Below are 57671 nucleotides of genomic sequence, written 5' to 3'. Positions count from 1 at the left end.
CACTGCGGGCGCACCATGGCCGCGTAGGTCAGCGCCTCCTGCAATGCCTCATCGAACTGGGCCTGCCGCGCCGGTACCGCCGCCAAGCCAGCGCCGCTGGCCATCAGATCGCCTGCGGGCAAATTGATCAGCACCAACGGCAAGCCGGCCCGTACCAGCAACTCCTGCAGGCGCAGTGCGGGCAATTCGTAGGGAAACTGGATTTCGACGCCATCGAACCCGGCCGCCCCGGCAGCCTGGACTCGATCCGCCAGCGGCAGCTCGGCGAAGAGCAACGACAGATTGGCGCAGATCTTCATTGCGACGCCTCGCGAAAGAGGCGAACCAGGGTGGCGGGATCCTGTTCTAGATGCCCCTGGCTACCATGCAGACGCATCAGCTGTGCCGCCAAGCCACTCATCGGCGTTGCCCCGCCCTGCTCACGAGCCAGCTTGACGGCGGTGTCCAGATCCTTGAGCAAGGTGCGCACATGCCACTTGATCGGCTCGAACTGGCTGTCGGCCATCTGCGGCGCCAGAATCTGCAGCGGCTTGGAGTCGGCAAAACCACCGGCCAAGGCCGGCGCCAGCAATGCGGCATCGACTCCCGCCCGTTCGGCCAACGCCACCACTTCGGCAATCACCAGGGCATTGCACGCCACCAGCATCTGGTTGCAGACCTTGGTGACCTGACCGGCGCCTACATCACCCATGCGGGTCAAGCGTTGGCCCAGGTGCGCCAATACCGGGCGGATACGCTCGATGTCTTCCTCGCGGCCACCGGCCATGATCGCCAGAGTTCCTGCCTCGGCGCCAGGAGTACCGCCGGAGACGGGTGCATCTACCCAGCGCATGCCGGCACGCGACTCCAACGCTGCGGCCATCTCACGAGTAGCGGCAGGCTCCAGGCTAGAAAAATCCACCAGCAACTGCCCAGGTTTGGCACGTTCAGCGATGCCATCGGCGTCGAACACGACCGAGCGTACGGCCGCCGTATCCGCCAGGCACAGCATGACCAGATCGACCTCCGCGCACAAAGCAGCAGGGCTTCGCTCGATGATCGCACCAAGCGCCTGCAGTTCAGAGCATTTGTCCGGCGAGCGATTCCACACATGCAATGGATAACCAGCAGCCAGTAGCCGACGGCACATGGGCAGCCCCATCAAGCCAATGCCGACGAAGCCGAGAGTAGGTAGGGAAGATGGCACGCGCGAACTCCTGCTCGAATCAGAGCCCGCATTGTAGCCCGCGCATAAAGCAAAAAAGCCGGTCGGTGACCGGCTTCTCCTGGCAGGGCTGCGTCAGTTGACGCTGAGACGCGCCCGATTCTTCTCCAGCGTCGCCGGGCCGATGCCTTTGACCTCCAGCAGCTCATCCACCGAAGCGAAAGGGCCATTGGTGTCTCGGTGATCGACTATCGCCTGCGCCTTGACCTGACCAATACCCACCAGCTCGGTCTGAAGCGTGGCGGCATCGGCAGTATTGAGGTTGATCAGGGAAGTGACTTGCCGAGCCTCGACAACCGGCTCTGGCTGAGTCTTTGACTCGACGGCTGCGGCATTGAAGGAGAAAGCAGTGAGGCAGGAGAACAGCAGTGCTGCAACATGCATCTTGGTCATGGTAAAGCTCCATTTCGTGAGTATGAGCGCGATTCCCATCACGCACGAACAAAGCTAGCCATCCGCCAATAGCTGTCAAACCGCCACTATCGATCTTTTGTGCGGTTCTGCACATGAATCCAGTCGACTATTTCACCTTCCGGCGCATAGCCATTTACTGTCTCGCGCAACAGTTGTCTGACCCTGTCGTAATCGTCCCGCTGCAAGGCCGCCAGCAGCTCATCCAGAACCGACTTCAGGGCCTCCCACGAGAGATGCTCTTCGCTGGCGCGCATGATCATCGGATGCTCGGTAGGGCTGACGTTGTCGCCAATCAGCAATTCCTCGTACAGCTTCTCTCCCGGCCGCAGGCCGGTAAACTCGATCTCGATATCGCCGTGTGGGTTACGTTCAGAGCGAATACTTAGGCCCGAGAGATGGATCATCTTCTCGGCGAGGTCGAGGATTTTGACCGGCTGCCCCATGTCCAGCACAAAAACATCACCACCCTGCCCCATGGCTCCCGCCTGAATCACCAACTGCGCGGCCTCGGAGATGGTCATGAAATAGCGGGTGATGGACGGGTGCGTGACAGTAACGGCCTGCCCTTTCTTGATCTGCTCGCGGAACAGCGGAATGACAGAGCCGGATGAACCCAGCACGTTGCCGAAACGCACCATGGTGAAACGGGTTTTATTGACCTGATGTAATTCGGAGGGATCGCCGAACAGCACCGGCGCGCTTTCTTTGCTCAACCCCTGCAGTACCAACTCTGCCAGGCGCTTGCTGCTGCCCATGATATTGGTTGGGCGAACGGCCTTGTCCGTAGAGATCAGCACAAAGTGCTCCACCCCCTCTTTGAGCGCTGCCTGCGCTGCTCCCAGGGTACCCAGCACATTGTTGCGTACGCCTTCGGCGATGTTGTGCTCGACCATGGGTACATGCTTATAGGCAGCCGCATGATAAACAGTGTTCACACCCCAGGCCCGCATCACATGCTGCATAAGCTGCTGGTTACGCACCGAAGCCAGTATCGGCACGAGCCGAATCGGCAGCGACTCCCTGCGAATCGAGGCTTCCAACTCGGCATGAATGCTGTACAGATTGAACTCGGCATGTTCAACCAAAACCAGCACCTTAGGCCGTGTGCCAATCACCTGACGAGCAATTTCGGAGCCGATGGACCCGCCAGCACCGGTCACCATGACCACCTTGCCCCGCACGCAACGCTCGAACAACTCAGGCTGCGGAGGTACGGGATCACGACCTAACAGATCAGCGATGTCAACTTCCTGGATATCGTCGACCCTGACCTTGCCGTTGGCCAGATCCATGATGCCGGGCACGGAACGAATATGCAGCGGAAAAGACTCCAGATACTGCAGTATTTCCTTGCGCCTGGAGCGACTCGCGGACGGCAAGGCCAAGAGAATCTCCTGGGCTCCAGTCTCATTGATCATCTGCGCAATATGCTTGGGCTTGTAGACCTTGAGCCCTGCGATAACCTGGGTGGCGATAGTTCCATCGTCATCGATAAAGGCAACAGGGCGCATCGAGCGCCCCATACGCAACGCAGCAACCAATTGGTTACCTGCCGTCCCGGCCCCATAAACGGCAACACGGGGCAAGCCATCTTCTCTGGAGCCGGCAAGGTTCATCGCGGTGAGCCCGTTGAACCAGTCCCCCAGAAAGTACTGCCGCATCAGCAGTCGCATGCCCCCGGCCAGGATCAAGCTCAGCCACCAGTAATTGAACACCAGGGAACGTGGAACCATGGCAGGCGCATCACGGTGCCAATACACCAGTAATGCCATCAATAGTGAAGAGACCGTGACGGCCTTGAAGATGCTCACCAGGGCATCATTGCCCATATAACGCAATACAGCCCTGTACATGCCGGAGCGGATGTAGACAGGAATAGCAATGGCCGGGGCTGCCAGAAATAACCAGTAGTGATCGCCGAAGGGATTGATCAGCTTATCGGAGCCCAGTCGAACCCAGAAAGCCAGCCAGAGTGCCAACCAAGAAACGAGGACATCGGCACTCACCTGAAGCAACCGCTTGTAGCGACGAGGCCAGCTCACTAGCCATGCGCGAAAACTCATAGGCTCCATGCCCCTGATCAAATACAATAATTACTCGCCAAGGCCTGCGCGATACTTAAAGGCAAGCCCGAGCAATGGCAGATATGCCAGTATCAGCAACAATACGGCATTTCCCCCCAGCGCGACCCATATGGCCAAAGGTAGTAGCCAACAAAGATTAATCAACGCCACTGCCAAGGTGACCGGCAAATGGCTACCAATTATGCGTGAAGCATGTTGGTAGGCATGGCTGCGATGCGCCTCATAAACCTTTTCACCGCGCAAAAAACGACGTAGCAGAGTGCAACTGGCATCTACCAGAAAAACGCCTAGCAGAATCAACCAAGAAAACAGCAACTCTGGGCGCTCCCAAGCCATCAAGAGGGAGAGAACTCCCAATATGAAACCTAGAAAGCCGCTACCGGCATCCCCCATGAAAATCTTCGCCGGAGGAAAGTTCCAATAGAGAAAGCCCGCTACCGCAGTCGCTAAAAGGGCGGGTAGCAAAGCCAGCTGCCAGCTACCTATCAGAGCCGCGATGGCCACAACGCTCAAACAGGTGGTGATGGCCTCGACAGCAGCAATCCCGTCTATGCCATCCATAAAGTTATAAAGGTTGAGCAGCCATACCAAATAAAGAATGCCAAGTGGTACACCCACCCAACCAAGGCTGAATACAGTATCGCCCAGCTGCAGGTCAGGTACCCCACCCAGCCAGTAGATCGCCCAAGCAGCAGATAAAACATGAGCCAGTAAGCGCCAGCGCGCAGGTATATGGCGATGATCATCGAGAAACCCGACCAAAGCTACAACACCGCCGCCCCCTAGCAGGGCTATTGCCTGTGCGGGCGTAAGCCAGTTGCCTAAGACCAATATGGGCAGAGTCAGCAGGAAACTCAGCACTATGGCCATTCCACCGCCTCGCGGGGTCGGCCTCGAATGAGAACTGCGCTGATTGGGAATATCCAAAATGCGGCGACGCAGAGCATAAGCACGTAGCAGCCAAGTACCCAGCCAAGAAGCCGAGCCGACAAAGAAGAACATAAGCAGCAGCGTCATATCTGTTCCCGCTGCCTCAAGAAATGCTCGGCGGTCTGAGTTAGGGCCTTGTACGTGTCTACTGGAGGATTCCAATCTAGCAGTGTTCGTGTCTTGCTGATGTCCACTTGCAGGGACCCAAATAGTCGCCGAACCAATGCGTCCTGATTCATGAGCAACAAACACGATTTGAGCATCGGCCCTGTCCAGCCCCAAAGCCGCGGTACCGCACCCAACGCAGCGCCCAACTGTTTGAGCAACTCTGTAGTCGAAAGATCCTTGCCGTCACTGACCAAAAACACCTGGCCTACAGCGGCCGGATGACCCAAGCAGCACACGAGCAGATCAACAAGATTATCCAAAGCCACCAAACTGCGGCGGTTCTCAATTCCCCCCAGAGGCAAAGGCACACCGAACCGCAGCCAGCGCATCATGCTCTGGAAGTTAGCCCGCACACCAGGCCCGTATACCAGCGGAGGACGCACAACGACGACCTCGAGCCCCGTGCGCTGCGCCAACTGAAATAGCCCCTGCTCCGCCTCCAGCTTGGAGATAGCATATGGATCCTGGGGAGCCGGTAGGTCGTCGGCACGAAATGGGGCGCCCATGCGCGTTGTTTCGCCATTGACCTTGATCGAACTGATAAAGATAAAGCGTCGAACACCCGCTTTCGCAGCCGCGTCGGCAAGTGCCAGGGTAGCTGCGGTATTTATCCGACGAAACTCGGCAAGCGGATCACTCGCCTGATCACGCATCACATGCACACGAGCAGCGGTATGTACTACCGAGGTGAAGCCCTTAAGCTGGTTCGTGGAAAATTGCGGCCTCTCCAAATCGCCCAGCTCTAAACAACTGTCATCATGCGCTTTGCGTAAAGCGGAAACGACATCAATACCAGGCTCTGTTTTTAACCTGGAAACCAAAGCACTTCCGACAAAACCGGAGGCTCCAGTTACAAGCACCCGATTCATGGCCATGTACTCGCTGAGCATTCTAAAAAAGGAATATAAAAAGCTGCACAGAAATAACACTTAACTCAGCGAAGATCTTACCCAGCTTTTAAGAGGATGAAGACTGAGAGCGCCGCCGCTTGAGTAGGCTATTGCGACCAAGCAAACTCAAGCTAAACAACAAAGTAGCCAGCGAACCAAGCCCAAAAGCCATGGCCAGAAAGATAGAAAATGGCAAGACAGGTGTTGTCCAGTAGAGAAAATTAAACTGAGCATGCTGCGGGTTTTGCAGGATTAGCAGCACTATAGCCGCTCCCAAAATCATCAGGACGACACCCAGCAAGACAAGTCTAATGCTGCTCAACATACGCAGATTCCTGCAAATCCAGGCCAAAAATCACTCATCATCATTGACCCTATCCCGTAGCTCCTTTCCCGGTTTGAAGTGCGGCACGAACTTGCCATCCAGGCGTACCGACTCGCCAGTTTTAGGATTACGACCAACACGTGGGGCGCGGTAGTGTAGGGAGAAGCTGCCAAAGCCGCGAATTTCGATGCGATCGCCTGTCGCCAGAGCCTGAGACATCTGCTCCAACATAGTCTTGATCGCCAGCTCCACGTCCTTGGATGACAGCAGCCCCTGGTGAGTGACAATGCGTTCGATCAACTCCGACTTGGTCATGGTTTTCCCTTCTTTTTCAAGCGGCTAGATCATCTAGTAGGGGTGTTTTTAGCACGCCTGCCGATGTTTGGGTAGCCTAAATGTCAAGAGGGAATCAGAGCGCGCGAATGAGAAAGACGGAAACGAAAAAGGGCGACTAAAGTCGCCCTTTTCAAAGACCAACCCGAACTTAGTTCTGGTTCATCTGAGCACGGATCAGATCACCGATGGTGGTCGGACCAGTGGTTTCGGCTTCCTGCTTGTTACGCAGCTCTTTCATCGCGTCCTTTTCGTCTTCGACGTCTTTGGACTTGATGGACAGGCTGATAACGCGGGACTTGCGGTCGATGCTGATGATCTTGGCTTCGACTTCGTCGCCTTCCTTCAGCACGTTGCGCGCATCTTCAACGCGGTCACGGCTGATTTCGGAAGCCTTCAGAACGCCTTCGATCTCGCCGCCCAGGCTGATAACAGCGCCCTTGGCGTCTACTTCCTTGACGGTACCGCGCACGATGGTGCCTTTCTCGTTCAGGGAGGCGTAGTTGGAGAACGGATCGTCTTCCATCTGCTTGATGCCCAGGGAGATGCGCTCGCGCTCCGGATCAACGGAGAGGATGACGGTTTCCAGCTCGTCGCCCTTCTTGAAGCGACGAACAGCTTCTTCGCCTACTTCGTTCCAGGAGATGTCGGACAGGTGAACCAGACCGTCGATGCCACCATCCAGACCAATGAAGATACCGAAATCGGTGATCGACTTGATGGTGCCGGAGATCTTGTCGCCCTTGTTGAACTGGCCAGAGAAGTCTTCCCATGGGTTGGACTTACACTGCTTGATACCCAGGGAGATACGACGACGCTCTTCGTCGATGTCCAGAACCTGAACTTCCACTTCGTCGCCGACGTTAACGACTTTGGACGGGTGGATGTTCTTGTTGGTCCAATCCATCTCGGACACGTGCACCAGGCCTTCCACGCCTTCTTCCAGCTCGGCGAAGCAGCCGTAGTCGGTCAGGTTGGTAACCTTGGCGGTGACACGGGTGCCTTCCGGGTAGCGAGCCTTGATGGCGACCCATGGATCTTCGCCCAGCTGCTTCAGACCCAGGGAGACGCGGTTGCGCTCGCGGTCGTACTTCAGAACCTTGACGTCGATCTCGTCGCCAACATTGACGATCTCGGACGGGTGCTTGATGCGCTTCCAGGCCATGTCGGTGATGTGCAGCAGACCATCGACGCCACCCAGGTCAACGAACGCACCGTAGTCGGTGAGGTTCTTGACGATACCCTTGACCTGCTGGCCTTCCTGCAGGGATTCCAGCAGAGCTTCGCGCTCGGCGCTGTTCTCGGCTTCCAGCACGCTGCGACGGGAAACGACAACGTTGTTGCGCTTCTGGTCCAGCTTGATGACCTTGAACTCCAGCTCTTTGCCTTCCAGGTGAGTGGTATCACGCACCGGACGAACGTCAACCAGGGAGCCCGGCAGGAACGCGCGGATGCCATTGACGTCAACAGTGAAGCCACCTTTGACTTTACCGTTGATAACGCCCTTGACCACTTCCTCAGCGTTGAACGCAGCTTCCAGAACCAGCCAGGACTCAGCGCGCTTGGCTTTTTCGCGGGACAGCTTGGTTTCACCGAAGCCATCTTCAACCGCGTCCAGAGCAACGTGGACTTCGTCACCGACCTTGATGGTCAGCTCGCCTTGTTCGTTAAAGAACTGGTCAAGCGGGATGACGCCCTCGGACTTCAGACCGGCATGTACGGTAACCCAGTCACCGTCGATGTCGACCACGATACCGGTGATGATGGCACCCGGTTGCATGTCGAGGGATTTCAGGCTTTCTTCAAATAGTTCTGCAAAGCTTTCGCTCATGTTGATTCCTGTCGATCAAGGGCAGGGAAACTGCCCAAACCACACTCCAGACAATGTGGGTTCGTTCATGTAAAAAGAGGCCTGCGGGACTATGACTGGTCTCCCGCCTGCCTCCTTGTCGGCCGCAACATTGCGGCCTGGCTTACCCGGCGAGATCGCGACTGGCGACCTCGCTGAGAATTCTTTCCAAGACTTGTTCGATGCTGAGCTCCGTGGAATCCAACTGAATGGCATCGGCCGCCGGCTTCAGCGGAGCCACTGAACGCTGCATATCACGCTCGTCTCGAGCGATAATCTCGTCTAGGAGACTCGGCAGGCTAACACCTTCCACCTTGCCTTTCAACTGCAGGTAGCGACGGCGGGCGCGCTCCTCTGCGCTAGCCGTCAGGTAAATCTTCAATGGCGCATCCGGAAACACCACGGTTCCCATGTCGCGACCATCCGCCACCAGACCGGGCAACTCCAGGAAAGCACGCTGGCGCTGCAGCAGCGCTTCACGCACCGCAGGAAGCGAGGCAACCATGGAAGCACCAGCACCTACCTGCTCGTTACGAATAGCATCGGTAACCTCTTCACCCTCAAGGATGATGCGCTTGTCGATAAACTGCACATCCAGATGCGCAGCCAAAGTCTTCAGCGCCTCCTCATTGGTCAGGTCGATACCGTGGTTGCCGGCAGCGAACGCCAACAGACGATAGAGCGCGCCGGAGTCGAGTAGATTCCAACCCAGCTTGCCGGCCAACAAACTAGCAATGGTGCCTTTGCCCGAACCGCTGGGGCCATCGATGGTGATCACCATGGCATTCATGAGTTGCCCTCTTCCGCTACGCGGATGCCGGTTTGAGCCGCCAAACCTAGAAAGTTGGGGAAAGAGGTGGCGACGTTGGCGCAGTCATGAATGCGAATCGGCGCTGTGGCACGCAACGAGGCGACGCTGAAAGACATGGCGATACGGTGATCGCCATGGCTCCACACCTCACCACCACCGATAGTGCCGCCTTCAATGATGATGCCATCCGGGGTTGGCTCAGCCTTAACCCCCAGGGCAATCAGGCCGTCAGCCATGACCTGAATACGGTCAGACTCCTTCACCCGCAGTTCTTCCGCACCGCGCAGCACCGTACGGCCCTCAGCACAGGCGGCCGCAACGAACAGCACCGGAAACTCGTCAATAGCCAGAGGCACCAGATCCTCGGGGATATCGATACCCTTGAGCTTGGCCGCCCGCACGCGAATGTCGGCAACCGGTTCACCGCCCACTTCGCGCTGATTCTCAAGAGAGATATCGGCCCCCATCAACTTGAGAATATCAATCACGCCAGTGCGGGTCGGGTTGATGCCAACATGCTCCAGCACCAGCTCGGAACCCTCGGCGATGCTGGCAGCCACCAGGAAGAATGCAGCGGAGGAAATATCCGCCGGCACTTCGATATGGGTGGCAATCAGCTTGTGGCCGGATGCAACCGTGGCGGCATTACCCTCGACCGCTACCGGATAACCGAAGCCCTGCAGCATGCGCTCGGTGTGATCGCGAGTCGGCGCCGGCTCGATCACAGTAGTGGAACCGGCGGCATAGAGACCTGCCAGCAATAGACAGGATTTCACCTGAGCACTGGCCATCGGCATCTCGTAGGTCATGCCACCCAGGCGGCGACCACCACGAATGGTCAGCGGTGGACGGCCTTCCGGCGCGGTCTCGATCAGCGCGCCCATCTCGCGCAGAGGCTTGGCCACGCGATTCATCGGCCGCTTGGACAGCGAGGCGTCGCCAGTCAGCACGGTATCGAACGGCTGCGCCGCCAGCAGACCGGAGAGCAGACGCATGGAGGTGCCGGAATTGCCCAGGTAAAGCGGGCCAGGAGGCGGTTTGAGGCCATTGAGGCCGACGCCATGAATGGTCACCTTACCGTGATGCGGGCCCTCGATGACCACCCCCATATCACGGAAAGCCTGCAGAGTAGCCAACGCATCCTCGCCCTCGAGGAAGCCCTCCACCTCGGTGGTGCCTTCGGCCAGCGAGCCGAGCATGATCGAGCGGTGCGAAATGGACTTGTCGCCCGGAACACGGATACGGCCGGAAAGAGAGCCACCGGGATTGGCGAGGTAGATCAGGTCGTTCGAATGCATAGCGTCCACATAGGCCCTGCGGGCCAGAATTTTGCTGAAATGCTCGCGGGCATGCCGAGCGCGGGTAAACACGCCCAGCAACTGATGCCCGTCCCCTGCGTCAACCGCGCCGCGCAGGGCGTCGAGGTCATCACGAAATGCGTCGAGGGTACGCAGCACGGCCTCGCGATTAGCGAGGAAGATGTCGTGCCACATTACCGGATCGCTACCGGCGATCCGCGTGAAATCGCGGAAGCCACCGGCGGCATAACGGAAGATTTCCAGGTTCTCGCTGCGCTTGGCCAGCGAGTCGACCAGGGTGAAGGCCAGCAGGTGCGGCAGGTGACTGGTAGCCGCCAGCACCTGATCGTGGTGCTCCACCTCCATATGCTCCACGTCGGCACCCAGCGCTCGCCACAGGCCATCGACCAATGCCAGCGCCTCGGTATCAGTGGACTCCTGCGGTGTCAGGATCACCTTGTGCCGGCGAAACAACTCGGCATTGGCCGCCTCCACCCCACTCTGCTCGGAGCCAGCGATCGGATGGCCCGGGACAAAACGCGCTACCTTGCCATCGAAGGCCAGACGCGCCGCACGCAACACATTGCCCTTGGCGCTGCCGACATCGGTGAGTACCGCATCACCCAGATCGCACTGCGCCAGCTGGCCCAGCAGCTTTTCCATGGCCAGGATAGGCACCGCCAGCTGGATCACCGCAGCGCCCTGACAGGCGGCCGCCAGCTCGGTTTCGCAGCGATCAACCACACCCAGCTCGACGGCCAGGCGCCGCGATTCCGCGTCCAGATCGACACCCACGACCTCACTGAACAGCCCCTTCTCGCGCATGCCTTTGGCGAAAGAGCCACCAATCAGGCCGAGCCCCACTACCACCAGGCGACCGAGCCTGCCAGGCGACTGTTGCAACGGCATTGCATCAGCCACGGACAATCTGCTCCAGCGCCTCGAGGAAGCGAGCGTTCTCGCCCTCGGTACCGATGGACACACGCAGGAAGGTCGGCATGCCATAGCCGGCCACCGGCCGCACGATGACGCCCGCCTTGAGCAACGCCTGATTGATCGGCGCAGCATCGCGACCGAAGTCGACGGCGATGAAGTTGCCCTTGCTGGGAATCCACTGCAGACCCAGCTTGCGGAAACCATCCTCCAGCTGGGCCATACCGGCGTCGTTAGTGCGGCGACTAGCCGCCAGGTAGTCGGCATCGTCCAGCGCCGCGCAGGCGGCAGCCAGGGCCAGGCTGTTAACGTTGAACGGCGCACGCACACGGTTGAGCACGTCGGCCACCTGCGGCGAGCTCAGTGCATAACCGACACGCAGCGAAGCCAGGCCATAGGCTTTGGAAAAGGTGCGCGAGACCAGCAGATTCGGGTAACGCGCCAGGTAGTCGAGGCCATCCGGCAGTTCGCCGCCTTCGGCGTACTCGATATAAGCCTCGTCCAGCACCACCAGTACGTTCTCCGGCACACGAGCGAGGAAGCGCTCCAGCACGTCCGGACCGAACCAGGTACCGGTCGGATTGTTCGGGTTGGCGACGAAGACCACGCGGGTATTGGCATCGATGGCCGCCAGCATGGCCTCCAGATCGTGACCGTAACCCTTGGCCGGCACCACCTTGCCCTGAGCACCGACCGCCTGGGTGGCGATGGGATAGACGGCGAAGGCGTACTGACTGAATACGGCGTTGAGGCCCGGCGCCAGCCAGGCGCGGGCGACCAAATCGAGGATGTCGTTGGAGCCGTTGCCCAGGGTCACCTGGGCCGGCGTCACACCACAACGCGCCGCCAGCCTGGACTTCAGCTCGAAGCCGTTACCGTCGGGGTAGCGGGTCAACTCGGCCAACTCGGTACGTATGGCTTCCAGCGCCTTGGGCGACGGCCCCAGCGGATTCTCGTTGCTGGCCAGCTTGACGATGCCGGCCGGGTCGAGATCCAGCTCGCGAGCCAGCTCATCGACCGGCTTGCCCGGCACGTAGGGCGAAAGTTTCTGCACGCCCGGCACAGCCTGGGCGAGAAAATCGCAGCTCATGAATAGACCTCAAAAGCATTAACTACTGAACAGTCAGGCATCGATAAAACCAGCGGCTGCCAGGTATCTACAAATACACTCAACACCCTCGTCTACCGAAAGAGATGAGGTATCGACACTCACTTCAGCGGCCAGGGGCACCTCGAAAGGTGAGTCGATACCGGTGAAATTTCTGAGTTGCCCAGTACGCGCCTTGAGGTAAAGGCCTTTCGGGTCGCGACCTTCGCACACACTCAATGGCGTAGAAACGTGAACCTCGATGAAACGGCCAGGCACCAGCGCCCGCACAAGGTCGCGATCAGCCCTGAAAGGCGAAATAAAAGCCGCGATGACAATCAAGCCGGCATCGAGCATTAATGCCCCGACTTCCCCAACACGCCGGATATTCTCGCGCCTATCTTCGGGGCCAAAGCCGAGATCGCGATTCAATCCATGGCGAAGATTGTCCCCATCGAGCAGATAGGTATGCCGACCGGCAGCGAACAATCGGCGCTCAAGCGCATCGGCAAGCGTTGACTTCCCTGCCCCACTCAAGCCGGTGAGCCAGATCAGACAGGGACGCTGGCCTTTGATAAGCGCACGCGCATTCACGTCGACCGCATGAGACTGCCAACGAATGTTTGGATCCATTCAGAGCACCGCCTTCGGATAAGACCCCAGCACTTTCAGCGCCACGGCCTCACCATTGATCTTTTCCAGCACATCCTTGATCAGCGGATCGCGGTGATGGCCGACAAAGTCGATGAAGAACACGTAGGTCCACTTGCCGCTGCGCGACGGGCGGGTCTCGATGCGGGTCAGGTCGATGCCGTTGGTGTGGAACGGCACCAGCAGTTCATGCAGGGCGCCCGGCTTGTTGCGCATGGAGACGATGACCGAGGTCTTGTCGTCGCCGGTCGGCGGCACTTCCTGGCTGCCGATGATAAGGAAGCGCGTGGAATTGTCCGGGCGATCCTCGATCTTCTCCTGGAGCTTGGTCAGGCCGTAGAGATTGGCCGCCATATCGCCGGCGATCGCCGCCGAATTCCACTCACTCTTCACCCGCTTGGCCGCATCCGCGTTGCTCGACACCGCTACGCGCTCGACGTTCGGGTAGTGCGCATCCAGCCACTTGCGGCACTGGGCCAGGGACTGGGCGTGAGAGTAGATGCGGGTGATCTTGTCAGGCTTGGTGGTATCACCGACCAACAGGTGGTGGTGGATGCGCAACTCCACCTCGCCGCAGATCACCATGTCGTGTTCGAGGAAGCTGTCCAGGGTGTGATTGATCGCACCCTCAGTGGAGTTCTCCACCGGCACCACACCGAAGTTGACCGCACCGGCGGCCACTTCGCGAAACACCTCGTCAATGGCGGCCATCGGCACGCTGATCACCGAGTGGCCGAAATGCTTCATCGCCGCGGCCTGACTGAAGGTGCCTTCCGGGCCGAGATAGGCGACCTTGAGCGGCTGCTCCAAGGCCAGGCAGGAGGACATGATTTCGCGGAACAGCCGCGCCATCTCCTCGTTGTCCAGCGGCCCCTTGTTCAGCTCCATGATGTGCTTGAGCACCCAGGCTTCACGCTCGGGGCGGTAGAACACCGGCTTCTCGCCTTCCGGCAGAGACGCCATCTTCACCCGCGCCACGTCCTGGGCACAGCGCGCGCGCTCGCTGATCAGCTCGAGGATTCTCTCGTCGAGGCTGTCGATGCGAACCCGCAGCGCCTTCAGCTGATCGGCGTCGCTCATCAGCCGTGCTCCTTCTCGAACTCGTCCATGTAGGCCACCAGGGCCTCCACCGCGTCCAGGCCAGTAGCGTTGTAGATGGAGGCACGCATGCCTCCCACCGAACGGTGGCCCTTGAGGTTGAGCAGGCCGCGCGCTTCAGCGCCAGCCAGGAAAGCCTTGTCCAGCTTCTCGTCGACCAGGCGGAACGGCACGTTCATCCAGGAGCGGGCGCTCGGCTGGATCGGGTTGCTGTAGAAGTCGCTGGCATCGATGGCCTTGTACAACAGGTCCTTCTTGGCCTTGTTGCGCTGCTCCATCGCGGCGACGCCGCCCTGCTCCTTCAGCCACTCGAAGACCAGGCCGGAGAGGTACCAGGAATAGGTCGCCGGGGTGTTGTACATGGAGCCGTTGTCAGCGGCGACCTTGTAGTTGAGCATGGTCGGGCAGACACTGCGGGCGCGACCCAGCAGGTCGTCGCGGATAATGGCGACGACCAGGCCGCTGGGGCCGATGTTCTTCTGCGCGCCGGCGTAGATCAGACCAAACCTGGAGACGTCGATCTCACGGGAGAGGATATCCGAAGACATATCCACCACCAGCGGGGTATCGCCCACCTCGGGGATCCAGTCGAACTGCAGGCCACCGATGGTCTCGTTGCTGGCGTAGTGCACGTAGGCAGCGTCTTTCGACAGCTGCCACTCGTTCTGCCCGGGAATGGCGAAGTAGTCGTAGCCCTTGGCACTGGCGGCGACATTGATATTGCCGTAGCGCTGCGCCTCCTCAATGGCCTTCTTCGACCAGATGCCGGTCTCGATATAGTCGGCCACGCCGTCTTCCGGCAGCAGGTTGAGCGGAATTTCAGCGAACTGCTGGCTGGCACCGCCCTGCAGGAACAGCACCTTGTAATCGCTAGGAATGCTCAGCAGGTCGCGCAGATCCTGTTCGGCCTTCTCGGCGATGGCCACGTACTCGTCACTGCGATGACTCATTTCCATCACGGACAGGCCCCTGCCCTGCCAGTCGAGCATCTCCGCCTGGGCACGCTCCAGCACGGCGGTGGGAAGCGCGGCCGGGCCGGCGCAGAAGTTATGGGCGCGTTTGCTCACTTCGACTCTCTCACTCTTCGCTGTTACCGGTTTGCGCACTCTCATCGGCGCTGGCTACCGTTTCTTCGTTCAGCTCACTGACTTCGCCTTCCAGCGCCTCCAGCTCGTCTTCATCGACGCCGGACGGCTCTTGTACGCGCTCCAGACCAACCAGGGTTTCGTCGTCGGCCAGCTTGATCAAGATGACCCCCTGAGTGTTACGACCGGCCCCGCGAACTTCATCGACGCGTGTACGCACCAGGGTGCCCTGATCGGAAATCAACATGATTTCCTCACCGTCCAGCACCTGCACAGCCCCGACCAGCTTGCCGTTACGCTCGTTGATGACCATGGCGATCACGCCCTGACCACCACGACCACGACGCGGGTAATCGGCCAGCGGGGTGCGCTTGCCATAGCCGCGTGCGGAGGCGGTAAGAATCTGCGCACCTGCTTCCGGAATCAGCATAGAAATGATGCGTTGCTCGCCAGCCAGGCGCATGCCACGCACACCGCGGGCGATACGGCTCATGGTGCGCACCTTGCTTTCCTTGAAGCGGATCACCTTGCCGGCGTCGGAGAACATCATGACGTCCTTGGAGCCATCGGTGATGGCGGCGGCGATCAGCGAGTCACCCTCTTCCAGCTTCAGAGCGATCAGACCATTGGAGCGTGGCTTGGTGAACTGGATCAGCGGGGTCTTCTTTACCGTACCGTAAGCGGTCGCCATAAAGATGTAGGCACCGGTCGGCTCATCCTGACTGAAGTCGGCGTCATCACCCTCTTCGGCATCCTCCACCTCGACCACGTCGGCAACCTGCTCGGCAACCACGTCATCGTCATCGCTCTCTTCGTCAGCGAAGCGGGCACGCACGGCCTCCAGGTCGATCTGCAGCATGGCGGTGATGCGCTCACCCTCATCCAGCGGTAGCAGGTTGACCAGCGGACGCCCCCGCGCGGTACGCGAGGCTTCCGGAATTTCGAAAGTGCGCAGCCAGTAGACCTTGCCCTTGCTGGAGAACAGCAGCAGGGTAGCGTGGCTGTTGGCGACCAGCAGGTGCTCGATGTAATCCTCGTCCTTCACCCCCGTAGCGGACTTGCCCTTGCCGCCACGACGCTGCGCCTGGTAGGCATGCAGAGGCTGGGACTTGGCATAGCCACCATGGGAGATGGTGACGACGCGCTCTTCCTCGGTAATCAGGTCGGCGATGGTCAGGTCCATCTGCGAAGCCATGATCTCGGTGCGGCGGGCGTCACCGAACTCGGCCTTGACCTTCTCCAGCTCCTCGCGGATGACTTCCATCAGACGCTCAGGACTGGTCAGGATGCGGATCAGCTCGCCGATCTGGGTCAGGATTTCCTGGTACTCGGCCAGCAGCTTCTCATGCTCCAGGCCGGTCAGGCGGTGCAGGCGCAGCTCGAGGATGGCCTGGGCCTGCTCGGGCGACAGGTAGTACTTGCCCTCGCGCAGGCCGTATTGCGGGTCGAGATCCTCCGGACGGCAGGAGTCGGCGCCAGCGCGCTCGACCATGGCCTCCACGGCACTGGACTCCCAGGCAGTGGCAATCAGGCGCTCCTTGGCCTCGGCCGGGGTCGGCGAAGCCTTGATCAGCTCGATCACCGGGTCGATGTTGGACAGGGCAACCGCCTGGCCTTCAAGAATGTGCCCGCGTTCGCGCGCCTTGCGCAGCTCGTAGACGGTACGCCGGGTCACCACCTCACGGCGGTGACGGACGAACACTTCGAGCATGTCCTTGAGATTCATGGTACGCGGCTGGCCGTCGACCAGGGCCACCACGTTGATGCCGAACACGCTCTGCATCTGGGTCTGGGCGTAGAGGTTGTTTAGCACTACCTCGCCGACTTCGCCGCGGCGCAGCTCGATGACCACGCGCATACCGTCCTTGTCGGACTCGTCGCGCAGTTCAGTGATGCCTTCGATCTTCTTCTCTTTGACCAGCTCGGCGATCTTCTCGATCAGGCGCGCCTTGTTCAGCTGGTACGGCAGCTCGGTAACGATGATCTGCTGGCGATTGCCGCCCTTCTCCATATCCTCGATCGTCGCACGAGCACGCATGTAGATGCGCCCACGACCGGTACGGTAGGCCTCGATGATGCCGGCGCGGCCGTTGATGATGCCTGCGGTCGGAAAGTCCGGACCGGGGATGTACTGCATCAGCTCGTCGACGGTCAGTTCGGGATTGTCGATCAGCGCCAGGCAGCCGTCGATCACCTCGGTGAGGTTATGTGGCGGAATGTTGGTCGCCATACCCACGGCAATACCGGACGAGCCGTTGACCAGCAGATTGGGGATCTTGGTCGGCATGACCGCCGGAATCTGTTCGGTGCCATCGTAGTTGGGCACCCAGTCGACGGTTTCCTTGTCCAGATCGGCCAGCAGCTCATGAGCCAGCTTGGCCATGCGCACTTCGGTGTAACGCATGGCCGCAGCGTTGTCGCCGTCCACCGAACCGAAGTTACCCTGACCGTCAACCAGCATGTAGCGCAGAGAGAAGGGCTGGGCCATACGCACGATGGTGTCGTACACCGCGATGTCGCCGTGCGGGTGGTACTTACCGATCACGTCACCGACCACACGGGCGGACTTCTTGTACGGCTTGTTCCAGTCGTTGCCCAGCTCGCTCATGGCGTAGAGCACACGGCGGTGCACCGGCTTCAAGCCATCACGCGCATCCGGCAGCGCGCGCCCGACGATCACGCTCATCGCATAGTCGAGGTAGGACTGTTTCAGCTCGTCTTCGATATTGACCGGGAGGATTTCTTTGGCCAGTTCGCCCATGAGAAGCCTGGTTCCTTATTCTGGTGAAACCCCGTCACACCCTTCCTAGGTGAGGCCGGAGTCCGCCGCGACCGCTGCCTATTCAGCAGCGATCCACAGCAAATCAACGAGTTAAGCCAACAATTCGCGCTAGTGGGACGACCCGCACGGGGCCGTCGGAAAACTGCCGGAGCTTACCACAGCACACGCCCCGCACCTACCCCGCCCAGCCGGCTCAGTGCAACCGCTTACGGCACATGAGCTTCGCCATTTTCGCCGCATCCGGCCGCTCGACCACGCCTTTTTCGGTGACGATCGCGTCGATCAGGTCGGCGGGCGTCACATCGAATACCGGATTGAGCGCATCCACATCAGCAGCAACGCGCCGACCGGCCACGTCCAGCAGCTCATGACTATCGCGCTCTTCGATGGGAATGTCCTCCCCCTCCTCCAGACTCATGTCGATGGTCGAACTGGGCGCTACTACCATGAAGCGCACGCCATGGTGCATGGCGTTGACCGCCAACTGGTAGGTACCGATCTTGTTAGCCACATCGCCATTGGCGGTGATGCGATCCGCCCCAACGATGACCCAGGTAATATCGCCAGCCTTCATCAGATGAGCGGCGGCGGAATCGACATTCAGGCTGACCGGCACACCGTCGCCTGCCAGTTCCCAGGCAGTCAGGCGCGACCCCTGCAACCAGGGGCGCGTCTCGTTGGCATAGACCCGCTCGACCAACCCTGCCGCATGGGCCGCACGAATCACCCCCAGTGCCGTACCGAAACCTCCGGTCGCCAGCGCACCGGCATTGCAATGCGTCATCAACCGCTGGGGAGCAGCCTGATGCTTGCGAATCAGCTCCATGCCAAGCTGCGCCATGGTCAGATTGGCCTCGCGATCACTTTCCAGAATACCGAGCGCCTCAGCCTCCAGCGCAGCCAGCGCGCCCTCGTTCGACTTCAGACGCTGCACCCGCTCACGCATGCGCCCCAACGCCCAAAACAGATTGACCGCCGTAGGCCGCGAATCCGCCAAGACCTTGAAATCCTCCTCGAGCGCCGCCTGCCAGGCGCCCCCTTGTGACAGACGTGCTCGCGCAGCCAGCACCACGCCGAAAGCTGCAGCGATGCCAATAGCCGGCGCGCCGCGCACCACCATGCTGCGAATGGCCTCAGCTACACCTGCCGCCGAGTCATAGTTCAGCCAGGTTTCCTCATGCGGTAACGCGCGCTGATCCAACAAGCGCAACGTGCCGCCGCACCATTCGATGGCCTTTACCTTCTCCGCCGCCAGCAGTTCGTCGCGCATCACATCCCCAACAAGCTGAAACAAAAAGTCGCGGAGTATAACGACCCAGAGCCAGCACCGCGCTGCCATGATCAGCATTGGGCGGCGACAGCGACAAATCCGCACAAGCAGCGCGCTGGGCGGATCACCGATAGGTTCTCAGTTATACTGCCGCCACTTTTTATTTGCCCGGATAAATGCCATGCCCGAACCCCGCCAGCCGTTCGACTTGCTGCTCCTGCCCAGCTGGCTGGTGCCGGTCGAGCCTGCCGGCGTGGTGCTGCGTGATCACGGCCTGGGCATTCGCGACGGCCGCATTGCCTTGATCGCTCCGCGCGCCGAGGCACTGCGCCATCCGGCCACGCAAGTGCGAGAGCTGCCGAACTGCGTGCTCACCCCCGGCCTGGTCAACGCCCACGGCCACGCCGCCATGACCCTGTTCCGCGGCCTGGCCGACGATCTGCCGCTGATGAACTGGCTGCAGGACCACATCTGGCCCGCCGAGGCCAAGTGGGTAGACGAGGAGTTCGTCCGCGACGGTACCGAATTGGCCATTGCCGAGCAGCTTAAGAGCGGCGTCAGCTGCTTCTCCGACATGTACTTCTTTCCAGAAGTGGCCAGCGAGCTGGTGCACAAGAGCGGCATGCGCGCCCAGCTGACCATTCCCGTGCTGGACTTCCCCACCCCCGGCGCGCGCGACGCCGAAGAAGCCCTGCGCAAGGGCCTGCGCCTGTTCGACGACCTCAAGCAGCACCCGCGCATCAAAGTCGCCTTCGGCCCACACGCGCCCTACTCGGTCAGTGACGACAAACTGCAACAGGTGCTGATGCTGGCCGAAGAGCTGGACGCCGGCATTCACATGCACGTTCACGAGACCGCCTTCGAGGTACAGCAGAGCCTGGAGCTGCACGGCATGCGCCCACTGCAGCGGCTGGCCAACCTTGGCCTGCTCGGGCCGCGTTTCCAGGCCGTGCACATGACCCAGATCGACCAGGCGGATATCGAGCTGCTGGTGGAGAGCAACAGCAGCGTGATCCACTGCCCGGAATCCAACCTCAAGCTGGCCAGCGGCTTCTGCCCGGTGGAGAAGCTCTGGCAGGCCGGCGTCAACATCGCCATCGGCACCGACGGCGCCGCCAGCAACAACGACCTGGACCTGCTCGGTGAAACCCGCACCGCCGCCCTGCTGGCCAAGGCCGTGGCCGGCAGCGCGACAGCCCTCAACGCCCATGCGGCATTGCGCATGGTCACCCTGAATGGCGCCCGAGCCCTGGGCCTGGATGCCGAGATCGGCTCGCTGGAAGCCGGCAAGCTGGCCGACCTGGCCGCTTTCGACCTGTCCGGCCTGGCTCAGCAGCCGATCTACGACCCGGTATCACAACTGATCTATGCCGGCGGACGCAGCTGCGTGAAGCATCTGTGGGTCGGCGGCAAGCAGCTGCTCGACGACGGCCACCTGACGCGCCTGGACGAGCAGCGCATCATCGCCAACGCACGCACCTGGGGCGAGCGCATCGCCGCCAAACACTGAATTCGCCTTCAAGACTTTTTAAGAGCACGCCATGAGCAACGTCGACCACGCCGAAATCGCCAAATTCGAGGCCCTCGCCCACCGCTGGTGGGATCGCGAGAGTGAATTCAAGCCGCTGCATGACATCAACCCGCTGCGGGTCAACTGGATCGACGAGCGCGTCGGTCTGGCCGGCAAGAAGGTGCTGGACGTCGGCTGCGGCGGCGGCATCCTCAGCGAGTCCATGGCCCAGCGCGGCGCCACCGTCACCGGGATCGACATGGGCGAAGCGCCACTGGCCGTGGCCCAGCTGCACCAGCTGGAATCCGGCGTGGCGGTGGAATACCGACAAATCACCGCCGAAGCCCTGGCCGAGGAGATGCCCGGTCAGTTCGACGTGGTCACCTGCCTGGAAATGCTCGAACACGTGCCGGACCCGTCCTCGGTAATCCGCGCCTGCTACAAGATGGTCAAACCCGGCGGCCAAGTGTTCTTCTCCACCATCAACCGCAACCCCAAGGCCTATCTGTTTGCCATCGTCGGCGCCGAATACATCATGCGCCTGCTGCCTCGCGGCACCCATGATTTCAGGAAGTTCATCCGCCCCTCGGAACTGGGCGCCTGGAGCCGCGCTGCCGGCCTGCAGGTCAAGGACATCATCGGCCTGACCTACAACCCGCTGACCAAACGCTACAAGCTGGCGGCGGACGTGGACGTCAACTACATGATCCAGACCCTGCGCGAGGAGTAAGGCGAATGGCCCTGCAAGCCGTGCTTTTCGACATGGACGGCACCCTGCTGGACACCGCACCAGACTTTGTCGCGGTGTGCCAGGCCATGCGCACCGCCCGTGACCTGCCTCCCGTCGACGAGCAACGTATCCGCGACGTAGTTTCCGGCGGGGCTCGTGCCATGGTGTGTGCAACTTTCGATATCGAGATCGGTACAGCGGGTTTCGAAGCGCTGCGCCTGGAGTTCCTCGAGCGCTATCGTGAACACTGCGCCGTACTGAGCAAGCCATTCGACGGCATGCCAGAACTACTTGCCGAGATCGAGGCATCGCGCCTGATCTGGGGCGTGGCCACCAATAAACCGGTGATCTTCGCCGAGCCGATCATGCAGCAACTGGCTCTGGCCGAGCGCTCCGCTGTCCTGGTCTGCCCGGACCATGTGCCACGCAGCAAGCCGGCGCCGGACATGCTGCTGCTGGCCTGCGAGAAAATCGGTGTCGCACCGCAGGACACCTTGTTTGTCGGTGACGACGCCCGTGATATCGAAGCCGGGCGCGCCGCCGGCTGCAAGACCGCCGCCGTCACCTATGGCTATATCCATCCCGAGGACAATCCGCGTCACTGGGGCGCCGATGTCGTGGTGGATCATCCCCTTGAGCTGCGCGCCCTGCTGGATCGCGCACTCTGCAGTTGCTGACTCATTGGGCTGCGCTGCGCTGAACCTGCGCGGCTCAACCCAACCTACGCATAACGAGATATCAAGCATGTTCGACTACCAAGCCCGCCCCGACCTGCTCAAAGACCGCGTGATCTTGGTCACCGGCGCCGGCCGCGGCATCGGTGCCGCAGCCGCCAAGACCTTCGCCGCCCATGGCGCCACCGTACTGCTGCTGGGCAAGACCGAGGAAAACCTCAATCAGGTCTACGACGAGATCGATGCCGCAGGCCATCCGCAGCCCGTGGTGATCCCGTTCAACCTGGAGACCGCCCTGCCCCACCAATACGACGAACTGGCTGCCACCGTCGAAGCCGAGTTCGGCCGCCTCGACGGCCTGTTGCACAACGCAGCCATCGTCGGGCCGCGCACGCCGCTGGAACAGCTGTCCGGCGACAATTTCATGCGCGTCATGCAGATCAACGTCAATGCCATGTTCATGCTCACCAGCACCCTGCTGCCGCTGCTCAAGCTGTCCGAGGACGCCTCGGTGGTGTTCACCTCCAGCAGCGTCGGCCGCAAGGGCCGCGCCTATTGGGGCGCCTATGGCGTATCCAAGTTCGCCACCGAGGGCTTGATGCAGACCCTGGCCGACGAAGTCGACGGCATCGCCAAGGTGCGCGCCAACAGCATCAACCCCGGTGCTACCCGCACCGGCATGCGCGCCCAGGCCTACCCGGGAGAGAACCCCGCGAACAACCCGCTGCCGGAGGAGATCATGCCGGTCTACCTCTACCTGATGGGACCGGACAGCCATGGGGTTAATGGCCAGGCCTTCAACGCTCAGTGATGACGCAGGGGTGCCGGTTTTCCGGCATCCCTGACGCGGCGGCATTGTTTTGCCAGCATACCCGCCAAACAACCGGCAATACGCTGCCTCTCAAACTCTAAAAATATCTCTAAGCCAATGTTTTAATTAGTATTTTTTACGTTGGCACAAAAATAGCTTTACCCCTGGTGTCAACGCGCTTTGCGCCAGAGGTTCAGCTCCATGGTCCAGCACACCCAGTCCAACACCATCGATTTCGATGCCGCCAAGCTGCAGCGCCTGGGCTATGCCCGCCGCACCCAGCCTGCCGCCAAGCCTGTGAGCCTGGCCCAGCTGCGCCAGCAGCTTGGCCTGCAGCTACAGACTTCGCTGGAGGCGGATCGCATCCTGGCCCTGTTTTTTCAGGAAGTGCAGCGCCTGGTGCCCCTGGATGCCCTGAGCTACCAGCAACCCGCCACCGACATGCGTCTGGAGCTGGGTGAGCGCGCCAGTCACTCGGCCGGCTATCGCCTGACCCATGAAGGCGAATACCTCGGCGAGCTGATCTTCCGCCGCAACCTGCGCTTCAGCGAAGAAGAACTGGGCCAGCTGGAGTCCTTGCTGGCCAGCCTGCTGTTCCCCCTGCGCAACGCCCTGCTCTACCGCTCGGCGCTGCAGAGCGCACTGCGCGACCCGCTGACCGAAACCGGTAACCGCATTGCCATGAGCCAGGCCCTGCAGCGCGAGATCGACCTCGCGAGCCGCAGCCTGCAACCGCTGTCGGTGCTGATGCTGGATATCGATCACTTCAAGTCGATCAACGATCGTTTTGGCCACGGCACCGGGGATCAGGTACTCAAGGCAGTCGCAGCTTCACTGAAAGACAGCCTGCGCAATGTCGACATGGTGTTCCGCTATGGCGGCGAGGAGTTTCTGGTGCTGCTGTCCAACACCGGACGCGAAGCGGCCCAGATGGTCGGCGAGCGCCTGCGCCTGGCCATCCTGGGCCTGCAGTACCTGGTCGAAGGGCGCACTCTGGAGCTGTCCATCAGCCTCGGCTGCGCCACGCTGCTGCCGGGTGAATCGGCAGACAGCCTGCAACACCGAGCCGACAGCGCGCTGTATGTCTCCAAACGCGAAGGCCGCAACCGCCTGTCCATGGCAGGCTGAGGCGGACCTCAGACCTGTAGCAGGCGATCGCGCAGTTTCTGGATCTCGTCCCGCAGCTGCGCCGCAGCCTCGAACTCAAGGTCGCGGGCCAACTGGTACATCTTCTCTTCCAACTGACGGATACGCTTGCTGATCTCGCTCGGCGAGCGCAGTTCCGCCTCGTAGCGCGCGCTCTCTTCGGCCGCCTTGGCCGCCGCCCTGCGCTTGTTGCTGCGTGCGCCAGGCACCACGGCGCCCTCGAGAATGTCCTTGATGTCCTTGACCACGCCCTTCGGCACGATGCCGTTAGCCTCGTTGAAGGCGATCTGCTTGTTGCGTCGGCGCTCGGTCTCGTCAATCGCGCGCTGCATCGAGCCGGTCATGTTGTCGGCGTAGAGAATCGCCTTGCCGTGCAGGTTGCGCGCGGCACGGCCGATGGTCTGGATCAGCGAACGCTCGCTACGCAGGAAGCCCTCCTTGTCCGCATCGAGGATCGCCACCAGCGAGACTTCCGGCATGTCCAGGCCCTCGCGCAGCAGGTTGATGCCCACCAGCACGTCGAAGGCGCCGGTACGCAAATCGCGAATGATCTCCACCCGCTCCACCGTGTCGATGTCCGAGTGCAGGTAGCGCACCTTGACGTCATGGTCGGCCAGGTAGTCGGTCAGATCCTCGGCCATGCGTTTGGTCAGGGTGGTGACCAGCACGCGCTGCTCGACCGCTACACGTTTGCGGATCTCGGAGAGCAGATCGTCGACCTGAGTACGTGCTGGCCGCACCTCAACCTCGGGGTCGACCAGCCCCGTAGGCCGTACCACCTGCTCGATCACCCGCCCGGCATGTTCAGCCTCATAGGGGCCGGGCGTCGCCGAGACGAAGATGGTCTGCGGACTGGCCGCTTCCCACTCCTCGAAACGCATCGGCCGGTTGTCCAGCGCCGACGGCAGGCGGAAGCCGTACTCCACCAGGGTTTCCTTGCGCGAACGGTCGCCCTTGTACATGGCGCCGACCTGCGGCACCGAGACGTGGGACTCGTCGATCACCAGCAAGGCCTTGTCCGGCAGGTAGTCATAAAGAGTGGGCGGCGGCTCGCCCGGGCCACGCCCGGACAGGTAGCGTGAGTAGTTCTCGATGCCGTTGCAGTAGCCCAATTCGAGGATCATCTCCAGGTCGAAGCGGGTGCGCTGCTCCAGACGCTGCGCCTCCACCAGCTTGTTGGCCCCGCGCAGGTAGTCCAGACGCTCCTTGAGCTCGACCTTGATCTTCTCCACCGCCTCCAGCAGCGTCTCGCGCGGCGTGACGTAGTGGCTTTTGGGGTAGAAGGTGAAGCGCGGCAGTTTCTGGATCACCTCACCGGTCAACGGATCGAAGGCCGAGATGCTTTCCACTTCGTCGTCAAACAACTCGACGCGAATGGCCTCCAGCTCCGATTCCGCCGGGAAGATGTCGATCACATCGCCACGCACGCGGAAGGTGGCGCGAGCGAAGTCCATATCATTGCGGGTGTACTGCAACTCGGCCAGGCGGCGCAGCAGGTCGCGCTGATCCATCTTGTCGCCGCGGTCGAGGTGCAGCACCATTTTCAGGTACTCCTCGGGGCTGCCCAGGCCGTAGATGCACGATACGGTGGTGACCACGATGGCGTCCGGTCGCTCGATCAGCGCCTTGGTCGCCGACAGGCGCATCTGCTCGATATGGTCGTTGATCGAGGCATCCTTCTCGATGAAGGTGTCTGAGGAGGGCACATAGGCTTCCGGTTGGTAGTAGTCGTAGTAGGAGACGAAATACTCCACTGCGTTGTTCGGGAAGAAGCTCTTGAACTCACCGTACAGTTGGGCAGCCAGGGTCTTGTTAGGCGCCAGCACCAGGGTCGGGCGCTGAACCTGGGCGATCACGTTGGCGATGCTGAAGGTCTTGCCCGAGCCGGTCACGCCCAGCAGGGTCTGATGCGACAGACCGGCCTCCAGGCCCTCGACCATCTGACGGATAGCCTCCGGCTGATCGCCGGCAGGCTTGAAGCGGGTGACGAGCTGAAATTCCGACATAAACGGCCCCTCTGTGACGCACCGCCGCGGCCGGCGTCAAAGCATTGAATTGCGTCCCCATGCTGTCGCGGCGCGCAAACTAGGCCGCTATAATACCGGCCCGATTATGCAACCCCCTAGTTCTGCTTTTGACTGGGTGTTGCCGGTTCCCACCTCCCTCTCCGAGCTCTCGCAAAAAATGAGTCTGTTCTCTGCCGTCGAAATGGCACCGCGCGACCCCATCCTGGGCCTGAACGAAGCTTTCAACGCCGATACCCGCAGCACCAAGGTCAACCTGGGTGTAGGCGTGTATTTCACCGAAGAAGGTCGAATTCCCCTGCTACGGGCAGTCGCCGAAGCCGAGCGCGCACGCATCGAGGCTCACGCCCCGCGCGGTTACCTGCCGATCGAAGGCATTGCCGCCTACGACAGCGCAGTACAGAAACTGCTACTTGGCGAAGGCTCGCCACTGCTCGCCGAAGGCCGCGTGGTTACCACCCAGGCCGTGGGCGGCACCGGCGCCCTGAAGACCGGCGCCGACTTCCTCAAGCGCCTGCTGCCCGACGCCGTGGTCGCCATCAGCGACCCGAGCTGGGAAAACCATCGCGCGCTGTTCGAGTCCGCCGGTTTCCCGGTGCAGAACTACCGCTACTACGATGCCGCCAGCAACGGCGTGAACCGCAACGGCATGCTGGAAGACCTCAAGGCCCTGCCGGCTCGCTCCATCGTCGTCCTGCACGCCTGCTGCCACAACCCGACCGGCGTCGACCTGACTCTGGACGACTGGAAGGCCGTGCTGGAAGTGCTGCGCGAGCGCGAGCACGTTCCCTTCCTCGACATCGCCTACCAGGGCTTCGGTGAAGGCATCGAGCAGGACGCCTTCGCCGTGCGCCTGTTCGCCGAATCCGGCCTGCAGTTCCTGGTGTCCAGTTCCTTCTCCAAATCCTTCTCGCTCTATGGCGAGCGCGTCGGTGCCCTGTCCATCGTCACCAGCAGCAAGGAAGAAGCCGGCCGCGTGCTGTCCCAGGTCAAGCGCGTGATCCGTACCAACTACTCCAACCCACCGACCCATGGCGCCACCGTGGTCGCCAGCGTGCTGGGCAGCAGCGAACTGCGCGCCATGTGGGAAGAAGAACTGGGCGAAATGCGTCAGCGCATCCACAGCATGCGCCTGGCCATGGTCGAGCAGCTCGCCGCGCTCGGCGCCAAACGCGACTTCAGCTTCGTCGCCCGTCAGCGTGGCATGTTCTCCTACTCCGGCCTGACTGCCGAGCAAGTGGAGCGCCTGAAAAACGAGTTCGGCATCTATGCCGTCAGCACCGGCCGTATCTGCGTGGCTGCCCTGAACCAGAGCAACCTGTCTGCGGTGACTCAGGGCATCGCTCAGGTGCTCTGAACGAGATCGAGAAGTCAGCATCCAAAGTGTTGACTTCTCTTTTTTAATCAGTAGGATACGCACCGCAGTTCCGCGATAGCTCAGTCGGTAGAGCAAATGACTGTTAATCATTGGGTCCCTGGTTCGAGTCCAGGTCGCGGAGCCAAATTCGAAAGCCCCAGGTGAAAACCCGGGGCTTTTTTGTTGCCTGCCGGACTCTCACCAGGGACTGCGTCCCCCGGTTATTCGGCCCAAGGGCCTCACCCCTTCGGGGCCGCGCTGAAGCGCGTTCGGCTAGCGCCGTCGAGTCCAGGTCGCGGAGCCAGATTCGAGCCTGAGCAGCGAAACCCAATCAAAAAGCCCCAGGTGAACACCTGGGGCTTATGTGTAACGACTGCGCTAAAGCTGCGGATGAAGGTAGCGCTCAGGGTCTGGCATTGAGTTGTTGCTGCAGGTTTTGCATCTGCGCCGTCAGGGTATTGATGTTGCGTGTTACCTGGGCGCGGAAGGCATCGAATTCGGCTGTGTTGTTGCTCGGCTGCGGACGGTTGTCGAACTCGCTACGCAGCACCAGCAGATCCTGCTCCAGGCGCGCAATTGCCGAACTGGGATCGCCCTGCTTCTTCAGTGCCGCGACCTCTCCATCGAGCCCCTTGAGCTGCTCCTGTAGTTTGCCCACGCCAGCCAGGCCGCTCTTCTGCTCGCCAGCCAGCGCGTCCAGGCGTTTAGCAAACTCGTTACTGGCACTCTGCTGCCCCTTCAACTGGGTAGCGAATTGATCGAGGCGCTTGCCCTGCTCGCCTTGCTGCCCGGCGACGCCCTGTTGTTGCTTACTCAGTTCGGCCAGTTTGGTTTCCAATTGCTTGACCCGCAGCTTCAGGGCTTCGCTGTCGCTGGTCACGTTGGACTCAGTGGCCACCACCTTGCCGGAAATATCCTGAATGCGCCCCGCCGCTTCCTCACTGATGCGGGCAAAGCTTTCTTGGGTGGCAACCAGTTGCGCCTCCATCAGCGACACCTGCTGGTAGCTCCACCAACTGAGCCCACCCAAGGCAATCATCAGGGCGCCGACCAGCGCCCACAGCGGCCCGGTGCCGAAACCACGACGGCGCTCCACCTGCGGATAGCTGCGCGCAGAGTTCTGCGGGGCCTGTGGAGCAGGCTGATCAAACTGGAATTCGTCGCGATCACGCGGGCCCGTGGTCAGACTAGGTACATGATCCAACTCATCGTGAGCGTCATTACGCATAAGAACCTTCAGTAACAGCTGTAAGAGAAATCGAGGCCGGCAGTATAACCGTTCCCCCCCACGCTTAAGAGCCACCGGGCATCAGCAGCACGGCTGGACACCACGTGATCCGACCTGCTAAATAGCCGCGCCCTACAACAAAAACAACACAGGGAAATACCTCATGCGCAAGCTGATCATGCTGTGCCTGCTATTGCTTTCGTCCACCGCATACGCCGCCACCGGCGTATTCCCCACCTCCACTTTCAACAACCTCGACTACGGCCTGTACTGGTTCGGCTATGGCGATACCTGGCAGAAAGCCGTTCCCGGGCATAGCAATGCCTATTACAGCGCCAGCAAACCCACGGTCATCTATATCCACGGCTGGCAGAATGGCGCCACCGCTCGGCAAGACCGCGAAACCTTCAATCGCAGTAGCGCTGGCGGCCCCAACCTCGACCTGGCCGCGGTCTGGCTAAACGCGGGGTACAACGTCGGCGTGCTGTACTGGAACCAGTTTGCCGACGAAGGTGAAGTCACCGACGCCGAAGCCAAGATCTGGAGCGCCAGCGGACCACGCGCGATGCGCTGGCGCAATGCCAGTGGCGCCTACAGCAGCGGCCCGAGCCAGTCGGTCGGCGATCTGCTGTTCCAGAGTTACAAGGACAACATGGCCGGCTACAGCGGCAACAATATCCGTATCCTTGGACACTCCCTGGGTAACCAGGTTGCCATCGTACTGACCAAGAAGATCAGCGACGCGGTAACCGCCGGCAGCGTCAATGCCAAATTGCTACCGAAACGGGTCGCGCTGCTCGACCCCTTCTACTCAAACAATGCCAAGAGCTGGCTGAACAACCAGTGGACCGGCGCCGTATCGCGCAGCTACGTCAGCACCCTGAAAGGCAAGGGTGTCATTTTCGAGGCCTACCGAAGCTCATCGGTTACCAGCACGGTGTTTGTCGGGGATGCCAATAGCGGGCTGATGAACATGACTGCCTTCACCGAGCTCAAACCCTGGTACTTCAGCGCGACCCAGCAGACCCAGAAACACAACGCAGCGGTGTGGCACTACCTATGGTCCTTCAGTTTCAGCGCCCCGCTGATCACCGGCACCAGTAATCAGGCCGCCTCCGCCAAAACATCAGACAGCCGCATCACAACCTTGATGAACGGCAGCAAGAAGCTGGTCCATGATCAGGGCGCGTACACCAAGGAGCCATCGGACGACAACTTCAAGGAACAGAACCGCTAAACGAGCCTGGGAGTCCGAACAGGACAACGGACTCCCACGCCTTAACCAGGTGCAGATCGCACCAAGCCCGCGCACGCTTGCCCCCGCCCCTGGTGAGAAACCGCACATCAGGCTTATCACAGCCTGGCACGCGGCTTGCTCGGATCTGCCTAGGCATCGCTCGGCACACTCGCCGGGTATTGATTGACTGGGGAGCACCGATGGAACTGAACAAAGCCGTTCTGGACTGCATGCAAGCACTGCGTCGTCGCCTGCGTGAGGAGCTGAATCAAGACATCCGCCTGAGCCAACCGGATGCGGTGGAAGCCATGTTACTGGCCTGCCTGCGCTCCAATGAGCAGGCGACCCGTGAACTGGGCATCCGACTTGCCGAACTCAGCGATTTTCACGGCGCCAGCAAGCCCCAGCCGCGCGATACCTTCCACAGAGCCTCGCCAGAGACACCCCCGACGATCGCTCAGTCTCAGCAAAGTGGTTCCGTGCGCATGTACCACGGCCAACGCGTATACGCCTGAGCACAACAGCCTGGCGGACTGGACGAGTCGCCACTGAGGGTCAATAGTCAGCCCATCGAGTCTCGTCAGGAAGCATCGCATGGCCACTCGTCCCGCCTGGTTGACCTGCCTGGAAAGCAACCCACCGGCTTTGCTGGAAGCGGCCTTATGGATAGCCGCCGAACATCACCCGCAGCTGCAACCGGCCGAGGTGCTTCGCGAGTTCGCCAACCTGCGCCAGCAGGTATCCGCCGGCCTGCCCAACCTGTCCGCACCAGACCTGGCTCAACCACTGCTGCGGCGCCTGGGCGAACTGGAGTTTCATGAGGACGATGACCTGCCATTGCGCCCGCAGGCAGCATTGCTCAACCTGGTGCTGCAGCGCCGACGTGGTCAGCCACTGTCACTGGCGCTGATTGCCCTGGAGCTGGCCCAGCGCCTGGATATTCCGTTGCAGGCCGTAAACTTCCCCGGCCACCTGCTGCTGCGTGTGCCCGGAGCCGACCACCTGCTCGATCCCTGCAATGGCCGCCGCTTGTACACGCGAGACTGCCGCGAGCTGTTGCAGCGCATCGCCGGCCCCTCGGCAGAACTCCAGGCCCGACACTTTTCGATCTGCGACGCCCCCGGCCTGTTACTGCGCTTGTCGCGCAACCTGTGCAACCTGCACAGCGTCGCCGGCGACCACATGGCAGCCCTGAAGGATGCCGAGCGCATCCTCCTGCTCGCACCTCCCAACAGCGCCGATCATCTGCTGCGTGCAGCGATCTACCACGAACTGGACTGCCCGCAAGCCGAGCGCTTCGACCTGGAGCGCGCTCTGTTGCTGTGCGAAGACGAAAACGAGCGGGTCCGGCTGATCCAGCGTCTCGACCTGGCGGGCCGCGTCAAACACAGCACCGCGCTGCATTGATCCGCAGCCTTGAATCTCAACCATGCAAAAGGCCGGCATCACTGCCGGCCTTTTGCTGGAAACGATCAGCCGCTTGGCTGACTGCACCGCATCAGTGAAGCATCAGCCTGCATGCTTTTGCAGGTTGGCCATCATCTCGCGCAGGGCAGTGACGTTGTCATCCGGGTGCACAGCACCCTCGAAGTCGCCAATCTGCTTCCAGCTGGCCGCCACGTCTTCCGGGCTGAAGCCCACGCGCGGATCGAAGCCGGCGCCCAGGCTACGCTCCCAACGCACCTTGCCGACCCAGCCGCCACCCACTTCGTAGAGGCCGCCGGTGTCCTTGCACTGCTCGCTGCCCAGGTACACCACCAGCGGGCTGACCAGCTCCGGCTTGAGCTGCTCGAATACCTGCGGCGGGATCAAGCCCTCGGTCATGCGGGTACCGCCGGTGGGAGCGATGGCGTTGACCAGCACATTGTTCTTGCGACCTTCGATGGCCAGGGTACGGGTCAGACCATACAGGCCGAGCTTGGCCATACCGTAGTTGGACTGGCCGAAGTTGCCGTAGATGCCGGAGGTGGATGCGGTGAAAATCACCCGCCCGAAGCCCTGCTCACGCAGGTGCGGCCAGGCCGCGTGAGTGACCTTGTAGGCACCCTCGACATGGACCTTGTAGACCAGATCCCAGTCGGCATCCTCCATCTTGATAAAAGACTTGTCGCGCAGGATGCCGGCATTGTTCACCACCACGTCGACGCGCCCGAAACTGTCCAGGGCGCACTGCACGATCTTGCCACCCTCGGTGACCGAATCATGGTTGGCCACGGCCTCGCCGCCGGCAGCACGAATCTCGGCCACCACCTTGTCGGCAGCGGAAGCATTGGCGCCTTCGCCGTGGGTGCTACCGCCCAGGTCGTTGACCACCACCTTGGCGCCATGTTTGGCGAACAGCAGTGCGTGAGCACGGCCAAGACCACCACCCGCGCCGGTGACAATCACTACCTGGTTTTCAAAACGGATGGCGTCGCTCATGAACGGGCTCCTTGGCATGTCGGAAAAAGCCAAGTCTCCCGCAGCTCCGCATTAACGACAATCAAACGCGGCGACACTGAATATCGGGCAATAAGGTGACGGGATGGTCACCTGAGCTATCACGCCAGACGCAGCAAGCTCAGGTGGTTGTAGAGGTGCATCACGTGTGCCTGGGCATATGCCTCATGATCGAGAGCGCCATAGGCAAAGTGAGGCTGCAGCTCGCCAGTGTGCGCGGCGAAGCGCTCGAAAGCGGCCTGCAGGCGCTGCAAGGCGGCCTCCTGGCTGGCCGGCTCGGCGAGCGCTGCGGCACCAGGAATGGCCTCGGTCAGCGGGTGACGCATGGCGCCGCGGGCGCTGAATACTACGAAAGCTGCCGGGCCGACACTGTGGCGGAACCAGGCCGGCTTCAGCTCGGGATAGCCATCGAGCGAATACTCGATACTCTGCGCACAGTGGTTGAACACCTCACTCGGGCTCCAACCCTTGAGACTGACCAGAGCCTTGTTCTGGAACGACGCCAGCACCTGGCGAGCCCCGTCCAGGCTCAGCGCTGCCGGGGACACCCCGGCAGGCAAAGCCCAGAAACCCGCGCCCAGAACCGCTACACCGCCCACTGCGGCACCTTTCAACAGAGTACGTCGCTGCACGTCTTGGCCTCCAGCCGATCACGGAACTGCAGATAATGATCAAGCACCTCTGCGGGTGCCTCGGTCTGCGGATAGTGGCCGATGGCCGGCAGCAAAACCGTGTCGGGGCTCTCGATCAGCTCACGGTAGCGCTCGACCATGTGCGCGCCCGAGATGGGATCCAGCGCACCGTCGATGACCCGCAGCGGTACGTCGGTAGCCTGCATGGCCGCCACCCAGCGCTCACGATTGGCACGCCGGTCGAGGATGTAGCGGATCAGCAGATGCATCACCTTCGGCCCGTCGTTGTGCGCGATCAGTGCCCAGAAGGCATCCAGCTCGACCTCGCTGGGGGGAGTCTTGGGGCCGAACACCGCACGGAAGTTCTTCGCCAGGGTGCGCCGCGAAAACAGCCGGCCGAGCAGCGGCCCCAAGGGGCCGAGCAGCAGCTTCTGAGTCAGCACAGGATAGTGGGTCTCGGGAAACAGGCCGCCGTTGAGGAACACGCAGCTGGCCAGGCGCAGGCGCCCTTCCTGGTGCCGGGCGATCAGCTCCTGGGCCACGCTGTCGCCGTAGTCGTGGGCCAGCACATGCACCGGCCCGCCGATCCCCAGATGCACCAGCAGCGCCTGCTGCAAATCAGCCTGCTCCAGCAGGTTGTAGGCATGGCCACGCGGCTTGGCCGAGTAGCCGAAGCCGAGCATGTCGCAGGCAATCACCTGATAACGCTGCGCCAACGGCTGCCACAGGTAGTGCCAATCCCAGCTGGCGGTGGGGAAACCGTGGATCAGCAGCAGCGGTTCGCCCTCGCCCGCCGTCCAGTAGCGGATGGCCTGGCCGTTGAAGCTGAAGCCGCGTCCCTGCGCCCGCCACTCGGCCAGCGCGATGCCCGGCAGCGCACTCACTGGTCGTAGCCCGGCATCTGCTGATCGAGCTTACGCAGCAGCGCCGGCCAGGCCAGCGAACCGCCCATGCCCTGACTGGTCTTCATCACCCCGGCGATCATCGCCGCGGAACCGTCGAGGATCTGTTGCGGGATATGGATCAGTTCGGCGCCGCCACTCTGCGCCATGACCTGCGCCTCGCAGGCGCGCTGCAGGGTGAACATGCCGAGGAAGGCATCGGCGATGCTACCGAAGGCGGTCAGCAGGCCGTGGTTGGGCAGGATGAAGAAGTGCTTGTCGCCCAGGTCAGCCTGCAGGCGCACCTTCTCCTCGTGATTGATCGCCACGCCTTCGTAGTCGTGGTAAGCCAGGCTGGAGAGCACGAACAGCGACTGCTGGGAGATCGGCAGCAGGCCCTGCTTCTGCGCCGATACGGCGATGCCGGCGGCAGTGTGGGTGTGCAACACGCAACCGACGTCGTGACGGACTTCGTGGATGGCGCTGTGGATGGTGTAGCCGGCCGGATTGATCTCGTAGGGACTGTCCATCAGCTTCTTGCCGGAGAGGTCGAGCTTCACCAGGCTGGAGGCGGTGATCTCATGGAACATCAGGCCGAAGGGGTTGATCAGGAAGTCTTCGGTGCCCGGCACCTTGGCCGAGATGTGAGTAAAGATCAGGTCGTCCCAGCCATGCATGGCGATCAGCCGGTAGCAGGCGGCGAGATCGACGCGAGCCTGCCACTCGGCAGCGGAAACCTGATCTTTGACATTCGGGAGATTGAGTGGAGCGTTCACGGTGGATACCTCGGCACTTGTTGTTGTGCCAAGGAGTCTAGCGCCCACCTTTGCCCGCTCCAGTCGCCTTGCAGGCCAGCGCATTGGCCTTGCGGGTCATAACAGCTCGGGGTAATTGCCGGCCAAAAGCGGCCAGCTGGCCTGAACCCGAGGCTCGTCAGACAGCAGGGAAAAGCGCTCGAAAAGAAACTCCGGCGCCACCGTGCAACCGACCAGGGTGAAGTCCCCCAGGCTGCGCGCCGCTTGCCAGGCATTGGCCGGCACCACGCGCTGCGGCAGCTGGCCTGCTGCCACCGCCCCCAGTACTTCGCGGCGCACGGTATCAGGCGTCTGTGCGATCAGAAGCTCCAATGGCGCGCCTTCATGAAAATGCCAGAGCTCATCGCTATCGATGCGGTGCCAGCGGCTGACCGCACCCGCCGGTAGCAGGAAGAGAATGGCACTGGAGGCGGCGCGGCCGCTGGCATCACATTGCGACGAAGTGAACAGGCGCCGGTAGAAGCCGCCTTCCGGATGAGCGGTCAGCTGCAGCTCATGAACCAACTGGGCAGCGCGCGGATGCATCAGGCTTTGAGTAGCTTGATCAGCTCAGCCAGCCAGGGCTGGGCATCTTCGTCCGGGGTGACCGTTTCACTGGCATCCAGGCGCAGCATCGGCACGACCTCACGCACGCCCAGCTCAAGCAGCAGTTCGCGCATCTGCTCGCCGCCGCCACAGAACACGTCGTAGCTGGAATCGCCCAGGGCGATCACCGCGCCGGGCATGCCAGTCCAGGCCGGAAAACGGTCACGCAGCGCGTAATAGAGATTCTGGATATTGCCCGGCAGCTCACCCATACCTGTAGTCGAGGTCACCACCAGCACCGCCTCCGGCGCAAAAGCGAGCAGCTCGTCGAGAGCCACACCCGGCTTGTGCCAGGCCTCGAAACCGGACTGCTCGAACACTTCGGCGGCGCGGCGAGCAACGTCCTCGGCAGCGCCGTAGACCGAACCGGAGAGGATGGCAATCTTCATGAATCACTCCGCAACATGCTGAAATTGCCGGGCATTATGCCGCAAGTGAGTATCTAGCCGGGATGCCCTAGAATCTTGCCATTAGCGACGGAGAACCGCAGATGATCAACGCCAAGCTCCTGCAACTGGTGGTCAACGCCTCAAACGATGGCATCGTAGTGGCCGAACAGGAGGGTGAGGACAACATTCTGATCTACGCCAACCCCGCCTTCGAGCGCCTGACCGGCTATGTCGGCGACGACATTCTCTATCAGGACTGCCGCTTCCTGCAGGGTGATGAGCGCGATCAGGCCGGCATTGTCGCCATCCGCCGGGCAATCCGAGAGGGCAAACCCTGCCGTCAGATCATCCGCAATTACCGCAAGGATGGCTCACCGTTCTGGAACGAACTGTCGATCACGCCAGTGTTCAACGAAGGTGACCAGCTCACCTACTACATCGGCATACAGAAGGATGTCAGTGTCGAGGTCGAGGCCAAACAGCGCGTCAGGGAACTCGAAGCCGAAGTAGCACGTCTGAAGGCTGAGATCGCCACGCTTGAAGCAGCCCGTTAATAGCGCCAGACACGAATTCGGCTCAGAAATTGCTTGCGATCATGCATACCCGCGGAGGGGCCCATGTCCGAGCATCCCACCCTGTCCGGCGAAGAGCTGGACTACATTCGCCAGCTGTTCAGCAGCCAACTGATTGGTAATCCCCTGCCGATTCCGGCATTCAAGGTCGATGGCGGGCCACTGGCCAATGCCCTGCTCAGCCGTCTGGGCGTTCATGCTGAGCTCAGCCTGCAGGCGCAACTGGAGCACTGCCGTATCAGTTTCCCACTGATGCTGGTGGAGGACGAACTGCATGGCTTGCAATTGGAGATGGGTGCCCCAAGTATCTATGAAGAAGGTGAAGTACTGCGGCCCTGGCGCCTGACGCTGAGAAAGCCACTGGCACTGCGCCAAGCCAACGGTAAATCCAGCCACATGCGGGTACTGGAACTGGCTCCTGGCAGCCTGCTGCTACAAGCCGACAACGGTCATCCGCTTCCTGAGCAGTTCGACCTCTGGCTGGCACTGCCTGGGGCCGAGAGCATGCCGATACAGGGTCAGCTGATTCGCCGTACCGACGGCAACCGGGCTGCCTACTTCCTGCAATTGCAGCATCGCGAACATGGCGAGCGGATTCGCCAGTTTCTCTTCGAACAATATCGCGAGCGGCACCCGCAACTGCAGGCAACCGGCTGAGTGTCATAGATAACTGCCAATCTCAGAGTGAAGACGAATAGGCCAAACCAATCGTGGTTATGTCTTCATTCAATTTAGCGATTAAGACCGATGCGGCTAGAATGCGCGGCATCAAGTTTCCAAACCCCAACAGGAGTTCTCTCATGTCCCTGATCAACACCCAGGTTCAACCCTTCAGCGCCAACGCTTTCCACAATGGCGAGTTCATCCAGGTCACCGAGGAAAGCCTGAAAGGCAAGTGGTCCGTGCTGATCTTCATGCCGGCTGCCTTCACCTTCAACTGCCCGACCGAAATCGAAGACGCTGCCAACAATTACGCCGAGTTCCAGAAGGCCGGTGCCGAGGTCTACATCGTGACCACCGACACCCACTTCTCCCACAAGGTATGGCACGAAACTTCCCCGGCCGTTGGCAAGGCTCAGTTCCCGCTGATCGGTGATCCGACTCACCAGCTGACCAACGCTTTCGGCGTGCACATCGCTGAAGAAGGTCTGGCTCTGCGTGGCACCTTCGTGATCAACCCGGAAGGCGTGATCAAGACCCTGGAAATCCACTCCAACGAAATCGCCCGTGACGTATCGGAAACCCTGCGCAAGCTGAAAGCTGCTCAGTACACCGCTGCCAACCCGGGTCAGGTTTGCCCGGCCAAGTGGAAAGAAGGCGAGAAGACCCTGGCTCCGTCCCTGGACCTGGTCGGCAAGATCTAAGATCTGCCTAGGGGCCACAGAGCCCCACCCCGCCTTGCGCTTCGTCGGCTGACATCCAGCCGCAAGTGCCCGAACGCCCGGGCGCGATCCGCCCGGGCGTTTGTTTGTCCGAAATTCGCTATTCGCCAGAGGAATCCCGTCATGTTGGACGCCAATCTGAAAGCCCAGTTGAAGACCTACCTCGAGAAGGTCACCCAGCCGTTCGAGATCGTCGCCAGCCTCGATGACGGCGATAAATCGCAAGAGCTGCTCGGACTGCTCAACGATATCGTCGGCCTGACCGACAAGATCACCCTGAAGACCGACGGCAGCGATGCCCGCCGTCCGTCGTTCGCCCTTAACCGTCCGGGCGAAGATACCGGCGTGACCTTCGCCGGTATCCCCATGGGCCACGAGTTCACCTCGCTGGTGCTGGCCCTGCTGCAAGTCGGTGGTCACCCGTCCAAGCTGGACGCCGAGACCATCGCCCAGATCAAGAGCATCGAAGGCACCTTCGAGTTCGAAACCTACTTCTCGCTCAGCTGCCAGAACTGCCCGGACGTGGTCCAGGCGCTGAACCTGATGGCCGTGCTCAACCCCAACATCCGCAACGTCTCGATCGACGGCGCGCTGTTCCAGGAAGAAGTCGAGCGCCGCCAGATCATGGCTGTGCCGAGCATCTACCTGAACGGCGAAGTGTTCGGCGCCGGGCGCATGGAAGTGAAAGAAATCCTCGCCAAGATCGACACCAATGCCGGCAGTCGTGACGCCGAGAAGATGAACGCCAAGGACGCCTTCGACGTGCTGGTGGTCGGTGGCGGCCCGGCCGGTGCCGCAGCGGCGATCTACGCCGCGCGTAAAGGCATCCGTACCGGCGTTGCCGCCGAGCGTTTCGGCGGCCAGGTGCTGGACACCATGGCCATCGAAAACTTCATCTCGGTACAGGAAACCGAAGGCCCGAAACTGGCCCGCGCCCTGGAAGAGCACGTGCGCCAGTACGACGTCGACATCATGAATCTGCAACGCGCCTCCGCCCTGGTTCCGGCCAGCAGCGAAGGTGGCCTGCACGAAGTGAAGTTCGACAACGGCGCTTCGCTCAAAGCCAAGACCGTGATCCTTTCCACCGGCGCCCGCTGGCGTGAAATGGGCGTACCTGGCGAGCAGGAGTACAAGGCCAAGGGTGTGTGCTTCTGCCCGCACTGCGACGGCCCGCTGTTCAAGGGCAAGCGCGTGGCGGTGATCGGCGGCGGTAACTCCGGCGTCGAGGCAGCGATCGATCTCGCCGGCATCGTCGCCCATGTCACCCTGCTGGAGTTCGCTGACACCCTGCGTGCCGACGCCGTGCTGCAGAACAAGCTGAACAGCCTGCCGAACGTCACCGTGATCAAGAGCGCGCAGACCACCGAAGTGGTGGGCGATGGCCAGAAGGTCACCGGCCTGATCTACAAGGATCGCACCACGGAAGAACTGCACACCGTCGAGCTCGAAGGCATCTTCGTGCAGATCGGCCTGCTGCCGAACAGCGACTGGCTGAAAGGCACCGTGGAACTCAACCGCTTCGGCGAGATCATCGTCGACGCCAAGGGGGCCACCAACATCCCCGGCGTGTTCGCCGCCGGCGACGTGACCACCGTGCCATACAAGCAGATCGTCATCGCCGTGGGCGAAGGCTCGAAGGCCTCGCTGAGCGCCTTCGATCATCTGATCCGCCAGAGCTGATCGTTCCAATCAGCTGTAGCGCGGTTAGAACCACCAAAAAAAACGGGAGCCCAATGGGCTCCCGTACTCGATCAGTAGAGTAAAACCACGGCGGCAACACCGGCCGTGGCTACAACCTCACCAGCGCTCCCATGGAACGCTTGTACCCAGTCTGGCAAAAAACGAGCGCTTGCTTTGTAGGTGCTTGGTTAACGCCGTGTAAAGAAATGCAAACGGTTGGCTGCCTCGCCCTGGCCACGGCAGAATGCCGGCCATGCATATGCCCCCTTTCTGCCAACTGCACAACGACCTGCCCGCCCTGCTGCCCGGCACCTGCCTGGTGCAGGCTCGTTTCGACCCGGCACAACTGCAGGCCGAGGACTTCGGTCGCTGTAACGTCCCCCCGGTTCGTGGCGTGGCCAAGCGCCAGGCCGAGCACCTGGCCGGGCGCCTGTGCGCGCGCAGCGCGCTGCACGGCCTCTGCGGTCAGGCACTGATTCCCGGCCGCGATGCCGATGGCGTGCCGATCTGGCCAGCGGGCATCAGCGGCTCCATCAGCCATGGCCATGGCCAGGCCGCCGCCCTGGTGGCGCTGAGCCGCGACTGGCGCAGCCTGGGCATCGACCTGGAACAGCAACTGCCACCCGAGCGTGCCACCCGCCTGGCCGCGGAAATCCTCACAACGAATGAACTGCAACGTAGCGGCGGCCTGTCTCCGGCCGAGTTCGCCCAGCGTGTGACCCTGACCTTCTCGCTCAAGGAGAGCCTGTTCAAGGCCCTCTTTCCGCTGGTGCGCCGGCGCTTCTACTTCCATGATGCCGAATTGCTGGAGGTCGACGGCGAGCAGGCACGCCTGCGCCTGCTGCTCGACCTGCATCACGAATGGCCGAGCGGTAGCGAGCTGGATGGCCACTACCGCAGCCAGGCCGACTCCCTGCTCAGCCTGGTCGCCATCTAACCCCTCGCTCAGGCCAGCTCGGCGCGCAGCTGTTTGGCCGCGGCCACCATGTTCACCAGCGCCGCTTCGGTTTCCGGCCAGGCGCGGGTCTTCAGGCCGCAGTCCGGGTTGACCCACAGGCGCTCGGCCGGCACCCACTGCGCGGCCTTGCGCAGCAGCTGGGCCATTTCGCGGCTGTCCGGCACGCGCGGCGAGTGGATGTCGTACACGCCTGGGCCGATCTCGTTGGGGTAGTCGAAGGCCTCGAAGGCGCGCAGCAGCTCCATGTCCGAACGCGAGGTCTCGATGGTGATCACGTCGGCGTCCATGGCGGCGATGGACTCGATCACGTCGTTGAACTCGCTGTAGCACATGTGGGTGTGGATCTGTGTCTCGTCGCGTACACCGCTGGCAGTCAGCCGGAAGGCCTCGGTGGCCCAGTCCAGGTAGTGCTGCCAACCGGCCTTGCGCAGCGGCAGGCCTTCGCGGAAGGCCGCCTCGTCGATCTGGATGACCTTGATCCCGGCCGCTTCCAGGTCGACCACCTCGTCGCGAATGGCCAGCGCCAGCTGGCGCGCCTGCTGCTCGCGCGGAATGTCGTCACGCGGGAAGGACCACATCAGCATGGTCACCGGGCCGGTCAACATGCCCTTCATGACCTTGTCGGTGCAGCGCTGGGCGTAGGCGATCCACTCCACCGTCATCGGCTTGGGCCGCGACAGGTCACCATAGATCACCGCCGGTTTGACACAGCGCGAGCCGTAGCTCTGCACCCAGCCGAAGCGGGTGAAGGCGTAGCCGTCGAGCTGCTCGGCGAAGTACTCGACCATGTCGTTGCGCTCGGCCTCGCCATGCACCAGCACGTCCAGGCCCAGCTGCTCCTGAATCTGCACCGCATGGCGGATTTCCGCGTGCATGGCCTCGGTGTATTCGGCGGCGGACAGCTTGCCGGCCTTGTACGACTGGCGCGCCAGGCGGATCGCCGAGGTCTGCGGGAAGGAGCCGATGGTGGTAGTGGGGAACGGCGGCAGGTCGAGCAACTCACGCTGCCTGGCGATGCGTTCGGCGAAGGGCGACTGGCGCTGGCTATCGGCCGCACGGATGGCAGCCAGGCGCGCCTGTACCTCGGGCTTGTGGATGCGCGGCGAAGCGGCGCGGCTGACCTGCACTTCGTTGCTTTCGGCCAGCGCGGCCTGCACCTCGGCGGCCTGCGGCTCGCGTAAAGCCCTGGCCAGCACGGCGACCTCCTGGCACTTCTGCACGGCGAAGGCGAGCCAGCTCTTCAGCTCGGCATCCAGCTGGTCTTCCCGATTCAGATCAACCGGGCTGTGCAGCAACGAGCAACTCGGCGCCACCCACAGCCGACTGCCCAGACGCTCATGGGCCTGCTGCAGGATATCCAGGGCTTTTTCCAGGTCGGCGCGCCAGACATTGCGGCCGTTGACCACACCGAGCGACAGCACCTTGTAGGCCGGCAGGCGGTCGAGGATGGCCGGGAACTGCTCCGGCGCACGCACCAGGTCGATGTGCAGGCCATCCACCGGCAGGCCAGCGGCCAGGCCGAGATTGTCTTCCAGGCCGGCGAAGTAGGTAGCGATCAGCTTCCTGCCTGGCTCCTTCTGTAGCAGGTTGTAGGCGCGCTCAAAGGCATTCTTCCAGGCCTGCGGCAGGTCGAGGGCGAGGATAGGTTCGTCGATCTGCACCCAGTCGATGCCCTGGCCGGCCAGGCGCTGGAGGATCTCGCCGTAGACCGGCAGCAGGCGTTCGAGCAGCTCAAGCTTGTCGAACTCGCGGCCCTTGCACTTGCCCAGCCACAGGTAGGTCAGCGGGCCGATCAGTACCGGCTTGAGGGTGTGGCCCAGGGCCTTGCCCTCCTCCACTTCCTCGAACAGCTGCTCCCAGCTCAGGGCGAACTGCTGGTCGGCGGTGAATTCGGGGACCAGGTAGTGGTAGTTGGTGTCGAACCACTTGGTCATCTCTTGCGCGTGGGCGCCTCCGCAGCAGGTGTTCTGGCTGCTCTTGTTTCCAGAAACCCCTCGGGCCATGCCGAACAGAGTGTCCAGGGTCGGCTTGCCGCCGTGGGTGTGGAAGCGCTCGGGGATCACGCCGAAGGTCACGGAGTGGGTCAGTACCTGGTCGTACCAGGCGAAGTCACCGACCGGCAGCAACTCGATGCCGGCGTCCTTCTGCAGCTGCCAGTGGGCGGCGCGCAGCTCGCGGCCGACGGCGCGCAGGCCGGCTTCATCCAGTTCGCCCTTCCAGTAGCTTTCCAGAGCCTTCTTCAGTTCGCGGTCGCGGCCGATGCGGGGGAAGCCGAGGTTGTGTGCCAATGCCATTTGTCTGTCTCCAGTGTTCGTCAATGACGCACATTCTCGACACCGGTCGCATCATGAGACAAACTCAACCTATTCGTGATCATCACAAGTTTAATTCATTGAGATTTGCTCATGTTGGAATTGCGCCACCTTAAGACCCTGCACGCCCTGCGCGAGACCGACAGCCTGGTGGAGGCTGCCGAGCGCCTGCACCTGACCCAGTCGGCGCTGTCGCACCAGTTCAAGGAGCTGGAGGAACGCCTGGGGATGCAATTGTTCGTGCGCAAGACCAAGCCGGTGCGCTTCACCAGTGCCGGTCTGCGCCTGCTGCAACTGGCCGACAGCCTGCTGCCGCAGCTACGTGCCGCCGAGCGCGACCTGGCGCGCCTGGCCGGCGGAACGGCGGGCAGGCTGCACATGGCCATCGAGTGCCACAGCTGCTTCCAGTGGCTGATGCCGACCATCGACCAGTTCCGCGACGCCTGGCCGGAAGTGGAGCTGGACCTGGCCTCGGGCTTCTCCTTCGCCCCACTGCCGGCGCTGTCGCGCGGCGACCTCGACCTGGTGGTGACCTCAGACCCCGTCGAAATGAACGGCATCACCTACGTGCCGCTGTTCACTTACGAAGCGCTGCTGGCGGTAGCCAACCAGCATGCGCTGGCCAACCGCCCCTACGTGCTGCCCGAGGATATCGAGCGCGAGACGCTGATCACCTACCCCATCGACCGCGACCGTCTGGATATCTTCACCCGCTTCCTCGAACCGGCCGACATCGAACCGGCGCAGGTGCGTACCTCGGAGCTGACGGTGATGATGATGCAGCTGGTAGCCAGCGGCCGCGGTGTGTGCAGCCTGCCCAACTGGGCGCTGCACGAGTACAGCTCGCGCGGCTACGTGACCGCCAAACGCCTGGGCGAGAAGGGCCTGTACTGCACGCTGTATGCGGCGATCCGCGCCGACATGCTCGACGCGCCGTTCATGCGCGACTTCCTGCTGACCGCCAAGGACACCTCCTTCGCCACCCTTGCCGGGGTCAGCGCGGCTCGCTAAAGCAAACCCGAGGCTTGGCAAACCGTATTGCCAGGCCTCGCTCCATAGCCCTCTCCGCCACACAACCTCACTGATCCGCGCAACCGCCATCCACCTTCAGAACCTACGCGCTCTGTACGACCTCAAAACATGCAGCGGCATCGTTCACGCTACTGACGGAAAGGCCCCAGCAACGCAGGGCATGATTTCATGAGGCCTCCAGGCAGTCACGGCTGCGAAAGCGAGAACGCGCGCCCCGCTACCAAGTCTGCGCAGCGAACAGCGGTTTCTTGCATCAGGCGCGCCGATCAAAAGTGCCCTGGCTGCTACTCTGAAGCCAACCGTTAGTCGCCCGACGCTCTGGCCCGGCCTTTGTAGGCACGAGAAGCCGGCGCGGACGCCCCGCCCGAGGAGACTCCATGAGCCTTTCGCTGTTGAACCGCTACGCCTTCTTCGCCTTCTGTGTACTCCTCACCCTCGTCACCCTGCCGTTTCTCGGCGCCCATGAGTGGCTGTGGGCGCTAACCCTGGTCGCCGGCATGCTCAGCCTGGTCGGCGTAAACGACCTGCTGCAGACCCGCCACGCGGTACGCCGCAACTACCCGATCCTGGGCAATATCCGTTACCTGGTGGAGGCTATCCGCCCGGAGATCCGCCAGTACCTGCTGGAGGGTGATCGCGAGGCGCTGCCCTTCTCCCGCGCGCAACGCGGCCTGGTCTACGCACGGGCCAAGAACGAAGGCGCCGACAAGGCCTTCGGCACCCTCAGCGACGTGTACCAGAGCGGCTTCGAGTTCATCGGCCACTCAATGCTGCCGGCCGACCACTGCGACCCCAGCACCTTTCGCGTCACCATCGGCGGGCAGCAGTGCAGCCAGCCCTACTCGGCCTCGGTGTTCAACATCTCGGCCATGAGCTTCGGCTCGCTCAGCGCCAACGCCATCCGCGCCCTCAACCAGGGCGCCAAGCTCGGCGGCTTCTATCACGACACCGGCGAGGGCAGCATCAGCCCCTATCACCGCGAGTACGGCGGCGACCTGGTGTGGGAACTGGGCAGCGGCTATTTCGGCTGCCGCACCGCCGAAGGCCGCTTCGACCCCGAGCGTTTTGCCGAGCAGGCCGCCAACCCGCAGGTGAAGATGATCGAGATCAAGCTCAGCCAGGGCGCCAAGCCCGGCCACGGCGGCATCCTGCCCAAGCACAAGATCACTGAGGAAATATCCCAGACCCGCGGCGTGCCCATGGGCCAGGACTGCATCTCGCCGGCCTCGCACAGCGCCTTCTCCACCCCGCTGGAGCTGCTGCAGTTCATCGCCCAGCTCCGTGAGCTGTCCGGCGGCAAGCCGGTGGGCTTCAAGCTGTGCCTGGGCCATCCCTGGGAGTTCATGGGCATCGCCAAGGCTATGCTGGAGAGCGGCATCCTGCCGGACTTCATCGTCATCGACGGCAAGGAAGGCGGCACCGGCGCCGCGCCCCTGGAGTTCACCGACCATATCGGCGTGCCGCTGCGCGAGGGCCTGCTGTTCGTGCACAACACCCTGGTCGGCCTCAACCTGCGCGACAAGATCCGCCTTGGCGCCAGCGGCAAGATCGTCAGCGCCTTCGACATCGCCAGCGTCATGGCCCTGGGCGCCGACTGGGCCAACTCGGCGCGCGGCTTCATGTTCGCCATCGGCTGTATCCAGAGCCAGAGCTGCCATACCAACAAGTGCCCGACCGGCGTGGCCACCCAGGACAAGCTGCGCCAGCGCGCCCTGGTGGTGCCGGACAAGGCCCAGCGCGTGCGCAACTTCCACCACAACACCATGAAGGCCCTGGCCGAGATGATCGCTGCCGCGGGCCTGCGGCATCCCTCGCAGATCGAGGCCAAGCACCTGGTGCGGCGCATGTCGGCCAGCGAGATCAAGCTGTACTCGCAGTTGCACGTCTTCCTCAAACCGGGCGAGCTGCTCGGCGAGGAGATTTCCGGCGAGTTCTATGCGCGTATGTGGGCCATGGCCCAGGCGAACAGCTTCGCGCCGGCAGCAGTCTGAACTCTATTCAGCCCAGGGATCGAGGCTGCCCACGCTACAACTGACCCTGCGGTTGGCGGCCAGTGAAGCCGTGGCTGCCATGCCCCCGCTGGGCGTGCGGGGGTACCCGGCACGCACAGTTCGACGCCTTACCGCTCACGCGAGCCGGCCGCCCCTTCGGGCAATATTTCGCTCACCAGCGCAGGCCGCCGTCTAAGCTTGGAGCAAGACCCGTCGCGAATGGTAGGCAGTCGATCATGGGTTCACTGTGGCAGTCCGAGGCACCCGACACGACGCTACTCGCCAGCGCCACGGAGAGCCTGTTGGTCCAGCCACAACCACCGCGTCGCTCGCGTCTGAAGCTGCTGCTCTGGCTGTTTGTGCTGCTCGCGCTGCTGGCCCTGGGCCTGCTCGGCTACCAGGAAATCATCAGCTCCCGCTGGCAGGCCCGGGAATTCAGCCGCTATGCCGCCACACTCAACTACCAGCTGCAGCCCGGCCCCAGCGACGCGATTCTGTTTCCCCGCAGCGGCCCCTTCGACAAACGCCTCGGCTATGTGGAACTGCCCGCGCTTATCGAGCGCCTGCAGGCCCGCCACTTCCTGGTCAGCCGCCAGGCACGCTTCTCTTCCGCCCTGCTCGACTACAGCCAGCGCGGCTTCTTCCCACCCTATGCGGAAAAAGTGCAGGCCGGGCTCAGCATCAGCGACTGCCGCGGCGAGCCGCTCTACCAGTTCCAGTACCCACAGCAGCTGTATGCCAGCTTCGAGGCTATTCCGCCGCTGGTGGTCGACAGCCTGCTGTTCATCGAGAACCGCCACCTGCTGGATACCGAACAGCCGCTGGCCAACCCCGCGGTAGACTGGCCGCGCTTCGCCAAGGCGGCGTTGTCGCAAATCGGCAAGCAGTTCTCCGTTCAGGAGCAATCGGCCGGCGGCAGTACACTGGCCACCCAGCTGGAGAAATACCGTCACTCGCCGGATGGCCTGACCCTGGAGCCGATGGACAAGCTGCGGCAGATGATCTCCGCCAGCATGCGCGCCTACCAACAGGGCCCGCAGACCCTGGAAGCACGCCAGGCCGTGGTGCGCGACTACCTCAACAGCGTGCCGCTCTCCGCCGCCCCCGGCCATGGCGAAGTGCACGGCCTGGCCGACGGCCTGCGGGTGTGGTTCGGCGCCGACTTCAATCGGGTCAACCGTCTACTCGACCAGCGCCACAGCACCTCAGCCAGTCGCGCCGAGCAGGGCCTGGCCCTGCGCCAGGTACTGGCACTGATGATCGCCCAACGCCGCCCCTCCTACTATCTGGCAGCAGGGCGCAACGAGTTGGAACAGCTCATCGACAGCCATATCCGCATCCTGGCCAAGGCCGGGATAGTCGAGCAGCCGCTACGCGAGGCGGCGCTGGCAAGGCGCCTGGCGTTTCGCGACCTGGCGCTGCATCCGGCCATCCAGCCGGTGCAGAGCAACAAGGGCATCACCGTGGCCCGCAGCCGCCTGTCCAGTCTGCTCAATCAGCCGCTGTACGACCTCGACCGCCTCGACCTCAGCGCCACCAGCACCCTCAATGCCGAGCTGCAACAAAGCATCAGCGCCTACTTGCGGCGCCTGGCCGACCCCGAGTTCGCCGGCGAGATCGGCCTGTACGGCGAGCGCCTGCTATCGCCGGAAAAAACCGCCGACGTGCGCTACAGCTTCACCCTGTTCGAACGCGGCCTGGACGGGGCCCGGGTGCGGGTACAAACCGACAGCACCGACCAGCCGTTCGACATCAACGAGGGCAGCAAACTGGAGCTGGGCTCGACCGCCAAGCTGCGAGTACTGACCACCTACCTACAGGTGATCGCCGAGCTGCATGCGCGTTACGCCGGGCAAAGCCCGCAGGCACTGCGCAAGATCGAGGTGGCCCCACAGGATCACCTGACCCGCTGGGTACTGGACCAGCTGATCGCCAAGCCGGAGCAGAACCTGGCCACACTGCTCGACGCGGCGCTGGATCGCAAATACTCGGCCAGTCCCTACGAAACCTTCTTCACTGGCGGCGGCGCGCATACCTTCAGCAACTTCAAGCGCGAGGACAACGGCCGCATCCCCACCCTGCGCGATGCGCTGCGCGAATCGATCAACCTGCCGTTCATCCGCCTGCTGCGCGATTTGGTGCGCTACAGCACCTACCACGGCAGCGACAACAGTGCCGAGTTGCTCAGGGACGACAAACACCCGCAGCGCGCCGACTATCTCCGGCGTTTCGCCGACCGTGAGGGCACCACCTTCCTGCGGCGTTTCTGGCGCAAATATGAGGGCAAGAGTGCCCAGGAACGCCTGGATGTATTCCTGGAGGGCCTGCGCCCCACCGCCGTGCGTCTGGCCGCCGTGCACCGCTACCTGATGCCACAGGTGGACGAGCCGACCTTCGCCGCCTTCATCAGGGCCCACGCGCCCCAGGAAAAACTCAGCGACGCGAAGATCCAGCGCCTCTACCTGGACTACGGCCCCGGCGCCTGGAGCCTGCCGGATCAGGGCTACATCGCCCGTGTGCACCCGCTGGAACTGTGGTTGCTGGGTTTCATGATCGAGCAACCGCAGGCCAGCTTCCGCGACGCCGTGGCGGCCAGCGCCGAGGAGCGTCAGGAGGTCTACGGCTGGCTGTTCAAGACCCGCCATCGCAGCGCCCGCGACAGCCGCATCCGCACCCTGCTGGAGGTGGAAGCCTTCCTCGACATCCACGAACGCTGGCAACGCCTGGGCTACCCCTTCGACCATCTGGTGCCGTCGCTGGCCACTGCCATTGGCAGCTCCGGCGACCGTCCGGCGGCACTGGCCGAGCTGATGGGCATCATCGTCAACGACGGCATTCGCCAGCCCAGCGTGCGCATCGACAGCCTGCACTTCGCCGCAGACACGCCCTACGAAACCCTGCTGCGCCAGGACGCCCTGCGCGGTGAGCGGGTGATGCCCTCGGAAGTGGCAGCAGCCCTGCGCGGCGCGCTGTCCCAGGTGGTCGAGGCCGGCACGGCGCGGCGCCTGCAGGGCAGCTTCCAGACCAGCGACGGTAGCGCGCTGCTGCTCGGCGGCAAGACCGGCACCGGCGACAACCGTATCGAAAACGTCGGCCGTGGCGGCCAGGTGCTCAGCTCCAGGGCCGTCAACCGCACGGCCACTTTCGTTTTCTACCTGGGGCCACGTCACTTCGGCACCCTCACGGCCTTCGTACCCGGCCAGGCCGCGGACAACTTCCGCTTCACCTCGGCCCTGCCGGTGCAGGTGCTCAAGGGCATGGCACCGCTGCTCAGCCCCTACCTGGCGGCGAACGCGCGCACCGGCTGCAGCCAGCCGCCGAGCCCGACGCAGGCTCGCTTGTATTGAAGTAGGTTAGACCGGACTGTGTGTGAGCGGCTGGGCGGCATTCCGCTTTAGCCGCGATGCTTTTGCGCTGACTTCATCGCGACTGAAGTCGCTCCCACAAAAGCCAGCCAGACCCAGCTACGGTGTGCGCAATCACGTAGGTTGGGTTGAGCGCAGCGAAGCCCAACGCGGCGAACTGTTGGGCTTCGCTGCGCTCAGCCCAACCTACGGACTATGGGGCCGGGCAGAACCAGGCGATGGGGCGCAACCGCCCCATCGCCTGGACATCAGCTGACGCTCGGCGCCTGCTTGTCGCTCTGCGCCAGGTCCATCAGCTCGCGGTTGGCCACGGCGTACATGGCGTAGTCGGTGCCAGTGGCGCCGCGCAGTTCGGCGAGCATCGCCAGCCAGCGCTTGACCAGGGTGCGGTGCTGTTCCAGCCACACGGCCACCCGCTGCTCGATGTCCTGCGGGCCGTCAGCCATCTGCAGCACGGCGATGGTAATGGCGCGCTGCTGGCCGTCCAGATCGTCGCGGAACGCCTCGCGGGCCAGGGCCTGCCAGTTGTTGTCCACCGGCAGGCTGGTGACCTGCTGCAGGTACCAGCTCAGCTCCAGCGCATCGCCCACCGCGAAGTAGGCGGTAGCCACTTCGCTGGCGCTCTTACCGGTAACGTCAGCGGCCTCGATGATCGGCAACAGGGTGTACAGGTGACTGGTGCCGGCCACCACGCGAGCCAGTTCCTCCGGCGCACCAGCCTCGACATAACTCTGGTAACGCGCCAGCCACTGCTCGCGAGCCGGACCTTCGAGCAACTCATCCAGACGCCCGGCCAGCTCGGCCACGCGCGGCGCGAAGTGGCCGACGTCGCGGGCCGCATCGAGATCGTCACGGCGGCTACGCAGGAACCAGCGGGTGGCGCGGCGGCCCAGGCGCATCAGCTCGTCCATCAACTGCAGCTGCAGCTCGGCCGGTACCTGGTAGTCCAGCGCTTCGATCTGCTGCCACCAGTGCGGCAGGCGGAACACGTCACGCACGATGACATAGGCGCCAGCGACGTTGGCCGCGCTCATGCCGGTGGACTCCTTGAGGCGCTGTACGAAGGTGATGCCCATGTGGTTGACCAGATCGTTGGCGATCTGCGTGCTGACGATCTCGCGCTTCAGGCGGTGGCGCTCCATGGCCTCGCCGAACTTCTGCGCCAGGCGCGCCGGGAAGGCGGTCTGCATCTCGCGGGCCAGGTAGTCATCATCCGGCACGCGGGACTTGAGCAGCGCCTCCTTGAGGTCGATCTTGCTGTAGGAGATCAGCACCGACAGCTCCGGGCGGGTCAGGCCACGGCCGTTGGCGGCACGCTCGTTGAGCTCGTCGTCGGTGGGCAGGAACTCCAGCGCACGGTCCAGCTTGCCGGCGCCTTCCAGCGCGGCCATCAGACGCTTGTACTCGGCGACACGCTCGCGGGCGCGGCGCTCGGCCAGCGACAGGGCCTGGGTCTGTTTGTAGTTGTTGCCCAGCACCAGATTGCCAACGTCGTCGGTCATGTCGGCCAGCAGCTTGTTGCGCTGCTTGCCGGTCATGTCCCCGGCGGCCACGATCTCGCCGAGCAGGATCTTGATGTTGACCTCGTGGTCGGAGCAGTCCACGCCACCGGCGTTGTCGATGAAGTCGGTGTTGCTGGCGCCGCCATTGAGGCCGTACTCGACACGGCCCAGCTGGGTCATGCCGAGGTTGCCGCCCTCGCCCACCACCCGCGCGCGCAGTTCGTTGCCATTGACGCGCAGGCCGTCGTTGGCCTTGTCGCCGACGTCGGCATGGCTTTCCTTGCTCGACTTCACATAGGTGCCGATGCCGCCATTCCACAGCAGGTCGACCGGCGCCTTGAGCAGCGCGTTGAGCAGCTCGGTGGGCGCCAGCTTGTCGGCGCTGATGTCGAAGCGCTCCTTCATCTGCGGGCTGATGGCAATGCTCTTGGCGCTGCGCAGGAAGATGCCGCCCCCCTCGGAGATCAGCTTGGCATCGTAGTCGGCCCAGCTGGAACGCGGCAGGTCGAACAGGCGCTTGCGCTCGGCAAAGCTCTTGGCCGCATCCGGGTTGGGGTCGATGAAGATATGCAGGTGGTTGAAGGCCGCCACCAGACGCAGCTTGTCCGACAGCAGCAGACCGTTGCCGAACACGTCGCCGGCCATGTCGCCAATGCCAATGACCGTGGTTTCGTCCTTCTGCACGTCGATGCCGCGCTCGCGGAAGTGACGCTGCACCGACACCCAGCCGCCCTTGGCGGTGATGCCCATGCCCTTGTGGTCGTAGCCCGCCGAGCCACCGGAAGCGAAGGCGTCGCCCAACCAGAAGCCGTACTCCTGGGCGATACCGTTGGCGATGTCGGAGAAGGTCGCGGTGCCCTTGTCGGCCGCCACCACCAGGTAGGGGTCATCCGGATCGTGACGCACGACGTTCTCCGGCGGCACGACCTTGCCTTCCTTGAGGTTGTCGGTGATATCCAGCAGGCCGCTAATGAAGATGCGGTAGCAGGCAATGCCCTCGGCCTGGATCTCGTCACGGCTGCCTCCCAGCGGCAGCTTGCGGGGTACGAAACCGCCCTTGGCGCCCATCGGCACGATCACCGCGTTCTTCACCTGCTGCGCCTTGACCAGGCCCAGCACCTCGGTACGGAAGTCTTCCTCGCGATCGGACCAGCGCAGGCCGCCGCGAGCGACGTCGCCAAAGCGCAGGTGCACACCCTCGACGCGCGGGCAGTAGACGAAGATCTCGTACTTGGGCACCGGCCGCGGGATTTCCGGAATCAAGCGCGGGCTGATCTTGAAGCTGAAGTAATGTTTGGGCTGGCCATCGGCAGCGCTCTGGAAGAAGTTGGTGCGCAGGGTGGCTTTGATCAGGTCCAGGTAGCGGCGCAGGATGCGGTCTTCGTTGAGCACCGCGACATTGTCCAGCGCGGCGAGAATCGCCTGCTCCAGCTTCTGCTGCTTGTCTTCGAGATCCTCGGCGCTGAGCTTGCGCGCCAGGTAGAAACGGGTGCGGAACAGGCGCACCAGTTCCTTGGCGATGTCGGCATGGTTGACCAGGGTCGCGGCGATGTAGCTCAGGTCGAAGCCCAGGCGGATCTGCTTCAGATAGCGAGCATAGGCACGCAGCAGCGCCACGTCACGCCAGGGCATCGAGGCGGTCAGCACCAAGCGGTTGAAACCGTCGTTCTCCGCCGCGCCACCGACGATCTGCACGAAGGCATCCTGCAGGGTGTCGTTGAGTTGCTGGATATCGACATTGACCCCTTCGGCGGCGGTAAAGGCGAAATCGTGAATCCAGAACTCGCGGCCATCCTCGCGGCGCAGCTTGTAAGGGAACTCACCAAGCACGCGCAGGCCGAGGTTCTCCAGGATCGGCAACACGTCCGACAGCGGCAGCGGCGTGTCGGCATGGTACAGCTTGCAGTGCAACTGGCTCTCGCTCTGGGCCAGCGGCTGGTAAAAGCTCATCACCAGCTGGCGCGAGTCGGACAGGCTGAACAGGTGCTGCATGTCCACTACCGCCGAATGCGGGGCGAAACGCTCACGGTAGCCGGCCGGAAAGCCCTGCGGGAAGTCGGCCAGCACCTGGGTGCCCTGGGCCTCGCCGAAGCTCTCCACCACCAGGCTGGCGTAATCGTCCTTCCAGGAACGGCAGGCCTGCACGACCTCTTTCTCGATGCGCGCCTGGTCGATCTGCACGCGGTTCTTCGGGTCGACCTTGAGGATGAACTGCACCCGCGCCAGCACCGACTCGGAGAAGTAGGTCCAGAACTCGCAGTCGCTGGCGCCCAGGCGCTCCATGAGAATCTGCTCGATCTTCACCCGCGTCTCGGTGGAGTACACATCGCGCGGTACATAGGCCAGGCAGTAGGCGAAGCGGCCATAGGGGTCGCGACGGATGAACAGGCGCAGCTTGTTGCGCTCCTGAATCTGCACGATGGAGATGGCGGTGTTGAACAGCTCGTCCACTGGGGTCTGGAACAGGTCATCGCGCGGCAGCACTTCCAGCACCTGTTCCAGCTCCTTGCCCAGGTGCGCCTGGCGATCGAAACCGGAGCGCTCGGCGATCTCATCGACCTTGCGCCGGATATAAGGAATGCGACTGACGCTCTGGGCATACACCGAGGAGGTGTACAGGCCCATGAAGCGGCATTCCTTGATGACCTTGCCCTTGGCATCCAGCTCGCGAATGGAGACGAAGTCCGGGTAGGCCGGACGGTGCACGCGGCTCGGCGTGGCGGCCTTGGCAAAGGACAGCAGCTGCGGCTCGCGCAGGTACTGTACGGCTTCCGGTTCGATATGCAGCTCTTCCTTTTTCAGCCCGCTGCGCAGCCGGCGGGACAGGCCCAGCAGGGAGCTTTCGTCGTACACCAGATGGCCGCCGTCCTTCTCCTCGACCACGGTGAATTCCTCGTAGCCGAGGAAGGTGAAGTGGTTGTCCAGCAGCCAGGCGAGGAAGGTCTTGATCTCGGCCAGCTCGGCGCCGTCGACCTTGAGTTTGGCTTTATCCAGCCAGGCCAGCAGCTGTTCGGCCTTGGCCTTCATCGACGCGAAGTCGGATACCGCCAGACGGACTTCTTCCAGCACCTCGTACAGTGCCTTCTCCAGGGCGCGCAGCTCGCTGGCGCCGGCACAGCGGTCGATCTCCAGGTACATCAGCGCTTCCTGCTGGATGTCCTTGCCGGTGGTGCCGCGCGGCAGCAGTTCCTGGCGCTCGCCGCTCTTGTTGCGCTTCACGCTGAACACGCTGTTTTGCAGGGTGTGGATGCTGTAGCCGCGACGGTTCAGCTCCATGCGTACCGAGTCGACCAGGAATGGCTGGTCCAGGTGCAGCACCTCCACCGCGGTGTGGGTCGACTGCCAGCCATGCTTCTCGTAGTCCGGGTTGTACACCCGCACCTCCGGCTTGGCTGCATCGAATCGCTCCAGCAGACGCCAGGAAGACAGGGTGCAGCCGGCCAGGTCGCTCAGGCGGCGCTGGGTCAATTCGTCGAGAGATACGATGCCGAAGAACTGCTCGGCGAACAGCGCGACTTGTGGCAGCGCCTTGTCGCCGAGATGCTGAGCCAGTACCGCTTGCAGTTGTTGCTGGAAGTCGGCTTTGCTGGCCGCGGTGAAGAACGCCATGGTGATGCTCCGCTTGGCTTGTTATTCGTCAGGTGCCGGAGAGACGCACTGCAGATCAAATGCCTATGCAGTCTAGGCGATTGATAGAACCTGCCAGTGCGCACAGGGACTCATAGGTCATAACCAGCTTAGCGGCAGCCCGGCGCTCTGGATTGCGGCGCTGCGACATATTCGTTCATCAGCAGACGGCCTGCCTCCAGGTTCCATGGCCGAGCAGAGAGCTGCTATGGTGCGCGCGCATGCTCGCAGGAATGGATTCCATGCAGTACCCACACCTCACCCGCTCGCTGATCCGCCACTACGGCAACCTGCTGATCACCGCCATCGGCCTGGTGCTGCTCGGCCTGGCCGCCTGGCTGTATCCCGACTTGATCACCCCACTGCTGTGGGCCGGCGTGCCGGTGTACCTCGGCGTGCTGCTGCCGCGCTGGGTCGGCCGAAAAGAGCGCCAGCGCCGCGCCGAGGCAGCCCTGGCCCGCGATCAGGCCAAGTGGGGCTTTCCCTGTCGCGACCATGTCGGCCCCTGGCTGAACTTCATCGACCAGCCCTTCCTGCGCCACTGCCCGGAGTTCGCCGGGCGCTACTTCTACAGCGAGTGGCTGCTGATCCACGACGGCCTGCTGATGGTCAACCCCGGCCACTCCCAGGTCGACCTGCAGCGCGGCGAGGTGCGCTACGACTTTGTCCGCCCCCAGACCTACGCCTGGGACGGCTGCACACCCAAGGTGCCGTTCTACTGGCTGGCCATCATCGGCACCCCGGACTGGTGGGAGAAGCGTCACCGGGTACTCGGCCTGCGCGCCGGCCAGGCAGTCGAGCACGACGTGTTCTGGCCTCTGGCCCACCCTGCCAGCCTGATCCACGACGCTCTGTACCAGTACCTCAACGTCGCGCCGGTGGCCAAGCACGAGGCCGACCTGCTGTTCCTGCGCATGCTGCGCGAAGCCGGCATGGGGCGTCTGCCGGCCTTCGTCTACTACCTGGCCGTGCGTCTGTTTGGCGCACCGGATGTGCGTGGCCCAGCGCCCGCCAGCAGCGGCCTGACCTGCACCACGCCGCTGCCGACTCTGCACGCCCCGAGCAGAACTTAACGGCCGCGCCAACGTCTGTTTGAAGCGCCCCGCGGCGAGGCAAGCGGAACTGGTCTGCACTGCCGAACGCCGAGGTGTGCCAGTCACGTCGCCAATGCAGTAAAATTGCCTACCCGAACGGGTGTATTCGGCGCCCAGTCAGTCCCTTTCCAGGAACCATCCCGATGGAACATCGTGAGGCGCTCGTCGCGCTGCGGCAATTTCTCGGCAGCCAGATCCTCGGCCAGGAAAAACTCATCGAACGCCTGCTGATCGCCCTGCTGGCGGACGGCCACATGCTGGTGGAAGGCGCGCCGGGCCTGGCCAAGACCAAGGCCATCAAGGAACTCGCCGAAGGCCTGGAGGCAGAGTTCCACCGCATCCAGTTCACCCCCGACCTGCTGCCCGCCGACATCACCGGCACCGAGATCTACCGTCCGGAAACCGGCAGCTTTGTGTTCCAGCAGGGGCCGATCTTCCACAACCTGGTGCTGGCCGACGAAATCAACCGTGCCCCGGCCAAGGTGCAGTCGGCGCTGCTCGAAGCCATGGCCGAGCGCCAGGTGTCGGTCGGGCGCAGCACCTATGACCTGTCGCCACTGTTCCTGGTGATGGCCACGCAGAACCCCATCGAGCAGGAAGGCACCTATCCCCTGCCCGAGGCCCAGCTCGACCGCTTCCTGATGCACGTGAAGATCGGCTTCCCGGATGCCAGCGTGGAACGCAAGATCCTCGCCCTGGCCCGTGGCGACGCCCTGCACGGCGAGGCCAAGCCGGAACACCGAGTCAGCCAGCAGGCGATCTTCGCCGCGCGCCAGGAAATTCTCGGCCTGTACATGGCCGACGCCGTGGAGGAATACCTGGTGCAGTTGGTCATGGCCACCCGTACCCCGGCCAAGCACGATGCCGAGCTGGCCGAGTGGATCGCCTACGGCGCCAGCCCGCGCGGCTCCATCGCCCTCGACCGCTGCGCCCGCGCCCATGCCTGGCTGGCCGGCCGCGACTTCGTCAGCCCCGAGGACATCCAGGCGGTGCTGTTCGATGTACTGCGCCACCGCATCATCCTGTCGTTCGAGGCCGAGGCCGCCGGCATCGACCAGGACCGCGTGATCCAGCGCATCCTCGACGTGGTGGCGGTGGCCTGAGTGCTGTCGCAAGTCACACGCTACAGGCCGCGAGGCGTAGCCCGGATGAAATCCGGGATTGGCCACACCTCGTTCCCGGATTGCATCCGGACTACCGGCTGATCCGCCATGCACACCCAACCCACGCCTCCCGGCATCCGCATCAGCCTCGCCGAGCTGATCGAGGTGCGTCACCGCGTGCGTGAGGTGCAGCTGTTCTCCACCCCGGCCAAGCGCAGCCCGCTGATCGGCCTGCACCACTCCAAGCTGCGCGGGCGCGGCGTCGACTTCGACCAGGTGCGCGTCTACCAGCCCGGCGACGACGTGCGCACCATCGACTGGCGCGTCACCGCCCGCACCCAGGAGCCGCACACCAAGCTGTTCCACGAGGAGCGCGAGCGGCCGATCTTCATCATGGTCGAACAGAGCCGTCGGCTGTTCTTCGGCTCCAGCCTGCAGTTCAAGTCGGTACTCGCCGCCCAGGCCGCCAGCCTGTTCGGCTGGGCCGCGCTGGCGCACAACGACCGCATCGGTGGCCTGGTATTCGGCGACAGCGAACATCACGAGATCAAGCCACGGCGCAGCAAGCAGAGCCTGCTGCAGCTGCTCAACCGCCTGGCGCGCGCCAACCAGAGCCTGCACGCCGAAGCGCAAAACGGCCGCGACAGTTTCGGCCTGGCCCTGCGCCGTGCCCGCGAGGTGCTGCGCCCTGGCAGCCTGGCGATCATCGTCTGCGACGAGCGCGCCTTGAACGACGCCGCCGAGCAACAGCTGAGCCTGCTGGCCCGCCACACCGACCTGCTGCTGCTGCCGGTCTCCGATCCCCTGGATCACGGCCTGCCGGCTGCCGGCCTGCTGCGCTTTACCGAGCATGGCGCGCAACTGGAGCTGGATACCCACAGCCCCGACCTGCGCAGCGCCTACCAGCACCAGGCCAAACAGCGTCAGGCCCGCTGGCAGCGTTTGGCGCAAAAGCTGCGCGTACCCCTGCTGCCGCTGTCTACCAGCCATGATCTGGTCGAACAATTGCATGAACAGATCAGTGGCCCGCAAGCAGGCAAGCGCCCATGAATCCACTCGATCAGCTGCAACCGACCATCGCCCCGCCGCCCGTGGCCTGGTGGCCGCCGGCGCCCGGCTGGTGGCTGCTTGCCGTATTGCTGCCGCTGCTGTGCTGGGCGCTCTGGTACCTGCGCCGCTACCTGCCCCGACGCCGTCAGCAGCAACTGGCTGAGCAGCCCCTGGACCCACTGCGTCAGGCCGCTCTCGACGAACTCAGCGGCCTGGCCAAGCCCTACGACGGTGCTCCCGCCGGCCCCTGGCTGCAACAGCTCAACGCCCTACTCAAGCGCCTGGCCCGTGCCCATTACCCACAGGATCACAGCCATACCCTGAGCGGGCGCG

General features: G+C 62.7%; 48 protein-coding genes and 1 tRNA gene (2 of these 49 cut by a window edge). 22 read left to right on the top strand and 27 right to left on the bottom strand.

The window, feature by feature from the left end; all coding sequences use genetic code 11:
- From ACF8C6_RS02180 to mtnA, 17 genes are all read right to left on the bottom strand, one after another.
- A protein-coding gene (locus ACF8C6_RS02180; RefSeq protein ID WP_392497791.1) for a hydroxypyruvate isomerase family protein crosses the window boundary here: on the bottom strand, positions 1 to 299 show its start. Its footprint begins 487 nt before the window's first position; the window shows 299 of its 786 coding nt (coding positions 1–299); the start codon lies at positions 297 to 299; its stop codon lies beyond the left edge, outside the window.
- Positions 296 to 1186 (bottom strand): NAD(P)-dependent oxidoreductase, encoded by an 891-nt coding sequence (locus ACF8C6_RS02175; protein ID WP_392497790.1) that lies wholly within the window; start codon positions 1184 to 1186, stop codon positions 296 to 298. The genes ACF8C6_RS02180 and ACF8C6_RS02175 overlap by 4 nt, the downstream gene beginning before the upstream one ends.
- Before the next feature lie 93 nt (positions 1187 to 1279).
- Positions 1280 to 1597, bottom strand: a complete 318-nt coding sequence (locus ACF8C6_RS02170) for a ComEA family DNA-binding protein (protein WP_392497789.1) — start codon at positions 1595 to 1597, stop codon at positions 1280 to 1282.
- A gap of 86 nt (positions 1598 to 1683) precedes the next feature.
- Positions 1684 to 3681, bottom strand: coding sequence for a polysaccharide biosynthesis protein (locus ACF8C6_RS02165; RefSeq protein ID WP_392497788.1), 1998 nt, complete (start codon positions 3679 to 3681; stop codon positions 1684 to 1686).
- 30 nt (positions 3682 to 3711) lie between these two features.
- A complete protein-coding gene (locus ACF8C6_RS02160; protein WP_392497787.1) occupies positions 3712 to 4719 on the bottom strand; it encodes a glycosyltransferase family 4 protein in 1008 nt (335 codons plus the stop codon).
- Positions 4716 to 5669, bottom strand: a complete 954-nt coding sequence (locus ACF8C6_RS02155) for an NAD-dependent epimerase/dehydratase family protein (RefSeq protein WP_392497786.1) — start codon at positions 5667 to 5669, stop codon at positions 4716 to 4718. Before ACF8C6_RS02155 ends, ACF8C6_RS02160 begins: the two co-directional genes overlap by 4 nt.
- Before the next feature lie 88 nt (positions 5670 to 5757).
- Positions 5758 to 6015 (bottom strand): lipopolysaccharide assembly protein LapA domain-containing protein, encoded by a 258-nt coding sequence (locus ACF8C6_RS02150; RefSeq protein ID WP_392497785.1) that lies wholly within the window; start codon positions 6013 to 6015, stop codon positions 5758 to 5760.
- A 30-nt stretch (positions 6016 to 6045) separates the two neighbouring features.
- Entirely contained in the window at positions 6046 to 6330 is a 285-nt protein-coding gene (ihfB, locus tag ACF8C6_RS02145; RefSeq protein ID WP_277690108.1) for an integration host factor subunit beta, read from the bottom strand.
- 169 nt (positions 6331 to 6499) lie between these two features.
- Positions 6500 to 8179 carry a 30S ribosomal protein S1 gene (gene rpsA, locus ACF8C6_RS02140; protein WP_277690107.1) on the bottom strand — a complete coding sequence of 560 codons (1680 nt, stop codon included), beginning with the start codon at positions 8177 to 8179 and terminating at the stop codon, positions 6500 to 6502.
- 142 nt (positions 8180 to 8321) lie between these two features.
- Complete coding sequence (gene cmk / locus ACF8C6_RS02135) at positions 8322 to 8987, bottom strand: (d)CMP kinase (protein ID WP_392497784.1); 666 nt, start codon at positions 8985 to 8987, stop codon at positions 8322 to 8324.
- Positions 8984 to 11215, bottom strand: coding sequence for a bifunctional prephenate dehydrogenase/3-phosphoshikimate 1-carboxyvinyltransferase (locus tag ACF8C6_RS02130; RefSeq protein WP_392497874.1), 2232 nt, complete (start codon positions 11213 to 11215; stop codon positions 8984 to 8986). Before ACF8C6_RS02130 ends, cmk begins: the two co-directional genes overlap by 4 nt.
- 4 nt (positions 11216 to 11219) lie before the next feature.
- Positions 11220 to 12329, bottom strand: a complete 1110-nt coding sequence (gene hisC / locus ACF8C6_RS02125) for a histidinol-phosphate transaminase (protein ID WP_392497783.1) — start codon at positions 12327 to 12329, stop codon at positions 11220 to 11222.
- Between the two features lie 33 nt (positions 12330 to 12362).
- On the bottom strand, positions 12363 to 12959 hold the full coding sequence (gene cysC, locus ACF8C6_RS02120; RefSeq protein WP_392497782.1) for an adenylyl-sulfate kinase: 597 nt from the start codon (positions 12957 to 12959) through the stop codon (positions 12363 to 12365).
- Positions 12960 to 14057, bottom strand: a complete 1098-nt coding sequence (gene pheA / locus ACF8C6_RS02115; protein ID WP_392497781.1) for a prephenate dehydratase — start codon at positions 14055 to 14057, stop codon at positions 12960 to 12962.
- Positions 14057 to 15142: a 3-phosphoserine/phosphohydroxythreonine transaminase gene (gene serC, locus ACF8C6_RS02110; protein WP_392497780.1), complete on the bottom strand. Its 1086-nt coding sequence runs from the start codon at positions 15140 to 15142 to the stop codon at positions 14057 to 14059. Before serC ends, pheA begins: the two co-directional genes overlap by 1 nt.
- 10 nt (positions 15143 to 15152) lie before the next feature.
- Positions 15153 to 17921 carry a DNA gyrase subunit A gene (gyrA, locus tag ACF8C6_RS02105; protein ID WP_392497779.1) on the bottom strand — a complete coding sequence of 923 codons (2769 nt, stop codon included), beginning with the start codon at positions 17919 to 17921 and terminating at the stop codon, positions 15153 to 15155.
- 214 nt (positions 17922 to 18135) lie between these two features.
- Positions 18136 to 19212, bottom strand: a complete 1077-nt coding sequence (gene mtnA, locus ACF8C6_RS02100) for an S-methyl-5-thioribose-1-phosphate isomerase (RefSeq protein WP_392497778.1) — start codon at positions 19210 to 19212, stop codon at positions 18136 to 18138.
- Between the two features lie 181 nt (positions 19213 to 19393).
- Between mtnA and ACF8C6_RS02095 the strand changes: the two genes are divergently transcribed.
- From ACF8C6_RS02095 to ACF8C6_RS02075, 5 genes are all read left to right on the top strand, one after another.
- Positions 19394 to 20722: a TRZ/ATZ family hydrolase gene (locus ACF8C6_RS02095; RefSeq protein ID WP_392497777.1), complete on the top strand. Its 1329-nt coding sequence runs from the start codon at positions 19394 to 19396 to the stop codon at positions 20720 to 20722.
- A gap of 31 nt (positions 20723 to 20753) precedes the next feature.
- On the top strand, positions 20754 to 21452 hold the full coding sequence (ubiG, locus tag ACF8C6_RS02090; protein ID WP_392497776.1) for a bifunctional 2-polyprenyl-6-hydroxyphenol methylase/3-demethylubiquinol 3-O-methyltransferase UbiG: 699 nt from the start codon (positions 20754 to 20756) through the stop codon (positions 21450 to 21452).
- A gap of 5 nt (positions 21453 to 21457) precedes the next feature.
- Positions 21458 to 22129 (top strand): N-acetylmuramic acid 6-phosphate phosphatase MupP, encoded by a 672-nt coding sequence (gene mupP / locus ACF8C6_RS02085; RefSeq protein WP_392497775.1) that lies wholly within the window; start codon positions 21458 to 21460, stop codon positions 22127 to 22129.
- A gap of 67 nt (positions 22130 to 22196) precedes the next feature.
- On the top strand, positions 22197 to 22937 hold the full coding sequence (locus tag ACF8C6_RS02080) for a YciK family oxidoreductase (RefSeq protein WP_277690096.1): 741 nt from the start codon (positions 22197 to 22199) through the stop codon (positions 22935 to 22937).
- Positions 22938 to 23138: 201 nt separating this feature from the next.
- Positions 23139 to 24065, top strand: coding sequence for a GGDEF domain-containing protein (locus ACF8C6_RS02075; RefSeq protein ID WP_392497774.1), 927 nt, complete (start codon positions 23139 to 23141; stop codon positions 24063 to 24065).
- Positions 24066 to 24073: 8 nt separating this feature from the next.
- Here ACF8C6_RS02075 and uvrB read toward each other — a convergent pair whose 3' ends face one another.
- Positions 24074 to 26089, bottom strand: a complete 2016-nt coding sequence (uvrB, locus tag ACF8C6_RS02070) for an excinuclease ABC subunit UvrB (RefSeq protein ID WP_392497773.1) — start codon at positions 26087 to 26089, stop codon at positions 24074 to 24076.
- A 178-nt stretch (positions 26090 to 26267) separates the two neighbouring features.
- Here uvrB and ACF8C6_RS02065 point away from each other — a divergent pair, with 178 nt between their 5' ends.
- Both ACF8C6_RS02065 and ACF8C6_RS02060 read left to right on the top strand, forming a co-directional pair.
- A complete protein-coding gene (locus ACF8C6_RS02065; protein WP_277690093.1) occupies positions 26268 to 27464 on the top strand; it encodes an amino acid aminotransferase in 1197 nt (398 codons plus the stop codon).
- A 69-nt stretch (positions 27465 to 27533) separates the two neighbouring features.
- Positions 27534 to 27609: transfer RNA gene (locus ACF8C6_RS02060), tRNA-Asn, on the top strand.
- A gap of 258 nt (positions 27610 to 27867) precedes the next feature.
- Here ACF8C6_RS02060 and ACF8C6_RS02055 read toward each other — a convergent pair.
- The gene (locus tag ACF8C6_RS02055) at positions 27868 to 28692 is read right to left on the bottom strand and encodes an ATPase (protein ID WP_392497772.1); all 825 of its coding nucleotides are present in this window, start codon (positions 28690 to 28692) and stop codon (positions 27868 to 27870) included.
- Positions 28693 to 28855: 163 nt separating this feature from the next.
- On the opposite strand from ACF8C6_RS02055, the gene ACF8C6_RS02050 reads away from it, so the two are divergent.
- The 3 genes from ACF8C6_RS02050 to ACF8C6_RS02040 all read left to right on the top strand — a co-directional run bounded on the left by ACF8C6_RS02050 (position 28856) and on the right by ACF8C6_RS02040 (position 31336).
- Positions 28856 to 29929: a hypothetical protein gene (locus tag ACF8C6_RS02050; protein WP_392497771.1), complete on the top strand. Its 1074-nt coding sequence runs from the start codon at positions 28856 to 28858 to the stop codon at positions 29927 to 29929.
- 200 nt (positions 29930 to 30129) lie between these two features.
- Positions 30130 to 30444, top strand: coding sequence for a hypothetical protein (locus tag ACF8C6_RS02045; protein WP_392497770.1), 315 nt, complete (start codon positions 30130 to 30132; stop codon positions 30442 to 30444).
- 79 nt (positions 30445 to 30523) lie between these two features.
- Positions 30524 to 31336: a SirB1 family protein gene (locus tag ACF8C6_RS02040; protein ID WP_392497769.1), complete on the top strand. Its 813-nt coding sequence runs from the start codon at positions 30524 to 30526 to the stop codon at positions 31334 to 31336.
- A gap of 102 nt (positions 31337 to 31438) precedes the next feature.
- Here the strand turns inward: ACF8C6_RS02040 and ACF8C6_RS02035 are convergent, their stop codons facing one another.
- The 6 genes from ACF8C6_RS02035 to ACF8C6_RS02010 form a co-directional block, all read right to left on the bottom strand.
- A complete protein-coding gene (locus ACF8C6_RS02035; RefSeq protein WP_277692220.1) occupies positions 31439 to 32350 on the bottom strand; it encodes an SDR family oxidoreductase in 912 nt (303 codons plus the stop codon).
- Between the two features lie 119 nt (positions 32351 to 32469).
- Positions 32470 to 33000, bottom strand: a complete 531-nt coding sequence (locus ACF8C6_RS02030; RefSeq protein ID WP_392497768.1) for a DUF1569 domain-containing protein — start codon at positions 32998 to 33000, stop codon at positions 32470 to 32472.
- Positions 32979 to 33884 (bottom strand): alpha/beta fold hydrolase, encoded by a 906-nt coding sequence (locus ACF8C6_RS02025; RefSeq protein ID WP_392497767.1) that lies wholly within the window; start codon positions 33882 to 33884, stop codon positions 32979 to 32981. Before ACF8C6_RS02025 ends, ACF8C6_RS02030 begins: the two co-directional genes overlap by 22 nt.
- The gene (locus tag ACF8C6_RS02020) at positions 33881 to 34657 is read right to left on the bottom strand and encodes a class II aldolase/adducin family protein (protein WP_392497766.1); all 777 of its coding nucleotides are present in this window, start codon (positions 34655 to 34657) and stop codon (positions 33881 to 33883) included. The genes ACF8C6_RS02025 and ACF8C6_RS02020 overlap by 4 nt, the downstream gene beginning before the upstream one ends.
- A gap of 96 nt (positions 34658 to 34753) precedes the next feature.
- A complete protein-coding gene (locus ACF8C6_RS02015; RefSeq protein ID WP_392497765.1) occupies positions 34754 to 35221 on the bottom strand; it encodes a cupin domain-containing protein in 468 nt (155 codons plus the stop codon).
- Complete coding sequence (locus tag ACF8C6_RS02010; RefSeq protein WP_392497764.1) at positions 35221 to 35670, bottom strand: flavodoxin; 450 nt, start codon at positions 35668 to 35670, stop codon at positions 35221 to 35223. Before ACF8C6_RS02010 ends, ACF8C6_RS02015 begins: the two co-directional genes overlap by 1 nt.
- Before the next feature lie 101 nt (positions 35671 to 35771).
- On the opposite strand from ACF8C6_RS02010, the gene ACF8C6_RS02005 reads away from it, so the two are divergent.
- The 5 genes from ACF8C6_RS02005 (at position 35772) to ACF8C6_RS01985 (ending at position 40241) form a co-directional block, all read left to right on the top strand.
- Positions 35772 to 36224, top strand: a complete 453-nt coding sequence (locus ACF8C6_RS02005) for a PAS domain-containing protein (RefSeq protein WP_392497763.1) — start codon at positions 35772 to 35774, stop codon at positions 36222 to 36224.
- A 63-nt stretch (positions 36225 to 36287) separates the two neighbouring features.
- Positions 36288 to 36899, top strand: coding sequence for a PilZ domain-containing protein (locus ACF8C6_RS02000; RefSeq protein ID WP_392497762.1), 612 nt, complete (start codon positions 36288 to 36290; stop codon positions 36897 to 36899).
- A 143-nt stretch (positions 36900 to 37042) separates the two neighbouring features.
- The gene (ahpC, locus tag ACF8C6_RS01995) at positions 37043 to 37606 is read left to right on the top strand and encodes an alkyl hydroperoxide reductase subunit C (protein WP_392497761.1); all 564 of its coding nucleotides are present in this window, start codon (positions 37043 to 37045) and stop codon (positions 37604 to 37606) included.
- Between the two features lie 141 nt (positions 37607 to 37747).
- The gene (ahpF, locus tag ACF8C6_RS01990) at positions 37748 to 39304 is read left to right on the top strand and encodes an alkyl hydroperoxide reductase subunit F (protein WP_392497760.1); all 1557 of its coding nucleotides are present in this window, start codon (positions 37748 to 37750) and stop codon (positions 39302 to 39304) included.
- A gap of 244 nt (positions 39305 to 39548) precedes the next feature.
- Positions 39549 to 40241, top strand: coding sequence for a 4'-phosphopantetheinyl transferase (locus tag ACF8C6_RS01985; RefSeq protein WP_392497759.1), 693 nt, complete (start codon positions 39549 to 39551; stop codon positions 40239 to 40241).
- Positions 40242 to 40249: 8 nt separating this feature from the next.
- On the opposite strand, the gene metE is transcribed toward ACF8C6_RS01985, so the two are convergent.
- Positions 40250 to 42556: a 5-methyltetrahydropteroyltriglutamate--homocysteine S-methyltransferase gene (metE, locus tag ACF8C6_RS01980; RefSeq protein WP_392497758.1), complete on the bottom strand. Its 2307-nt coding sequence runs from the start codon at positions 42554 to 42556 to the stop codon at positions 40250 to 40252.
- Between the two features lie 111 nt (positions 42557 to 42667).
- Here metE and metR point away from each other — a divergent pair, with 111 nt between their 5' ends.
- The 3 genes from metR (at position 42668) to ACF8C6_RS01965 (ending at position 48944) form a co-directional block, all read left to right on the top strand.
- Entirely contained in the window at positions 42668 to 43585 is a 918-nt protein-coding gene (gene metR / locus ACF8C6_RS01975; protein WP_392497757.1) for a transcriptional regulator MetR, read from the top strand.
- A gap of 398 nt (positions 43586 to 43983) precedes the next feature.
- Entirely contained in the window at positions 43984 to 45597 is a 1614-nt protein-coding gene (locus ACF8C6_RS01970; protein WP_392497756.1) for an FMN-binding glutamate synthase family protein, read from the top strand.
- Positions 45598 to 45833: 236 nt separating this feature from the next.
- Positions 45834 to 48944: a transglycosylase domain-containing protein gene (locus tag ACF8C6_RS01965; RefSeq protein WP_392497755.1), complete on the top strand. Its 3111-nt coding sequence runs from the start codon at positions 45834 to 45836 to the stop codon at positions 48942 to 48944.
- A 266-nt stretch (positions 48945 to 49210) separates the two neighbouring features.
- On the opposite strand, the gene ACF8C6_RS01960 is transcribed toward ACF8C6_RS01965, so the two are convergent.
- Positions 49211 to 54073 (bottom strand): NAD-glutamate dehydrogenase, encoded by a 4863-nt coding sequence (locus ACF8C6_RS01960; protein WP_392497754.1) that lies wholly within the window; start codon positions 54071 to 54073, stop codon positions 49211 to 49213.
- Positions 54074 to 54333: 260 nt separating this feature from the next.
- On the opposite strand from ACF8C6_RS01960, the gene ACF8C6_RS01955 reads away from it, so the two are divergent.
- The 4 genes from ACF8C6_RS01955 to ACF8C6_RS01940 all read left to right on the top strand — a co-directional run.
- On the top strand, positions 54334 to 55164 hold the full coding sequence (locus tag ACF8C6_RS01955) for a DUF1353 domain-containing protein (protein WP_392497753.1): 831 nt from the start codon (positions 54334 to 54336) through the stop codon (positions 55162 to 55164).
- Positions 55165 to 55328: 164 nt separating this feature from the next.
- Positions 55329 to 56288 (top strand): AAA family ATPase, encoded by a 960-nt coding sequence (locus tag ACF8C6_RS01950; RefSeq protein WP_392497752.1) that lies wholly within the window; start codon positions 55329 to 55331, stop codon positions 56286 to 56288.
- Between the two features lie 108 nt (positions 56289 to 56396).
- Entirely contained in the window at positions 56397 to 57338 is a 942-nt protein-coding gene (locus ACF8C6_RS01945; protein WP_392497751.1) for a DUF58 domain-containing protein, read from the top strand.
- On the top strand, positions 57335 to 57671 hold the 5' portion of the coding sequence (locus tag ACF8C6_RS01940) for a DUF4381 domain-containing protein (RefSeq protein WP_392497750.1). The gene runs 158 nt beyond the window's last position; 337 of the gene's 495 nt are visible here — the first part of the coding sequence; the start codon lies at positions 57335 to 57337; its stop codon lies beyond the right edge, outside the window. Before ACF8C6_RS01945 ends, ACF8C6_RS01940 begins: the two co-directional genes overlap by 4 nt.

The organism is Pseudomonas sp. zbq_18 (assembly GCF_043102245.1).
Lineage (GTDB): Bacteria > Pseudomonadota > Gammaproteobacteria > Pseudomonadales > Pseudomonadaceae > Aquipseudomonas.
This window is presented reverse-complemented; position numbering and strand designations above follow the sequence as displayed.

Excerpts from the sequence above, each read along its gene's own strand:
- ACF8C6_RS02170 (WP_392497789.1), bottom strand. The coding sequence starts at position 1,597 with ATGACCAAGATGCATGTTGCAGCACTGCTGTTCTCCTGCCTCACTGCT.
- ACF8C6_RS02165 (WP_392497788.1), bottom strand. The coding sequence starts at position 3,681 with ATGAGTTTTCGCGCATGGCTAGTGAGCTGGCCTCGTCGCTACAAGCGG.
- ACF8C6_RS02160 (WP_392497787.1), bottom strand. The coding sequence starts at position 4,719 with ATGACGCTGCTGCTTATGTTCTTCTTTGTCGGCTCGGCTTCTTGGCTG.
- ACF8C6_RS02155 (WP_392497786.1), bottom strand. The coding sequence starts at position 5,669 with ATGAATCGGGTGCTTGTAACTGGAGCCTCCGGTTTTGTCGGAAGTGCT.
- ACF8C6_RS02150 (WP_392497785.1), bottom strand. The coding sequence starts at position 6,015 with ATGTTGAGCAGCATTAGACTTGTCTTGCTGGGTGTCGTCCTGATGATT.
- ihfB (WP_277690108.1), bottom strand. The coding sequence starts at position 6,330 with ATGACCAAGTCGGAGTTGATCGAACGCATTGTCACTCACCAGGGGCTG.
- rpsA (WP_277690107.1), bottom strand. The coding sequence starts at position 8,179 with ATGAGCGAAAGCTTTGCAGAACTATTTGAAGAAAGCCTGAAATCCCTC.
- cmk (WP_392497784.1), bottom strand. The coding sequence starts at position 8,987 with ATGAATGCCATGGTGATCACCATCGATGGCCCCAGCGGTTCGGGCAAA.
- ACF8C6_RS02130 (WP_392497874.1), bottom strand. The coding sequence starts at position 11,215 with ATGCCGTTGCAACAGTCGCCTGGCAGGCTCGGTCGCCTGGTGGTAGTG.
- hisC (WP_392497783.1), bottom strand. The coding sequence starts at position 12,329 with ATGAGCTGCGATTTTCTCGCCCAGGCTGTGCCGGGCGTGCAGAAACTT.
- cysC (WP_392497782.1), bottom strand. The coding sequence starts at position 12,959 with ATGGATCCAAACATTCGTTGGCAGTCTCATGCGGTCGACGTGAATGCG.
- pheA (WP_392497781.1), bottom strand. The coding sequence starts at position 14,057 with ATGAGCGACGCCGATCAGCTGAAGGCGCTGCGGGTTCGCATCGACAGC.
- gyrA (WP_392497779.1), bottom strand. The coding sequence starts at position 17,921 with ATGGGCGAACTGGCCAAAGAAATCCTCCCGGTCAATATCGAAGACGAG.
- mtnA (WP_392497778.1), bottom strand. The coding sequence starts at position 19,212 with ATGCGCGACGAACTGCTGGCGGCGGAGAAGGTAAAGGCCATCGAATGG.
- ACF8C6_RS02095 (WP_392497777.1), top strand. The coding sequence starts at position 19,394 with ATGCCCGAACCCCGCCAGCCGTTCGACTTGCTGCTCCTGCCCAGCTGG.
- ubiG (WP_392497776.1), top strand. The coding sequence starts at position 20,754 with ATGAGCAACGTCGACCACGCCGAAATCGCCAAATTCGAGGCCCTCGCC.
- mupP (WP_392497775.1), top strand. The coding sequence starts at position 21,458 with ATGGCCCTGCAAGCCGTGCTTTTCGACATGGACGGCACCCTGCTGGAC.
- ACF8C6_RS02080 (WP_277690096.1), top strand. The coding sequence starts at position 22,197 with ATGTTCGACTACCAAGCCCGCCCCGACCTGCTCAAAGACCGCGTGATC.
- ACF8C6_RS02075 (WP_392497774.1), top strand. The coding sequence starts at position 23,139 with ATGGTCCAGCACACCCAGTCCAACACCATCGATTTCGATGCCGCCAAG.
- uvrB (WP_392497773.1), bottom strand. The coding sequence starts at position 26,089 with ATGTCGGAATTTCAGCTCGTCACCCGCTTCAAGCCTGCCGGCGATCAG.
- ACF8C6_RS02065 (WP_277690093.1), top strand. The coding sequence starts at position 26,268 with ATGAGTCTGTTCTCTGCCGTCGAAATGGCACCGCGCGACCCCATCCTG.
- ACF8C6_RS02055 (WP_392497772.1), bottom strand. The coding sequence starts at position 28,692 with ATGCGTAATGACGCTCACGATGAGTTGGATCATGTACCTAGTCTGACC.
- ACF8C6_RS02050 (WP_392497771.1), top strand. The coding sequence starts at position 28,856 with ATGCGCAAGCTGATCATGCTGTGCCTGCTATTGCTTTCGTCCACCGCA.
- ACF8C6_RS02045 (WP_392497770.1), top strand. The coding sequence starts at position 30,130 with ATGGAACTGAACAAAGCCGTTCTGGACTGCATGCAAGCACTGCGTCGT.
- ACF8C6_RS02040 (WP_392497769.1), top strand. The coding sequence starts at position 30,524 with ATGGCCACTCGTCCCGCCTGGTTGACCTGCCTGGAAAGCAACCCACCG.
- ACF8C6_RS02035 (WP_277692220.1), bottom strand. The coding sequence starts at position 32,350 with ATGAGCGACGCCATCCGTTTTGAAAACCAGGTAGTGATTGTCACCGGC.
- ACF8C6_RS02015 (WP_392497765.1), bottom strand. The coding sequence starts at position 35,221 with ATGCATCCGCGCGCTGCCCAGTTGGTTCATGAGCTGCAGCTGACCGCT.
- ACF8C6_RS02010 (WP_392497764.1), bottom strand. The coding sequence starts at position 35,670 with ATGAAGATTGCCATCCTCTCCGGTTCGGTCTACGGCGCTGCCGAGGAC.
- ACF8C6_RS02005 (WP_392497763.1), top strand. The coding sequence starts at position 35,772 with ATGATCAACGCCAAGCTCCTGCAACTGGTGGTCAACGCCTCAAACGAT.
- ACF8C6_RS02000 (WP_392497762.1), top strand. The coding sequence starts at position 36,288 with ATGTCCGAGCATCCCACCCTGTCCGGCGAAGAGCTGGACTACATTCGC.
- ahpC (WP_392497761.1), top strand. The coding sequence starts at position 37,043 with ATGTCCCTGATCAACACCCAGGTTCAACCCTTCAGCGCCAACGCTTTC.
- ahpF (WP_392497760.1), top strand. The coding sequence starts at position 37,748 with ATGTTGGACGCCAATCTGAAAGCCCAGTTGAAGACCTACCTCGAGAAG.
- ACF8C6_RS01985 (WP_392497759.1), top strand. The coding sequence starts at position 39,549 with ATGCCGGCCATGCATATGCCCCCTTTCTGCCAACTGCACAACGACCTG.
- metE (WP_392497758.1), bottom strand. The coding sequence starts at position 42,556 with ATGGCATTGGCACACAACCTCGGCTTCCCCCGCATCGGCCGCGACCGC.
- metR (WP_392497757.1), top strand. The coding sequence starts at position 42,668 with ATGTTGGAATTGCGCCACCTTAAGACCCTGCACGCCCTGCGCGAGACC.
- ACF8C6_RS01970 (WP_392497756.1), top strand. The coding sequence starts at position 43,984 with ATGAGCCTTTCGCTGTTGAACCGCTACGCCTTCTTCGCCTTCTGTGTA.
- ACF8C6_RS01965 (WP_392497755.1), top strand. The coding sequence starts at position 45,834 with ATGGGTTCACTGTGGCAGTCCGAGGCACCCGACACGACGCTACTCGCC.
- ACF8C6_RS01960 (WP_392497754.1), bottom strand. The coding sequence starts at position 54,073 with ATGGCGTTCTTCACCGCGGCCAGCAAAGCCGACTTCCAGCAACAACTG.
- ACF8C6_RS01955 (WP_392497753.1), top strand. The coding sequence starts at position 54,334 with ATGCAGTACCCACACCTCACCCGCTCGCTGATCCGCCACTACGGCAAC.
- ACF8C6_RS01950 (WP_392497752.1), top strand. The coding sequence starts at position 55,329 with ATGGAACATCGTGAGGCGCTCGTCGCGCTGCGGCAATTTCTCGGCAGC.
- ACF8C6_RS01945 (WP_392497751.1), top strand. The coding sequence starts at position 56,397 with ATGCACACCCAACCCACGCCTCCCGGCATCCGCATCAGCCTCGCCGAG.